This is a genomic window from Desulforhopalus sp. IMCC35007 (assembly GCF_005116575.1).
GTDB lineage: Bacteria > Desulfobacterota > Desulfobulbia > Desulfobulbales > Desulfocapsaceae > Desulforhopalus_A.
In genome coordinates, this window is sequence record NZ_SWCN01000008.1 from 1 (window position 1) to 57,671 (window position 57,671).

Genomic DNA, 57,671 nt, shown 5'->3' on the forward strand with positions numbered 1-57,671 from the left:
TTCGACTGCATTGAAACCACAAAAGTCCAGACTGTCATGGGCAGCTATCGATGGTCCACCGAATCGGTGGCCAGAGACAGGCTGCTCTTGAAGTACTTGGGAGTGGATACTAAATAGTGTACGCTTTGTCCGACTTTCAAGTTATCACGTATGAGAACATGAATCTGAGACCGTTATTTAGTCAAGGCCAGATTCAAATATACTGGAATTATGTTGCGCGATTAGTTATGTTGTCTGTTTCATTGGTCTTCTTCTTTTGTATTTAAAAAAATATTGCAAATATTGCTTTTTCTTCCTCCTTATTCTTTATATTTTATTTTTTTACTTTTTTTTGTGTTTACAAACTTAAAAATTCTTGTAACTGTTTTCAGTGTGGTGGTGCGAACCGCCAATAAACTTAAAGTATTGTGAGTCATATGAGCGAGTTAACGATCAGGTTTCTTTCCTTATTCAATTATTTCCCACTTAGGTAGCCCTTCAATGCCTATGGAAATTTTATCGTAGTAGTTTGATTAGAGTAAGATAATTATGTTGCGAGCTATTTAGTATCGATTCTCAAACTCACCGCAATCCCCCCGATATTATGACAAATATTAGAATCTATCAAAATGTCATAAAATTCCATTAATTTCAGCCAGATAGATCAACTCGCAACATAACAGGAAACATCTTAATTTTGAGCAGTTTTGCATTTTTAGAGGTGTTACGTGGCAATCTCAAGGTCGATAAGAAAGTACTCCACGTAACAAAACATAATCCAGATAGATGAAATACTCTGGTTATTAACCCCAAGTTCGACAGTCATAGGCACATTTCAGGCTAAAAAGAGAGATAAGTCGTTGTTTTTATGTTTGACAATGACATTTTCTGAAAATTTTCCTAGGCACACGATTTGTATTTTAATGCTTGACATAATTAATTGTACAACCTTTTTGTATAGACATGTACATTCGAACCATCAAACGTAAGAACAAAGACGGCTCAGTCGTCGAATATGTTCAACTCGCCAACAACGTCTGGAACAAGAAAAAAGGCTTCGCACAAGCACAGGTCATCCACTCTTTTGGCCGCAGCGATCAATTAGATGTTGAGGCGTTGAAGCGGCTGATAAAGAGCATGAGCCGTTTTCTTGACCCCGAAGACGCTGTGCGGATCGAACATAAAGACGACGATCTGAAGATCATGAGCAGCCGCCCATCAGGTGGTGCCCACCTACTCAAAGCATTGTGGAACAGACTTCGAATCAACAACTGCCTACAGAAAGGCCTTGATCAGCGTTCTTTTTCCTCTCCAGTTGCTGACGCCATTTTTGCCATGGTTGCCAACCGTGCCTTGGCCCCGTCCTCAAAGCTTGCGATTGAGCAATGGGCCGCGGAAGAAGTCTACCTAGGTAATAAAGACACGCTTCAAGTGCAGCACTGCTACCGAGCAATGGATTTTCTTCTTGAACACCAGGAGACCATACAGCAGGAGGTGTTCTGGTCCACTGCAAACCTGCTCAACCTGACTGTTGATTTGATCTTTTTTGATACCACCAATACCTATTTCGAGACCGACGAGCCAGGACCATCAGAGTTGAAAGCCTATGGTAAATCCAAAGACAAGCGTGACGACCTGCCCCAGGTGACCATCGGGCTTGCTGTGACCCGCGAAGGTATCCCGGTACGCTGCTGGGTACTGCCTGGTAACCAACATGACAGCAAATGCGTTGATCAGGTTCAGAAAGATCTCAACAGCTGGAACCTTGGTCGGGTCGTTTGGGTCATGGACCGAGGTATGACCAGCCAGGCAAACCAGAAGATCCTGCAACGGGCCGGTGGGCAGTACATTCTGGGTGAAAAACTCAGCGGCAATAAACTCAATGAGGCCGTCTTATCACATCCTGGTCGCTTTAAGGTGGTCACTGATAACCTGCACATAAAAGAAGTCTTTGCCGGCGAAGGCACCGGCAGTCGCCGCTATGTGATTGCCTACAACCCTAAACAGGCCGAGTTGGACCGAATCAATCGGCAACAGGTACTTGAGCGCTTGTCCTGCGAGCTTGAGATACTCAACAAAACCAAAAAGACCAAGGCACATTGCAATCTACTTTTGCACCGTTCCATGGGCCGTTATGTCAAAGAACTCAAAAGCGGCAAACTTCGTCTTGATAAAGCCAAGGTGAAACAGGACGAAAAGCTTGACGGTAAATATCTTTTGTCAACAAGTGATCAGCATATGTCTGCCGAGGATATCGCTCTTGGTTACAAGCAGCTGCTAGAAGTAGAGCGGGCTTTTCGTACTCTCAAAAGCACTCTTAGCCTGAGACCGGTCTATCATTCAAAAGACGATCGTGTCCGCTCGCACGTTCTCATCTGCTGGCTGGCATTATTGCTGGTCCGCATTGCCGAAGTGGAAACCGGGCTAAGTTGGGCGAAGATCCGTCAGCAGATGCAGCAGCAAAATTTAATCGATTTATTTGGCAAAAATGGGCGTATACTCCAGCACACTGAACTGACACATACCCAGCGCAACATCCTGAATAAATTAAATATAAAGCCACCACAGCGAATCTTGCAAGCCGAAACAGCAGCCTAAATTCCTAGGCACTACACCATTTTTTGCTATCTCTCCATCGTATTAATATCATTACACATCTTTAACTTTGTTTGCCTAGGACTGTCGAACCCAGGACACCGATGGATACGCTTGAAGATGGGAAAAAACTTTAGGAGGAGAAATTAATAGTCTCAAACTAATCTGACAATTATAGCTAAAAAATCGGTAACTGTCAGATCGGGTCTGAACAACTACAACTTAATTCATATTTAGAATTCGGCGTAATCCATTCATGTTATATGTGGTCTTTCCATCAAGCCGAGTTTTGTGAATGTATTTTGAATCTTGGCCAGTAATCAGGCACCAGCCATCATTACTTATCACGGTACCATGACTGGTTACATTCATATCTGATAATTTTATATCTTTGCAGTCATCTATCCAAAGGAATTTGTCTTTTTTAGCCATTCTCTGTATATGGGCCACAACCGAAGGCTTAAAACGGGTGATGTGTGAAACGAATAAGTCCTCTGTCAACTCAAGGAAAACAGGTAACTCATATTTTTTATTATTAATTGTTAGCATTTTCTTGTTTGTATCAATAGAAATATCCTGTTTGATAATATTTGGGCCCCAGAATTTTAAGATCTCAGGTTTCCAGGTAAATAGCTTGTCTGCGATGTAATCACGTTCCTTAACAATACGCTCACCTTCTTTCAGCAAGTCCCTACCTAAGCCTATCTGTCCAGAGTATCCCATGAATGGAAGAATTGTTGTGCCTATATCCATATGTGTGCCAAGGGTGTGTATCTCTTTTCCGGTAACTTTTCCTGGTTCAAAAATCATAAATAGATTTTTTTTCCCTTCATTACCTCTTGCCTGTTTGATCATTTTATAAGCAGGTGTATTTCTATAATTATAATGATCTGAGGCTACGACAATCACTGTCTGTTCCCCATAGGGTGAGTCGGCAATTTTACGGATAAAATCACTTATTAGAAAATCTGCACACTTGACAGCATTTAGGTGTTTATTGCTGCCATCAAGGTATCCTTTATCTTCACATGATTTTGATGGGTACCCAGGCGCATGAGTATCGACGGTCAGGAGGAAAAGGCCAAATTTAGTTCCTGATTCGGATAGTTCCAGGAATCGTTTGTAGCTGATATCAAAAAGTGAGTCGTCGTAAAGCCCCCAATGATTCAAATAAGTAGTATCTTCCAGCTTAGACCGAAGAGCATTTCGGCCGAATACATCAATAAATCCATGAGATTTAAAAAACTCCCCTTTGCGGGTAAAATTAAGCTTGGCTCCACCGTAATATGCGAGGAAGTAGTCTTCATTTGCTAAGAGATCTCCAAGGCAGGTCGCGTCGGGGAGAAAATCTCCCCTAGGGTTCTTAATGAACGACATGCTTGGTAAATATAGAGGAACCCCGCACTGGCTAGCCACAATAGACCAGATAGTGCCATTGATACCTGGAAGGGTGTACAACTGACTGAAAGAGGTACTCTGTTTTTCGATTAATTTAAGTTCTGGTACTAATCCCGGAAAGATGTCTTCATTGAAAAAGGCACGTTCGAGACTTTCTGCATAAATAACGACTATATTTTTTTGACCTGTTTCTAGCCGGCGGATCCGGGGTTCTTTATAGTAATTGTAAAACTCCCATGTCTCTGAAGACGTTGAGCGCATTGAACTGATTAATGATCTATGTGGTAGTTGGTATATATTAACGCAAGCTGGGTTGATCGAAAGACCGACAAATAGAAGTGCATAAGCCATTAAACATCTTGAATATGATAATGAAATGTTCTTGTCTGTTTTTATATAAACAAAAATCCCCATAAGTATAATACAGAGTGAAAGTGAACCTATTATCAGTGTTATTAGCCAGATATACTCCTTAAAAGGGGCACCAGTCAGGCCGAATTTGAGTTGCATGATGGTGGCCTGATTGACGCCCACACCAGTGAAATAATTGGCAACTAGAAATAACTCAATAAGTAACACGTAGAGTAAAGCAAGGGTGCTGAATATGGTTTTATTCAAGCGACTCGCACCACAACGGAGTATGAGGAAAATGCCTCCCAGAAATATGACGACGGATAAGATGATGAAAAAAAGGTTGGGCATTATAGACTCTTAGGAAAAGAAATCATAGTATCATGTAAAGGCATGATCATCAAACAAGCTCTCATAGCTTTTGAATGTCACAGTTGTACGGTTCAATGGTGTTGAATGACTAGATTGAAAGTGCGGTAATAGATTATATTTTAACAAAATTATCAAGCCCCAACAGAAACATTCCCAGCATTTAGCACCACCAGCTAAGTTTATGTTCTGCCAGTTTCTCAATCATGCCAAACTGAAAACACATGAAACTTCAAAGACGGAAGCATACATGAACTCAAGGCTAGTGTGGTACTTGAAAGGATCCCGGGACTGAAGACCCAGGGTGAAATTGCTAAGGAGAATGAGATCCACCCGATAATGGTTGGTAAATAGCAGAATGATCTGCTCCAACGTATACCAGAACTCATTGCCGTCTCATAGTTAATTCAACAAATTAAGCTGTTGAGATAATGATGTTTCCCCGTCGGTGTCAGTTGGTTTTAGCAGGTCTGACAACGGTTGTCTCTCAAAAATGTTTGCTAGCAGGCGGAGCAAGGCGGAAAGTGACCCTCGAAACTTCGCCATGAATTTAAAATAGATCAACAATGTTTGTCAGGCAACGTGCAAGATAGCAGAATCGTCAGCCTCAAGTTAGATATTGGCACTGCAACATTAAATGCTCACCAGTTTATCTCCGTGAAGGTGTTTCCTATACATCCTGCGAGCAGAGAAACATAATTCTAAAACCTAAAATGTTTTTAAATTATTACTCCATTCCAGATTAGTCAGAGCGTTGACACTACCTTCCAGCCAGCAGCAACACTTATACAAAATACATCAAACTATATTGACTGCCTACAATTGCTCTTTTCAGGAAGCAGCTAAGCGACAAACATCTGCTGTTTTGCCAGGCAGTCGCAGAGTTTTGAATAGACTTCTTTAAGATGGTCGTGACGATAGTCTCCGGCAACGGCTCTTTCTATGCGGCGAGCCAGTGAACCTTTTTCAAAAATGGTCTGTAATGGTTTCAGAAAATCATGATCCCACTGCGCTTTGTCGGCACAGCCCGCTGCGAGGTGCTGCCAGAGTTCTATGGCCTGAATTTTTTCAGGACCAAGACCAAATAATCGAAGATATTCCGGGTCACTGATGACGGCCTGATCCCCGTACTTAATCACATCCTGAAATATTGCAGCAAGAGGATCGACCTCCCAGTTCATTTGCTGCTGCAACTCATCTCCTTCGCTTTCACAAAGAGCCTTAATAACAGAAACAATAAGTTGAGCGCAGGCAAGGTCCGCAAGCGGAGTCTCCTGAATATCCAATACCCTTATTTCAATGGCCCCCCGATCGAAACGGGCAATAGCTCCTCTGGCATTGAGAAACTCATGGGCCAGTATTCCTTCCGGATCGTGACTTGCTATAGCCTGATACATCGGCGAAAAAATTATCTTTTGATAATCCGTTTCAGAATAGACGCCTTCAGGGATAATTTTACCTGCAACCTGAGGAATTTTTGCAGAATTTGTACAGTAATATTTCATCCTGTTGTCAAGATGAGTACCTGCTGCACCATCCATGATTGGCGACGATGCGGTTAGTGCCGGCATAATTGGCATAAGAAGACGTATTGCAGAGTGTAGCCTGGCAAACTCCTCATCACCGCTAAAAGACAAATTGAGATGGGTACTCTGTAGATTTGACCAGCCGTGTCCACTGCAACCGAAGATACGGTTGAAGGCCTGGTAAATAGGGCCGCACTCATGGGGCCACAATTGAGTTTCTTTTGCCGGATTCATCCAGGGGTGGGCTGCCGTTGGCATCAGGCGGCCCCCCAGACCGGCAAGAATCGTATTTACTTTCCCTACATGGGAGGAAAACCGATCTGCAAGACTATTGAGCGAGGAAACGGGGCCATTGGTCTTTATTTCAATGACGTGCAGCACGAGTTCATTTGACCAGGCGATATCATCAAATTCGACCTGTCCCTCAATGGAACCCGTCGCTCTTTCAATCAGCTTATCCGCTACGGGTAAGACATCAAGGCTTTCCTGATGAACGATCATGTATTCAAGTTCGACCCCGATAGCTTCCAGCAATTTCCAGCTACTCAACTCGCCGTCCCCCTTTCATCCTGTCTTCAATCCGCTGGCGAAAAACATCGATAACCCGAAGATACAATTCTTCTCCGAGAATGCTGTCTTCAATACCGGCATCTAGATTGGGGTTATCATTCACCTCGATCACGACCACCCTGTCACCCACCTGTTTGAGATCAACACCGTACAGTCCGTCGCCGATCAGCTTTGATGCCTTTACAGCCGTATTGATAACGCGTTTTGGCACCTGAGCCACCGGAAAAGTCTCGTATTTACCAAAGGTATCTTTTCCCTTTTTATCTGTACTGATGATCTGCCAGTGTTTTTTTGCCATATGATACTTGCAGGCGTACAGGGGACGCCCATCAAGGACACCTATGCGCCAGTCATATTCAGTTGGCATAAACTCCTGGGCAATGACCAGATCAGACTTTTTCAGCATTCTTTTGGCCTCATCTAAAAGGCGTTCTCTGTCTTTCACCATGATAACACCCTGAGAAAAGGAAGAGTCCGGCTCTTTGAGAATGCAGGGCAGGCTGAATTCCGCCAGGACCTGGCTGATATTTTTACTGTGCAGGATCAGGGTGCCTGGAGTTGGCACCTTGTAGCGTGTCAGTAACTCGGCCAGATACACCTTATTGGAACAGCGTAAAATTGAGACAGGATCGTCGATGACGACCAACCCTTCAGCCATGGCTTTTCGTGCCATCCTATAGGTATGGTGGTCCACGTTGGTGGTTTCACGGATAAAGAGTCCGTCGAATTCGGACAGACGATTGGAGTCATCTTTTGTGATGAGTTCGACTCCAAAGCCCATTGATTCGGCAGCCTTGGTAAAAAGCTTCATTGCCTTAGCATCGGATGGAGGCCGGGCTTCCGCCGGGTTTTGTAAAATAGCCAGATCGTACCGACTTACATGGCGTTTAGGAATAACCAGCTTCTTACCTGCAAAGTAGGACGACACAACATCTTCGCTAAAGTGGAGATCCTCTTTTGGGATATCCTTTGCCGCAAGGGGTGATATATTTTGCAGTTGCCACTGATTGGTCAGCGAGAAATCAGCGCGCAAAAATGGCGCCGGAAAAAATTTAAATAGCGCAGAGGCAAGAGCTTCAAATCGTTTTTCAGGGGTTTTACCGAAATATACGTTAAATGAGACCTTTTTTTCATCTTCACCGGCAAAGGGTTTTTTAAGAAGATCTTCGAGTTCGCTGGAAATAAGCCTGACAATTCCCATGGACTTCATATCCTGAATTGTCGTGGTACTTGGAATAGATTTGTGGTTTCTGGCCTCGGCCAGGAGCGAGACATAATAGCCCATACTCTGATAACGGTATGATTTACATATGTTGAAAACTTTCACTCCCTTCATTGCAGCAAACCTGCTGTCAGTCAAATAAGTTCTTGCGGCAACAGGTTCAACATCTTTGAGATTGAGGGGAAATTCTTCAGGATTCTCGATAACGACAAATATTGACACAGATCTATCCTCACTTTTATTTTTTCTTTCGGGGGGTAATGACGAGCATATTGGCATCAAAGCTGATAGTTGAGAGCATGATAGCAGGTATCAGCCGATTGAACCTGACTTCATAATACTGATTATCACTCATGGGATTGGGGTGCCAGGGATCAGCAATCATGGCCTTTCGTGTGTTGATATCGTAACCGGAAAGCACCACGAAATGACCTGTGGGCTCACCATTGATATCATCATAAATTAATCGACTTCCCAGATCTAACTCTCTGGCAGATCGATAGAGATAGGTCGACGATAATCCGCTGATGATGGGTTTGTGTTGTTTGAGGATCCTGCGAAGAAGCTCAGTTGAAAGATCCTCCAGCAGGATTTTCCCTTTGAGACGCAAAAACTCCAGATAAGCTCTGGTTACCGTCTCCATTTTCGGAGTATGCTTGACCTCGAGTTGAAGTATAAGTTTTTCCGCCATTTCTTCTGCGGATAGGCAAAACCAGGTAGGATCGAAAACCTGCATATCAAAGGTGTAAAGGGTTGCATCGTATCCACGTTGAAGAGCGTGGCAGCCAAGTACCACCGCCAGGGTTCCTCCACCCTCAAGAGCAGGAACCTCCTCTATAACCTGAGCCAATGAAATAGTATCATTATAATAGCTGTAAATTGAATGCAGGCAGGTTGGCCCACAGGTTGTGTCATCGGGTTGCCGTAAGATTTCAAAGTGAATTTGAGTTTCCATAAAGTTACATCAGCAGTACTTAAAAAAACGGGTTTTCAGACGCTTGCAAAATAAGAGCTGTTGCATTCGGACATTATTGCAACAGCCTGGTATATTTTACCGATAAACAAAAAACAACGAATCAAAAAATGAACAAACCACTTGCCCCTTTTTATTTTTTAAGAGCAGTTATATAAGATTTTTTCTGCTTTTAATTGTCCGTAATACCACTCTCAGCCTACTGCAACAAGGGGCAATACACTCTACAACACAGATTTTCTTGTACTCTCCCAAACAACAAAAATCAGGAGTTCCTCTGGTCTATAACATCCTCATTCTCTATCACTTTCTACCTTGTTCATCAGCCGGTGCACCTCCTCACCGGTCAGTACTTCTTTTTCCTGCAGGAGTTCAGCAAGGGTATCAAGGATCAACCTTTGATCAGTAAGAATCTGCGTTGCCCGTTCATGTGCCTCCTCAACAAGGGCACGAACTTCAGCATCAATGAGTCTGGCTGTTTCCTCACTGTAGTTTCGCTCTTCCTGGCCCTGCACACCAAGATATATGAGTTGTTGTCTTTTACCGTAGGTGAGCGGCCCAAGCTTTTCACTCATCCCGAACTGACATACCATGGCTCGGACAATTTCACTGGCACGTTCGAGATCGTTCTGAGCCCCACTTGAGATGTTGCCAAAAACGATCTCTTCAGCCGCCCTGCCACCGAGAAGGATAGCGATCTGGTCTTTGAGTTCATCTTTAGTGGAGAAGAATTTCTCATTAATCGGCAGCTGCATGGTGTAACCAAGAGCCGCAATGCCCCGTGGAATGATGGAAACCTTGTGCACCGGTTCGCCTGTGGGCACAGTGACCGCAACCAATGTATGACCCGATTCATGATATGCCACCCGCCTTTTTTCTTCACTACTCAGGACCCGATGCTTTTTCTCTGGGCCTGCAATAATCCTGTCAATGGCCGCCTCGAAATCCTCCATGGTAACTTCCTCATGACCTTTTCGCACCGCACCTATGGCTGCTTCATTGGCGATATTTTCAAGATCGGCACCAACAAATCCTGGCGTACGCTGGGCCACTACCAGTAAGTCGACCTCCTTTGACATTTTGATTCTGCTGCTATGGAGCTTCAAAATTGCCTCACGAGCTTTAAGATCAGGTTTATCGACTATAATCTGCCGATCAAAACGGCCGGATCGGAGCAGCGCCTTGTCCAGAATTTCAGGCCGGTTGGTCGCGGCCAACACCACCACTCCAACGGATGAATCAAAACCATCCATCTCTGAGAGCAGTTGATTCAGGGTCTGTTCCCGCTCATCATGGCCTCCCACCACCGGCCCTACACCACGAGCACCACCTATGGCGTCCAGTTCATCTATAAAGATGATACAGGGAGCTTTTTCGCGCGCCTGCTCAAAAAGTTCACGAACCCTCGCAGCACCGACACCGACAAACATCTCGACAAATTCAGAGCCGGCGATGGAGAAAAATGGAACCTTGGCCTCACCTGCTACAGCCCTTGCAAGCAGAGTCTTACCAGTGCCTGGTGGTCCGGCCAGCAAAATTCCTTTTGGCATCCGACCGCCAAGCCGCTGGATCCGTTCAGGGTCCCTTAAAAAGGCGATACTCTCCTGCAATTCCTCCTTGGCTTCTTCGACTCCTGCCACATCGTCAAAGGTCACGTCCAGCGAAGACTCCGCATGGATATGAACCCGATTCCCGGCGATATTGAGAAACCCCTTGCCCCCCTGCCCCATCCGGCGGCCAATCCAGCCCCAAACCAAGAAAAAGATGCCAAAGGGAATGACCCAATTTGCAAGAAAACTACCGAACCAGTTGCTGCTCTGACGCACGGAATATTTAACGCCATGCTCTTCAAGTTTTTCGGCCAGGTCATTATTTAAGAGCGGCACGGTTATAAAACGCCGGATGGCGTTGGTTCTTTCGTCCTTTACAGTCAGCGTGCCTGAAATATACTTGTCGGTGACCACTGCCTCGGCGACCTGATCTTTATCCAGATAGCCGATAAACTCACTGTAGGGAATCTGTTCTTTTTTCGTTTCAAAATAACCCTGCCAGAAATAAAAAGAGAGAACCATGAAAATGGTATACAGCCAGATATTAAAATTAGGCTGTTGCCAGAACCGCTGACTTCCCTGTCTTCCGGGCTTGTTAATTTCGATGTCCGGTTTTTTGTTTCCTGGTGTAAAGTGATTTCTTTTCATTCTGCCCCCCTTCTCTCTGATCTCTACTTCCTCCTGGAAATGCAGATAATAACACGTTTTATTTTTGTGCAGACGGTGCTGCAGCTTCAGCCGGTGTCCAGCCCCCGCCAAGGGCTTTATAGAGCCTGATAAGATTTGAGGTCACGGCGCCATCACTTGTTGCGAGCTGGTCCTGAAGTGAGAGTAATGCCCGCTGGGCATTGAGTACATTTTGAAAATCAATAAGACCTGAGCTGTATTGATCCTCAGCAAGCTGTACAGCGCGTCCGGCAGCCCCTGCTGCCTCTACCAGTGACCGCCTTCTGACCTGCTCATCAGCATAGGCAATAAGCGCATTTTCAACCTCTTCAAGCGCCAAAAGTACTGAGGCCTCATAGGAGATCAAGGCCTGTTCCTGAAGGGCGTTCTGTACCTCGATGTTCTGGCGGATACGACCGGAATCAAAGACATTCCAATAAAACTGCGGCCCGACAGAATAGCTTCTGCTTGCATCGGAGAAAAAATTACCGGAAGACAGGGAAATAAGTCCGATTGAACCCGCCAGTTTAAATTTAGGGTAGAGGTATGCCGTAGCAACACCTATGCGAGCTGTCTGGGCGACCAGTTGCTGCTCGGCCCTGCGAACATCAGGCCTGCGGCGCAGGGCATCCGCCGGCAGGCCGACTGCGACTTCCAGAGGCGTTACCGGGATAGGTTGCATCTCAATCAATTCGTCCTTTAAGCTGCCGGGATTTTTGCCAAGTAACACCGCAAGACGGTTACCCGCCTGCTCCACACCTCTTTGCAAAGGGGGGATCTGCGAACGGGTCTGTTCCAGGTTGTACCTGGCCTGTTCTACATCCAGCTCGCTTGTTACACCCGATGCGGCCCGTGCGCGGGTAATGTTACAGGTCTCTTCCTGGGCCTTTTGATTTGCTTTGGCAATGGACAACCTGGTCTGAAAAGATCGCAGTTCGACATAGTTTAAACCAACTTCAGCGAGAAGACTGACCATGACATCGCGCAGTTCCTCATGGCTTGCGGCAAGTTCTGCGTCAGCGGCCTCCACTGCCCGCTGCACACCGCCAAACAGGTCAAGCTCCCAATTGGCATCAAAACCTGCGCCGTATAATTCAATATCAGCGCCGCCTCCCAGCTCTTGACTGGTGCCGATCTTCGAGACCGTACCTTCTGTATTAATAGTCGGAAAACGATCCGCCGCCGCAATACCGCGACGTGCCCGTGCCTCACGCACCCGGGCGCGGGCCTTCCTCAGGTCAAGATTACCGGCTACCGCTCGCTGAATCAGACTCGTCAACCTCGGATCATGCAGGGTTGTCCACCAACTGGCCATCTTTTGTGGATCCATAGCTTCAGGGGAGAGTCCACCTGCAAGTGATGTACTCCATTTCTCTGGCGCTCTTGTTTCCGGTTGCACATAATCAGGGCCAACAACCGTACAGCCGGAGAGCAAGAGCCCGAATATTCCTGTAACTGCGACTTTTACGATCCTGCTGTTCTTTTGCCCAATGCGCTGCATTATCCCTTTCATGGTGACCGCCTCAATACTATTTTTTAAATCCGCGTCTCTGATCCACGTCTCTTACAGGTACGTATCCAGTGGTACTTGTCTTTTTGGCTTTTACAGTTTAGATCCTGATTGAACCTCTAGAAATAAAAGGAAATATTTACCGCCCCATAGTCCGTATAGCCATCCTGGCCATGGAACTCCTCGCTGCGCATGATGTTGCTAAGAGCAATACGGACATTTTTAATATGAAAGGCAAAACCGAACTGCATATCGCCTACGAAAATATTTTTATCAACACTGTGACTGTCCTCAAAGGTGTTACCGTCAAGAAATATGTTTCGCGCCACCACCCTGCCCTCCAGACCTGCAAAAAAATACCAGTTTGGTTGAGGGTCTGGCCTGAAATATGGAACACCGGGAAAACCGGGTCGAATGGTCGGGGGACCAATATCTTCACGAAGTTTTGTACCCCAGCGAAACGAAAGGCCACCGCCTGCATAGGTGTAGACATTGCCCAATGCGACAACAGCGTGGGGACTCATCTCATAATCGAGAAAACCTGAACTTTCAGGGTAATAGTTCCATTTACGAATATAGGTGAGCACAAGTCCCAGCTCATCTTCGAGCTGATTGTCCCACCCCTCAGGCCTGCTTGTTCCAAGAAACCTGTGAAACCCGTCCTGCACATCATCGGCATGGGAGCCAGGCCCAACGATACCAAGCGTTACTTCAAGACCGTTGATATATTCATAATTGTCCCTCACCCTAACCCGCGAGGCAGTTGCCGCACTTCCATAAAGCCAACCGGCATACGGCCGATCATTTTCTATCAGCTCCTTTTCACTGATATCTTCCGGGGTGAAAATAGTCTGCCCAAGGCTGTATATCACGCAGCTTTCAGGCGTTCTCTCATAAAATGGAAACACCTCTGCCAGATTTTTGAACCACCGCGGTGGTTCAGAGGCCGGCATATACGAGACCTCAATCCCGCTGGTATAATACTGATCGTCGTTTTCTACCCAGCCATCATTTTCCACCTGTAAACTCCAGTAACCTGAGGTTTCATTAGCTTCCTGCTCTGCACAGTCAGCGAACCCCGAGAAAACAGACAGGCTGACACCAACTGCTAAACTCAACAACGTTGTTAATCGTTCCATCACTCCGTCCTCTACTTACCTCAAATCACATGGCGACCTTGATGCTCCTGCGAAAAAGAGCAAGACCTGTCAGAAAAAAGACTCCACCTATACCGATAATCGCCATAAAACTTGGCCAAACGACATCAAAACCAGCACCCCTGTACAAAATAGCCTGGGCAAAACTCACAAAGTGGGTCGTCGGTGCCAGCTGCATAATGGCCTGGACAATCTCCGGCATACTGTCGTGGGGGGTAATGCCGCCTGACAGCATCTGCAAGGGCAGGATGACGAGTATCATGAGCAGCCCAAGTTGCGGCATGGAGCGGGAAACTGTGCCCATAAAAATACCCAAGGAAGCGGTGGAAAACAGATGCAGCATGGCACCAAATAAAAACAGGGCGACAGATCCTGCAATTGGCACGGCCAGAAGCCCCTGCACCACAAAATAGAGTGAGAGAGCAGCAGCCGTAAGCACCACAAGGCCCATGGCCCAGATCTTGGCCATCATTATCTCAAACGGGGTGAGAGGCAGCACCAGAAGATGCTCAAGGGTGCCGTGTTCCCGCTCCCGAATCACCGCAGCTCCTGTGAGAATAATGGAAAGCATGGTAATATTGTTTATGACCTCCATAACGCTGCCGAACCAGGCGCTGTTACGATTGGGATTAAACTTTGTGCGAGTAGTAAGGCCGATGGGCAATGCGTTCCCGCTGCGGTGTCCCTGGACGAATTCGCTGATTTCACCGGTAACGATATTTTGGATATAACCAGAACCGATAAAAGCCTGGGTCACCATGGTGGCATCCACATTGACCTGTATTTCCGGCTGCCGTCCGGCAAGCACGTCACGCTCAAAGTTTGGCGGGATATCAAGGGCGAAGGTATACTTGCCTCCATCCATACCAGGATCGACCGCGCCCCCCGCAATCAGGTCCGGCGTTTTAAAATACGGCCCATATAATGCGCCTAAGATGCGCCCTGAAAGCTGGGATCGATCTTCATCCACTATGGCAATGGGCGCGTTGTGTAATTCCATGGAGGTGGTGGTTGCGATACAATAAATACCACCTGAAAAGGCCCAGATGATGAGCATAATCAACAAGGGGTCCCGAAAAAGAATACGCAGTTCCTTGACACCCAGGCGGTAGATATTGGCACATTTGTTCATCGTCATTTTTCCTGTTTTTTTAAAAACACCAGGCTCAGAATTGTCAGCACCGGGATAAAGGCGGCAAGGGCGAAAAAGTATTGGTAGAGTTGAGTGAAACCAAGTGCTTTTGTAAAAACCCCGCGACAGATAATCAAAAAATAGGTTGTCGGGAAGAATTTTCCGATGACAACACCTATCCCCGTCATCGAAGATACGGGATGGGTCATACCTGAAAAATTAACAGCTGCAAGCAGAGTAACGATGGCGGTCACCGCAAGGGCTGCGATCTGGGTACTGGTAAAGGCCGACATCAACAAGCCCAGCCCCGTGGTAACCGTTACATACAACAGGGCGGCCACAGTCAACGCGGCAAAACTGCCTTTCAGCGGCACACCGAAGACAAAAACTGCAAGCAGAACCAGGCCCAGATAGCTGATCATGCTCACCCCGATATATGGCAACTGTTTACCGATGAGAAACTCCAGTTTTGTCACAGGAGTCGCGTAAAGGTTGGTGATGGAACCCAGTTCTTTCTCCCGTACAACCCCAAGGGCCATGAGAATCGCCGGGATGAAAATGAGCAGGAGCGGGATTACCGCAGGAACCATGGCGTAGAGGCTTTTAAAATCCTGATTGTAACGATACCGCACAACGATACTGGCAAGCGCAGTCTGAGACAGACCGTATTGCCGCAGCATCAGGTCCTGGAGATACACGTAGTGCATACTCTGGACATAGCCAGCAATGGTCTCTGCGCGAAACGGCATGGCGCCGTCAACCCATGCACCAACCTCCGGCGCCCGCCCCTGCCGGAGATCTCTGCCGTAACCTGCAGGAAGCTCAAGGACGAGGCTCAGTTCCGCGCTGCGCATGCGCCGGTCAAGTTCGGCATCATCTGCAATGGGGGCTCGCTCCAGAAAATAGCGAGAGCCGGAAATATTCTCGATATAGTCGCGACTCTCGGGCGTCTGGTCGCGGTCCAGCACCGCAAACGAGACATCTTCCACATCCATGGTGATGCCATAGCCCATGATGAACATCAAAATAACCGTGCCCAGCAACGCAAAGGTGAGGCGAATGGGATCACGCCAGATTTCAAGGGTCTCCCGGTGCGCATAGCCCAGCATTCTAAGGGGCCTGAACGTACCCCTTGTATTGCGGCTGGTGGGAAAAAGAGAAATATCAACGGGGCGATCCTGACTGGTGCTGTTTCTATCAAGGCTTGTGGCCTCTTCCAGATAGTGAATAAAAGCATCCTGCAAGGTCTTTTTGCCACAGCCGGCAACGAGAGCCTCCGGCGTATCAGAGGCAAGTACCCTGCCCGCATGCATAAGGGATATACGATCACAACGCTCGGCCTCGTTCATAAAGTGGGTTGAGACAAAGATGGTCACCTTATCCCTGCGGGAAAGTTCAATGAGCAGCTCCCAGAATTTGTCACGGGCCACCGGGTCCACCCCTGATGTGGGTTCATCGAGGATGAGCATCTCCGGACCATGGATCACGGCTACGGCAAGAGACAGGCGCTGACGGATACCAAGGGGCAGGTTGACTGTGATTTCGGTCAGGTATTCTTCAAGGTCAAAGCGCTTTACCAAATCAGCAATCCGCGCACCGATACGTTCGGGTGCCAGATGAAAGAGCCTTGCATGCAGTTCCAGGTTCTGCTGCACCGTGAGCTCGGTGTAAAGAGAAAAACCCTGGGACATGAACCCCACCCTTTTCCGGGTTTCAAGGTCATGGGCGTCGACGAGACGGCCAAACAGCAGGGCTTTTCCTTCTGTAGGCGGCAGCAGCCCGGTGAGCATCTTCATGGTGGTAGTCTTGCCACAGCCGTTGGAGCCGAGAAAACCAAAGATCTCACCGCGCTTGATCTCAAGATCCACATGGTCAACGGCTGTGAAATCACCAAAGCGCTGGGTCAGCCCCTCGGCCTTGATGGCGGACGGGCCTTCGCCTACAACGGCCAAAGGAGGGACGACAAGGGTTTTGTGTCCCATTCTTTTTTTCTCCGGCAGCAACTGGATAAACGCCGAATCCAGCTCACTTTCTCCGGTCTGCTCAAGCAATTCCCCGGGACTGCCGGTGGCAAGGACTCTGCCGCCATCCATTGCAGCCAGCCAGTCAAACCCTTCGGCCTCCTCCATATAGGCGGTGGACACCAGAACACTCATACCCTTGCGGCGCGAACGGATCGTATCAATCAGTTGCCAGAACTGGCGGCGGGAAAGAGGATCAACACCTGTGGTGGGTTCATCGAGAATCAGCAGATCGGGGTCATGGATGAGCGCGCAGCATAAGCCGAGCTTCTGCTTCATGCCTCCTGAGAGTTTACCCGCAGGTCGATCCTTAAACGGCAAAAGCCCAGTGCCCGCCAGAAGCTCTGTTGCATGGTGCTGTCGTTCAGCCAGGCTCTGGCCGAACAAACGGCCAAAAAAGTCCACATTCTCATAGACAGATAAGGTCATATACAGATTACGTCCCAGGCCCTGGGGCATATAGGCGATACGGGGACAGACATCTGCCCGGTGGCGTCTGCTGGCCATGTCGCCACCAAGCACCTCAACACGACCCTGTTGAATCTTGCGCACCCCTGAAATCAAGGCAAGCAGGCTCGACTTGCCCACACCGTCCGGGCCAATCAGCCCTACCATACAACCTGCAGGAATTTGCAGATTAACCCCGTCAACGGCCACAGTGCGGCCATACCGGTGGCTGAGGTCGGTAACAGAGGCTATGTAAGCCGCTTTCTCACTCATGGCAGAGACCTGCGCTGTACATCTTCCGGCCAATCTGCTGTGGGGTCAAGGCGTATATAGGCAACACCCGGCACCCCGGTTTTTACCTGTTCCAGATGCCCGAGCAGTAACGCCGGATCAATTTTCACTTTGATGCGGAACATAAGTTTTTCCCGCTCTGTCCTGGTCTCCACCGCCTTGGGGGTGAACTGCGCATTGGGGGAGACAAAGGTGACTTTCGCTGGAACCGTAATATCAGCAAGAGCATCAAAGACAAAGCGTGCCTCTGCACCTATCTGCACCCTGCTGGCCTGGGCTGTCGGCAAAAAGATGGTCATAAACACATCGGTCAGGTCAAGCACGGTAAGTACCTTTCCTCCGGCTCCCAGCACCTCGCCCTCTTCGGCGAGTCGGTACAGAACTCTGCCGCTGATCGGGGTTTTCAGAATACTCTCGTCAATGACCTCTTCAATCTGTTGCGTGCTGGCAAGAGCAACCTCTATCACCGCTTCCGCTTCGAGAACCTTGGCTTCAGCTTCGGCAAGTAAGGCTGCTGTGGCCTGCATCGTTGCCCGGTCATGGTCGAGTTGCCTGATGGATATGGCATGTTGATTTGCCTCATAGGTTGCCTGTGACCGCTCATAGTCCTTTTGTGAGACCGCAAGTTCGCTCGTTCGTTGCTGTACAAGCGCTTCTGCATAGCTCTTTCCATGTCGGGCCTGGACAACGGAGGCTTTTGCCTGCCTGAGTTGAGCCTCCAGGGCTTTTGTGTCCATCCGTGCAGTTATCTGATTTTTCTGAAGATAATCCCCCTCACCCACAAGGATTTCAGCAATTCGCCCCGGATTTTTTGTTGCAATGTCAATTTCTGTGGCTTCAATGCGACCATTTCCCGAGGCAATATCATCAGATATTTCCAGGCCCTGATGATTCAACCATACATACGCTCCCACTATGGAAATAGACGCCAGAACAAGCAGTGCAATCCACCATTTCTTCGATCTGCTGTTAGCCACTCTCTCATCCTCCCACAAAACTTTTCCTATAAAGTGCTCCAGAACAAAATCTCTTGCCCTTTTCCCATGACAGGAAGACAGGATCTCGCCCCGATTATTGGAGTGCATTGTACTTGAGAGAACAAAAAGCAGAAAACATGCCAGCCGTAACAGCAAAACAATTCATACGTTCATACAGTGACATGTGTGGCTGTAAAGTGCCTGTTGGCTTGATTAATCTCTACAATTAATAAATTTTACAGACTATCTGCAAAAAATTGCATATTCAGCCAATCTGCGGGCAAAATACCGAAGAGGAAGTTTATGTACGGCTTTTGAGAAGTCCCATATTTGGTGGCGTAGATATGGGATTTTAAAGTGACAATGGCAAAAATCTGTAACCATTTTCAACAAGTATTTGCTTTTCATTTCTGCTCTGGTACAAATGGAGAGGTAAGATATATACCTGTATCTGGTCTTTTTATCTTATACCCTGGCTTTCAGGGTGGTTAACCATTTTTATGCTTTAACCATTTTTGAGCTGGTTAAAGCATAAAACCCCTCTCTGTTTTCTGAGGGCGTTATTACCTGCGTGAAGAATCACTCACGGAGAAAAATGTTTAATATGGGACATGTACGATGGCGAAAACCTACAATGAAATAAACGAAAAAATTGCCTCCGGCAAGGCGGTGGTCTTAACCGCCGAAGAGGTAATAGGCTACGTGGACAAGCACGGCCTTGAAAGTGCGGCAAAGGAAATCGATGTCGTCACAACCGCAACCTTTGGCCCCATGTGTTCCTCCGGCTGTTTTCTTAACTTTGGCCACTCGAGGCCCAAAATTCGTATATCGGAGGCCTGGATTGGTGATGTGCAGGCCTATTGCGGCATTGCAGCTGTCGATCTCTATCTGGGCGCCACCCAGCTTCGCCATAACGATCCAGCGAATATGTACTACCCGGGAGAATTTCTCTACGGCGGCGGCCATGTAATTGAAGATCTTATTGCGGGCAAGAAGCTCCAGCTCTTCGGCCTGTCCTATGGCACCGATGATTATCCACGTCGGGAAATCAGGACCATGTTCGATATCAATGATCTCAACCAGGCGATCATGACCAACCCGAGGAACTGTTATCAGAATTATAATGTGGCGGTCAACACCTCTGCCAAGACCGTGTATACCTATATGGGAATCCTCAAACCCAACATGCGCAATATGACTTACTGTTCAGCCGGGCAATTGTCGCCCCTGCTCAACGATCCCTACTACGAGACCATCGGTGTTGGTACTACGGTCTGGCTGGCGGGAGCACAGGGCATTGTCTATGCGGAAGGGACTCAACACTGCAGTGCGGTTGAAAGGGGTGAAAATGGAGTCCCGGTTGAAGGCGCAGGAACCCTTGCACTGACCGGGAATATGAAGGATATGGACCCCGAGTTTGTCCGGGGTGTCAGCCTCAAAGGCTATGGGGTATCTCTGGCCCTTGGGGTTGGTATCCCCATCCCTATCCTCAATGCAGAAATACTCAAACGTGCAACGGTGAAGGACAGTGAAATATTTGGCTGTGTCACCGATTATTCAAATGATTATCCGCAAAAGACCGGAAATATTTTAGGCCGCTACACCTACGAGCAGCTTCGTTCAGGCGAAGTAGAATTGCATGGCAAAAAAGTTAAGGTCTCATCAATGTCATCCTATAACAAAGCCCAGAAAATCTGTGGCCTACTTAAGGCTGAGATCGAAGACGGTAAGTTTTTCCTGTCCCAGCCCAGTCAGCGCCTTCCTGTCAACCAAGGCATGAAAGGGCTTGAAATAAAGGGGGGAAGATAAATGGTTACCAAAAAAGTGTATCTCTACTTCCCAAAGAGTGAAACAGACAAGCCTATTGTTTACCGGTTGATCAAAGATTACAACCTGGTGGTAAATATCTACCGGGCTAAAGTGACTCCCGAGGAAGAAGGGTATCTTTCTCTTGATATAACCGGCAGCCAGGAGGACATTGACCGTGCTTTTACCTATCTTGGTGAGTTTGATGTGCAAATCCATTCCGGAAATATCAGTGTCCACTGGGATGCGGACCGCTGTGCCCACTGCGGAAATTGCATTGTTCACTGTCCCACCGGCGCTCTCCATTATCTTGATCACAGCAGTAGAACAGTGGGCTTTGATGAAAACAAGTGTATCGAATGTCTCTCCTGTATTACCAACTGTCCCTATGGTGTCTGCAGTTCTTCGTTTTGACCTGCAACATCTGTGATAGCAGAACCCTGAGGCTAACTTGAATGATCCGGCACTCCTCTATTTTGCACATCTTCTGTTATGCGTCACTTTAGAACCTTTTCCTGGAAGGATACCCATTTAAAGGTTTACGGCAGGGCATACGAACAGATAACCCAGGCCGTAGTCAGAGAAAGGAGGGTTCTCGAGGCGTACATCCGGCGTCACCCTCAATTTCAAACGGCCCTGACACCCATTAAGCTGCTCGAAGATGCTCCGGAAGTGGCAGTAAAAATGGCCAACGCCGCTACGCTGACAGGGCTGGGCCCCATGGCCTCGGTTGCAGGAACCCTGGCTCAGCTCGGGGTAGAGGCTGCAAAAGCTGCAGGCTGCGAAGAGGCTATCGTCGAAAATGGCGGCGACATGTTCATAATGTCCCCCACTCCGGTTACCATCGGAATTTTTGCAGGCCATAATTCCATTGGTGCACAGCTGGCTTTTCATCTGCTGCCGGAGGATTTACCACTTTCTATCTGTTCTTCTTCCAGTAAAATGGGACATTCCATGAGTTTTGGGGACTGCGAGTTAGCAACAGTTGTGGCAAAAGAGGCAGCGCTCGCCGATTCCGCGGCGACCCTTGTCTGTAATCGTATTTCAGCTGAAACTGACGTGGAACAGGTGCTTGATGAGGTCGGACGGTTAGGGGGAATACGTGGTATCCTTGTGGTGAACAACAATAGGGTAGGCCTGTGGGGGAAGTTGCCTCAACTTGTGCGCAACCAGGACAGTCAAACCTTGCAAAAGATAACCAGAGCCCCGAACTCCAGCTTTAAATAGGGCTGATTTTATCAATGGCTTAGCCGGTTATCATCTACAACCCCTTTAAGAGTGAGGACCTATAAACTTTTTAAAGAGAATGTTTATCGTAGTAAACACTGATCAACACGAAACGCCAGACCATGTTCCGGTCGCTCAGAGGCAATATTTACCCATCCTGGGTAGTTTTTCTGGCACAGGCTGAGAAGAGTTCGGTTGAGATAAAAAAACAAGATGCTTTATAAAAAGCTTCAACATTTTTCTCTTTCACGGAGAGCAAACCATGCCACATTATGATCTTTTTGTTATTGGAGGCGGCTCAGGTGGAGTTGCCTGTGCCAGGGCTTCGGCGGCACTTGGTGCAAAAGTGGGCCTTGCCGAGGTCGACCGCCTGGGTGGTACATGCGTGAACCGCGGTTGCGTGCCGAAAAAATTTCTTATGTATGCATCCCATGCCGCTGAAGAGCTGTGCAACGCCGTAAGCCTCGGCTGGACCTGTAGTGGAGTATCTTTCAACTGGGCTGATCTACGAGACGGGGTTCAAGCCGAGCTTCGGCGGCTCAACGGCATCTATGATGGCCTTCTCGAAAAATCCAACGTACACCTCTATCAGGGGTTGGCTCACTTTATCGACAAAAAAACGGTACAGATTGGCAGCCAGAATATCACTGCAGACAAATTCATGATTGCAACGGGAGGTTCTCCTTTTATTCCGGATTTCCAGGGTCGCGAACATGTGATAGTTTCAGATGATGCTTTTTTACTCAAGGAACTGCCCAAAAAAATAGCCATTGTAGGTGGTGGCTATATCGCCCTCGAATTTGCCAGTATTTTCCACGGCCTTGGTGTCGAGGTCACACTTCTTGTACGTAGTCCCCGTCTGTTGCGCGGCTTTGATGCTGATCTTGCCGAGCATCTGCGAGCCCAGCAGGTCAAAAAAGGCATCATCATAAAGTGTGCTTCACATATCAGCAAAATCGAGAAAAACACAGAAGGGCTGCGCGTCATCTGCGAAGAATGCGACAGTAAAACCTTTGACCAGGTACTATTTGCCACAGGACGAACCCCCAACTCTACAGGGCTTGGTCTGCAGGATATCGGTGTCAGAGTAAATGAGAACGGTGCAATTGAAGTTGATCAGCAGATGCAGACCTCAGTTGAAAACATTTACGCCATAGGTGATGTGACCGACAAAATGAATCTTACTCCCGTCGCCATCAATGAGGGACGTATTTTTGCAGACAACCATTTCGCCGAAAAGCCCCGGACCATGGATTACACCAACATCCCTACGGTTATCTTCAGCCAGCCACCCCTTGGGGCCGTTGGTCTGACAGAGGCCCAGGCCCGTGAAAAATATGACGACATCGTTATTTTCAAATCAGTTTTTCGACCCATGAAATATGCCCTTGGCCGGGTAGATGAACAAACTCTCATGAAACTTGTGGTAGATGGCTCCACCGACCGGGTTTTAGGTGTGCATATGGTCGGGGCGGATGCTGGCGAAATACTCCAGGGATTCGCTGTGGCTTTAAAGGCGGGCGCCACGAAGACAGATTTTGACCGAACTGTAGCCATTCACCCCAGCAGTGCTGAAGAGTTTGTTACAATGCGGGAACCAGTCAAACAATAAAGCTGGAGGCGTATTATTTTGCTGTAAAAAAACAGTGGTAGAAGTTGGACGTTTTTTCGATGTTATTGTTACTTCATTCTCAATTTAAATGAAGAGATTGCCATGTTAGATGTACTTGTGATATCTGAAAACAACCTTGGGAAAAACCTGATTGCCAGTACATATCTCCGTGCTCTTGGTGGTGAATTTTTTACGGTAAGCTGTGCTGGATTTCAGTCCGGGCCATTAAATCCTCTCATTCAGATCATGATGAAACTTGAGGGATATGATTTGATGCGCTGCGATTGCCCCTATTCTGTTATCGATCTGTTTGAAATGGGGAGAAGCTACGATATAATAATCACCGTATGTCCTAAACGTATTGATGAAAAATGTCCCGATTTTCCCAATCAGCGCCTGCGTTTAAACTGGGGGCACTGCGATCCGGAAAAAATGACTGAGAGTAGAATTGACCGGCTGCAGCAAACGAGGATTATGAGAGACAACATCAAGGCAAATGTCATAAGTTTCATCAAGGACTTTAAAGAGGGTAAATTTGCTGAATTGAAGTAGCCTTACACCTTTCCTCACGGCTGTTTTCCTCAGTTCCCCTGCCAATAAAATATAGCAGGGAAAACCCTTTCCAATTTGTAATTTTGCTTATAACACCCTCCTTTTATCCTCATGCCTGGCGGTAAGATCTCTATGTCAGGCATCCTGATCTTGTATCCTGAATACCCTTTTCTCTCCGTTTATCTTTCTACGTTTTTTTAGCATATTAGAGTTTTAACTCAGCTGAAAATTTGCTACTGTGAGCCAGATCCAACTCGAATAAATCCGCTTCATTGTAAGCATGGAAATTAAGATGGAGTCAAATAGTGCCATTTCGGCACAGATAAATTCAACACAGGAGTAGATGATGCGAAAATTGTTAGCCCTCGCCACCGTTCTGTTTTTTGCCTTGCCCGGACTGCTCCAGGCAGCTTACCCAGAAAAACCTATCACTATAATCATTCCTTCAAAGGCTGGTGGTTCAACAGACACCTCTGCCAGGATCTTTATTAAAACGGCCAAGAAACTCCTCCCTGGAGCAGATTTTATTATTAAAAATGTACCGGGCTCCGGCGGTCAGAAAGGGTTTGAAGAAATCGCCCGGGCGAAACCAGACGGGTACACCATCGGCATGATTTTCACAACCCAGGTCGTCTCCCATGTCGTTGCCAAACGTGCCCGCTATACCCTTGATAGTTTTCACATCATCGGCAACATGATGCAGGATCCTCTCATCATTGCCGTTCCAAAGGACAGCCCCATTACTGATATGAAAGGTTTTGTGGAAGCAGCCAAGGCAAAAGCCCTCACTGTTGCCGTGAACGGTATTGGTTCGGATGACTTTGTCGCAGCTAAAAAGTTCGAGAATAACACAGGAGTCACCTTTAACCTGCTGCCCACTAAAGGTTCTACAGAACAAAAATCTCTGGTCTTAGGCGGTCACGTTGACGCATCTTTTATGAACCTTACCCAGATGCATGGCCAGCACAAATCCGGTGACGCGCGAATTATTGCAATCCTGGATGATAACCGTTCGGATATAGTTCCTGATGTGCCTACATCTATAGAACAGGGTTTCACTGTCAATATGACTGCCACAAGAGGTTTTGCTGCACCTGCCGGAATCGAGAAAAATGTTGCCGACACCCTGGATAAACTTGTAATGGATGTAATGAATGATCCAGAATTTATAGAAGATTGCAAGAAAGATGTCCTGTTCCTGCTTCCTTTGACCGGTCCGAATTACCTCGCGTATCTGAAAGATCTTCAGGCAGAAACCCAGAAATTTTTCGACTCAACACCATGGTAAATAACAATGACAAAACGTGGAGCTGAAATAGTTTTTCTGATTGGATTTCTGATTATGTCACTCCTGCTCTTTAAAAGCAGTGCGAGATTTCCCGAGGTTGTACAGCATTCCACAGCCTCATATGTCCGATTTCTCGCCCTCTGTTTAGGCGGATTATCCATTATTGAAATCCTGTTGTGGGTGAAAAACAGAAGCACTGCCAAGAGTAAGATGCTTGACCTCACTTCTGCTCCTTTCAGATTCTGGAGTCTGTTGGTCCTCATGTTCGCCTACGCAATGCTCCTTGAGCCACTGGGATTTTATCTGGCTTCGCTGCTCTTTTTACCGATCACTATGGTGATTCTTGGAGCTCGGAAGAAGCTGCAGATTATTCTCACAACAGGAGGAGTGCTTGTATTTGTCTACATCGTTTTTGCAGAACTTTTAAGTGTACCTTTACCTGAAAGTACATTTTTTTAAAAAAATACCCGGGCTGCTCCAAACAGGATCCGGCCCGGGTTAAAGGCTATGTGCTGTGATATATGAACACCACGCACTCGCACATGCCAGAGATTTCAAAGGACCTCGAACAATGATTATTGAAGCCTTGCAAGCACTCGCTCATCCCGTTTCGCTACTGGCCGTTTTCATAGGGACAGCGGCAGGCGTTCTGGTTGGCGGCATGCCGGGGCTTACTGCTACTATGGCGGTTGCCCTGCTGATTCCCGTTACCTTTGTACTGGAACCACTTACCGGTCTTATTTTGATGGGTGGGGTCTACTGCGGCGCAATGTACGGTGGCTCTATACCGGCAATTCTCCTGCGCACTCCAGGTACTCCTGCGGCTGTTGCCACAGCAATTGAAGGATACCCCATGAGTCAACAGGGCCACGGTGGTCTTGCCCTGAAAGTTTCCGTTATTTCCAGTTTTTGCGGTGGAACGTTCTCCGCACTGGTTTTGCTGCTGGTCGCTCCTGTCCTTGCCACTTTCGCACTGACGTTTGGACCTCCTGAGTATTTCCTGCTTGGCATCCTTGGTTTGGTCGGTATTGTCTCCATGGCAGATGATGAGAATAAACTGGTCAAAGCGCTCATCTCCGGACTGCTTGGTCTGATCATTGCCCTTGTCGGCACCGATCCCATTTCAGGCATGTTACGTTACACCATGAATCTGACTGATCTTTTTGATGGAATCGCATTTATGCCCGCCCTCATCGGTCTTTTTTCCATTTCTCAGATGCTTGAGCTGAGCGGCACGAAAAACATAGTGGCGGACACCTCCACACTGCAAAAAATCAAACGGGAGCCATTCCCAAAAGGGTTGAAAAAATTCATCGGCCTGGGTTCAATTACAGGAACTGTCGTTGGTATTCTACCAGGGGAAGGTGCAACAATTGCGGCATTTTTGTCCTATAATTTTGCCCGACAACGCTCAAAAAACAAACATTTATTCGGTAAAGGTAATCCGGAAGGAATTGCAGCGGCAGAAGCGGGTAATAACGGTTGCGTCGGTGGATCTCTTATCCCTACCCTCACCTTAGGCATCCCCGGCAACAGTATAGCCGCAGCTCTTATGGGAGGCTTGCTGGTCCACGGGCTCATCCCCGGCCCGGAACTTTTCACAAAATACGGGGTAATGACCTACGCTTTTATCATGTCCCTGTTTCTGGCGAATATTGTCTTTCTGGTGATGGGCCTATTGATGGCCCCCTACTTTGCTAAAATATCTCTCACGCCACCCGCCCTGCTCATTCCGGTGGTCTGTCTGTTTTCGATTCTCGGCTCCTATGCAATGAACAACAGTATTCTCGATGTTTTTATCGCTCTTATCTGTGGGATCGCAGCCGTATTCCTGCATAAAACAGGGTTTTCTCTTGGCGCGCTGATTCTCGGACTCATCCTCGGCCCGATTGCAGAGACCGGCTTTGCCCAGGCGTTGATCATGGGCCACGGAAGCTATGCAATATTTTTTAATCGTCCCCAGGCCATTGCCCTGTGGGTTATTATAATTTTATTGCTTGTACCACCAGTTCTCCAGATTGCCAGACAACACCGTCGGGATAGTCACCTGGAAACACCCAAAGAGTAAAAAAACAGAGGGGAAATCAAAAATTCACCATTGTTTGGGCGCTTGGTCCTTGGATATATAGGACAGATCAAGCGCAATTACAGGTGTTCCATTTCCCCTCTGTTTTGAACTACCCGATCTTCTCCCAACATAAGAGATGAGCAAAAGAAGAGCTTTCCAACTATTTTTCATTAATCAGGTCCCGTAGATCCCGGTCTGAAAGCATTTCAGTGATTATTTCTGCCAGCTGGGTATTCAACATATTTTCAATTTTTCCGATTTTCGGCCGTGAAACGGATTTCTGTTCGTCCTGTCGGTTATATTTTTTCCTGATGGAGCTTTGTCCGTTTGAGGCTTTTAGAATAATCTGGATGACAGCCTCACACGTATACATAGTTTTTGACTTCGTGACAGTTGCTTTCAGTTCTTTGATTTCAAGGTCGATGCGTACCGGAGCCTCACGCTCAAAACTCAGCCCCTGTTCTTTCAGCCCTGCTGTAAGACGGTCTACGACAACGACCAGAGGTGCCTCCGCTCCGGGAACCCTTACTGTCTGATCCTTTTTAATGTTGTAGAGAACAACCTCCGGGGTTTCTCTGCTATCAAAGCCATGAACAAACACGGCCGAGTTGCTGTACACCTCTGCGGTTTGACTTGGCATCATGATATCAAGATGGGCCGTTTGGGGGTATTTTGCTGAGCAACCGCAAAAGAGTAGGACACAGACAATGAGAACAATCTTTTTCATTCTTTACACCTTTAAAAGTTAACGTTGAAGGGTGAATCCGTCTTATAAAAAACCAATTATCAACAAATGGGTAACAAAAATTGCAATACCGTAAAACTGATTCTACTCCCCCTTGTAACTTCCTGCTATCAGTAGTGTATCGCTTACGACCGGCGGACGAAAAAAAATCCTACAGGAGTCAGACGAGTCCTGGTTGACATCTTCACACCATTGCTACCGACTTATACAACTCCAGACAGAACAAACTCCTTAACCTGACTTTTAGAGTACCCAAGTTCGGCCAGAATCGTTTCCGTGTCTGCTCCAAAGCCTGGCGGAATTGAGCGTATCGTGCCCGGGGTCTCACTCAATTTAACGGGGATACCAATTGCCTGCTTCCGCCTGCCTCTATCATCAACATATTCAAAAACCATATCACGGGACTTAAACGTCGGATCATCGAACACTTCCGAGACATATTTAACCCCTGTAAAACAGATCTCAAGAGGCACCAGTTCTTTCTCCCATTCCGCATAGGTTTTGGTTAAAAACATCTCTCTCAAATAGCTGATGATCTCATCTTTTCTAAGTTCATCGTATTGAAGGTCTGCGAAGTCAGGTTGACCAATATGCAGACAGAGTTTTCTCCAGAAACGGTTCTCCACTGCCCCAAGGGCGACATAACGGCCATCAAGGGTCTCGTAGGTGTTATAACAGGCAAAACGATGGGAAAGAATATTGTCGGCGACCTTGAAGGCTTCTCCCGATTTTTCTGCGAAATGATGTGGAAGAGCAAGCATACCCAGGATGCCGTCACTCATTGAAATATCGATATATTGTCCTTTGCCGCCCAGCTCCCTGGCGTAAAGCGCAAGCAGGATACCGGTTACCGCATTCATTGAGCCACCACTAATATCTGCTATCTGAACACCTGGTATGACACTCGGACGAGCCCGCTCACCGATAAGACTGAGCACCCCTGAGCTGCTTATATAGTTCACATCGTGACCGGGCAGGTTTCTACGTTCTCCTGTCTGACCGTAACCACTTATGGAACAGTATATTATTTGGGGATTTATACGTTTAAGAGATTCATAATCTATCCCGAGCCGGTTCACGACTCCTGGACGAAACCCTTCAATAACAACATCGGCCGTGGTTACCATTTTCAGAAAGATCTCTCTACCTTCCGGTGTCTTCAAGTCCAGGGTCATGTGCCGTTTATTGCGATTTATGCCGTCGAAAAAAAGGCCATCTTTTTTGTATTCTTTCCTTTCAATGGCAATGACATCGGCTCCATGATCGGCTAGAATCATGGAGCAATATGGCCCCGGTAACATTCTGGACAGATCGAGCACCTGTATGCCTGACAACGAACCTGTTTTCACCATAGTGTCTTCTCCTGTTCAATAATTACAGCCTGTTCAATTTTGTAGCTGGAACCCGACCTTCTTTTCTTTCATTCATTTTATTGCTCCCATCCAAACAAGGAACAAAATTCATAATGGAACTTATACACAAACTTCTTCTTGAGTCGCTTCAGGGGGAAACAGACGCCGAACGCCGCTATCTCCAGTTCAGCATACAGTCCGACGCCGAAGGTTACCCCGGAATCGCAACTCTTTTTACCGCACTCTCCCATGGTGAAACAGTTCACGCTGCAAACCACAGAAAAGCACTGGAAAAAAACAACTACTCCGGCCCGTTTCCAAAACCTGCAAAGCCAAAAAATGGGCCAAATACCCTTGCCAATCTCCAGCAGGCGATCCTGGCAGAAAAGGAAGAGTTCACCTCAATGTATCCTTCTTTTGTAAAACAGATTAGTAAAAAACACGGAAACAGTTTTGTCGCAAAGATTGCTCTCCTTTCCCTCAAATGGGCTGCGGAATCGGAAAAGAACCACCATCTTCTGCTTGTTGCGGCCGAAAAACGACTTCGGGCCCAGCAGGATTTTGATGAAGGCAGGATTTACCTGTGCGCCGTTTGCGGTAATCTTCACTACTCCCCTGCAGCCCCCACAGAACTTTGTCCTGTTTGCGGCCACGATGTCAGCTTTTACTCTCCGGTGGACCTACTATTATGACAGCATTTAAAGAATCTTTTCATCTTGAAGGTGGTGAACTCATACGGCAGGTAACCTTTGGCCTCAATGACGGGGTGGTTTCTATTTTTGCCTTGCTTGCAGGCCTGGTAGGTGCAGGACAGAGTTCAGAAACCATCCTCATCACCCTGTTGGCAGCCTCCGTTGCAGGCGCCCTTTCCATGGCGGCAGGCGAATATGTTTCAAATAAGAGTGAGGCTGATTTTTACAGCCATGAAATTGAACAGGAGCGGCTGGAAATCGAGCTGTGCCCTCATATTGAAAAAGAAGAACTGCGCCTGATTTATCGCCGCAAAGGATTCAACGGCCAGCTCCTTGAAGATATTGTTGACAGGATCTGCAAGGACAAAGAGCTCTGGGTGCAGGAAATGGTCGTTGACGAACTGGGGGTGACCGATGTGGAACAGCAGGGTGGATTTAAAACCTCCATCGTGATTCTCTTTGCCTTTATGGGTGGCGCTGCCTTTCCTACCGTCCCCTACCTGCTTGCAGCCCCCCTCGGATTAAGTGCACTCACCACTTTTATTGCCGCCACCGTTGTTACCGTCTTTGGTCTTTTCGGCGCCGGAGCGATGAAAAAATTTGTAACAGGGGTCAACTGGTTCAAATCAGGCTTTGAAATGTTGATTGTCGGCTTCTTTGCCTATATGATCTCCTATCTTATTGGTCTTGCTATTCCAGGAGCCGGTGGCTGATAACCTCAATCATTACAGCTATACATTGGCCGGATATTTGCTGTGAGTGAGGCCAGAGAGACAGAGCCCTAAATAAAACAGCGGCGGCACCTGTCCCGATCACATACCGATAACCCGCATGCATCTACCCAGATATTGAGTGCAGATGCATGCGGATCACAAACTACAGAAGATTACTCTTCGTGGATATAGAATGGCCATTTATGGAAAAACCATTCGTTCCATAAAAGAGGGATGATCCACCAGAAATTCCAGACAAGAGATTCACCGTGGGCAAATCTATGGGAAAGCTCTGTCATGTGGTGATTTCCAAGAGCCCAGTGTCCAAAATTTCCGTAATAAAAGATCCAGTAACTCCCAGCAGCCAAAGCACAGACGCCAATGGTGCGGAGGAAAAACGCAGCCCAGCCATCTCTATTGAGCCCCAGAGCAATATCATCAAAATAATGGTGCCAGATCAAAAACGGAATCAGGAAAAAACCGGCAATTTCAGCTGAGTGCAGCCAGAAAAAGCGTTGGACCTCTGAAGCTCCTTTTGCTTCTTCCAGAAGTTGAAACGTCTCTGCCGGTACCCACATCGGAATAATTTTTTTGCACAGTATGGCCAGAGCCGCCGCCCCTACCATAGAGATTATGACAGAGATTATTCCTTTCCATGGTTGAGGCACAGTTATAAGTGACCACGGCTTCATCCGCCAGACATTCGGCGTCATAAACAGGATAACAATAGCCCACTCCCACCAGCCAAACACCCAGTGGACATGAGATGTTCCGCCCAGTGTGACCCACCAGGAGGAATTCAGTGCAGGCCCTTGGAAAACTGAGCCAAAGAATGGCACGATCAAGACAGAATAACAGATCAGGGTCCAGAAACTCCCCCAGGCAATCTCGGCAAATCCGGCTGCAGGCTGGGTCAGATTACTCGGCTGAACGGGCCATTTGCCAAAAAATATGGTTGAAACGGGAAAGGTATAAAAACCGATAAGGACAAAACAGACAACTGCTACCTGAGCCATAACAACTGGCTTTTCAATGGCTTCCAGGCCGTAATAATTCATGAAATTGAAACCAAGACCGAGAATACGATAAAAAATTACATCGATGACAAACCAGACAAGGACCAGATTGGCAATGGTCATGATTATACCGCGTTTAGGCTGCTCAATGTTCTGGAATGGCCAGTCGCCAAGCAGCATATGTTGCCAGATTCCAACGAGAATCATCATTGCAAGGTACATAACAAACGGATACGGGAACCATCCCACCGGGCCCCTGCTATCACTGAAGATAAACCACAGTAACCAGGCAATTGCAAAAAATACAAAAAACGAAATTATGCCCGTTAGGGGTTGCCCCCATCTCGGTTTGAGCTCTCCTGTTGCCATACAATCCTCCTCGTAGCACTTACTGGTTAGAAAGAATTAACACCCCGGTCCGTAAGAAAAGAGTTTTTTCTCATTGAACGACCGAAGGTACTCCAATGCATTGTTGGACTTCCTGACACTATCTGTTTTTTATCCACCTCTTAAAAGCGAATAAAAACGTACTATGCTTTCGAATTACTTTGGCGACTATCCTGCTACAGTTACAATGGTTTCCATACCTGACTAAACGCTCGGTCAGTGCATATCAATGTGATTGAATCTGCGGTATTTGTCAATCGTTTTTAACGTTGAGTTCAAAATTAATTATAGCAAGGAGATAGTCCTGCAGATCCGGATTTGCCAAGAGCAATTGGGCGTTTAACGAAGATGGACAAGCGTTGAAATACAAGAAAATATGCGGCAGCATCCACACCGTTGGCTTGTGTTCGGCCAACAAACCAAGCTATAAGCGGCTCAATGCGGGGTTATTTTACCTAAGAGACCTTGACAAGTGGCAATTGCTCTTAAATCCAGCCTTTTTTGCGAAAATAAATATACTGGCAAACGCAGACACCTATAAGAAACAAAATAAAAATGGAGAAAGCCCATTTAAAAGTTGCGCCTGGAATACCCCCAATATTCACACCAAACAGGCCTGTAAAAAAACTCAACGGTAAAAAAATCGCGGTAATAATAGAAAGAACATACATTCTGGAATTTAACTGCGCCGACAAAGCGTTGGTGAGTTCCTCCCGGGCAACACTTGCCCGGTCCCGAATGGAATCAAGATCTTCAACAGTCCGGATCAGGATGTTGGCTATCTCATGCAGATGTCTTTTGTCTTTTTCAGTGATCCAGGCAACACTATCCACATGCATCCGTGTTATTGCCTCTCTCTGGGGAGCAAGATAACGACGGATGATAATGGCATCTCTGCGAATTGATGATATCCTCGTTCGCAGAGTACTGTCATGGGAAGACATGACCTGCTCCTCCAGTTCTATGGTTTTATCTTCAATACGCTCGACAGCTTCCTCAATATATGAAGTGAGCAGATCTGAAATCTCAATTATAAGCTGGCTGGTTGTCTCAGGACCACAGTTCTGACGTAATTGTTTCGCAATATCCGTTACAGAGAGAAGCTGGCGCTTTCTGGTGGTAATGATTCTATGCTCTTCGGCCCATATACGTACAGAGACCATGTCTTCATAACTTTCTCCAGGATTGAAGTTAATCCCTCGTAAACTCATAAAAACACCCTTGCCGATAATGGTTGATCGTGGTCTGGTCTCTTCACTTATCAGAGCTTCAACTATCAGTGCTTCAAGACCACTTTTTTCCTGGAGCCAGTCCGCTGTATTTTCTGAGGTATAATTGAAGTGAATCCAAAGTGTTCCCTCATCAGGATTCCACCTGTTTATTTCATCCCAGGTTAAATCACGGCCACCTCCATTACCGTCGAGTAACAAGGCATGCAATAAGCCATCACTTTCCATAATCATTCCTTTAGTGAGCTGTGTTGAAGTTCAGTACAAACAGATGAGCTTTTACTTTTCTTCCACCTGAGCGGTTGTCAATCCAGACTCCGGCACCACAGTCAATCTTCCCTGGAGTTGTTCTGCTGCCCTGTCATCAATGGAGCGCAGATGGAGATCAGACTGCGGGAAGGGGATTTCAATATTGTTCATGGAGAATTCATTCTCAATATCCTGATTCAGGTCACTCAACACCTGTAGCTTATCGAGAAACTCAGGAATCCAGACCCTTAACTCAAAGTCAAGAGAACTTGCACCAAATGCAAGAAAAAAGGCTGATACCTTTGGGGTATTAAGGACCATCGGGTTTGCCTTCCCACAGGAAATAAGGATGTCCAGAACCTTGGCGATGTCACTGCCGTAGGCCACTCCAACCGGGATTTTCACCCGGACCCGTCTATCGCCAAGAGTCCAGTTGGTCACCTGCCCTGTTATCAGATCCGAATTTGGTATGACTATTTCGGCGTTATCAAAAGTCTGAATTACAGTGGCACGCAAACCCAGCTGCTTTACCTCACCCAACTCTGAGCCTATCTGAATGGTATCCCCTACTTTTATTGGACGCTCAAAAAGCAGAATCAATCCGCTTGCAAAGTTATTGACAATTGCCTGAAGTCCAAAACCGATACCCACACCAAGTGCACCACCAAGAAGAGTAATCTGATTGAGTTGAAATCCAAGTACGCCCAGCATAACAAAAAAACCAACCGTCAAGATAGCGTAATGGACAAGACGCGTAATGGACAATTGCACGCCTTTTTCTGCTTTATACCGGGGAAGGATTTTTTTCAGGAGGACTGCCTGAATCATTTTCGAGACAAGGATGGCCCCGTAGAAAATAATTCCTACGGTAAAGATAAATTTCAGGGAAATATGTACGCCGCTTATGTCAAAGCCAAAATTCAAGATCTTGAAAAAAGCCTCGTTAATCGTCGGATAAATTTCCCAGATGACACTTTGTATCGTAATGAGAATCAGTATATGAAACCAGGCAATGAAAGGTCTGACTTTTTCTAACATCTCCTTGTAGTTTTCATGAACCAGAGCGATAGGCAGGAAAGAGAGTATCAACTCCAGTATGCCAAGGTGAAAAAGATAGAGAACCCAGACGATCAGACAGGCAATAATTGTCCACAAACAGATGAGAAACGTCATCACGGCAAATTCACTATAGCCGGCAATCCCTGAAATAATGACGATTACAGGTAAAATTCCCCAGATTTTTTGCTGCCAGACTTCAGAGAACTCTTTGCCTTTCATCGAACGCAGGCGGGAAAGATAATAAAATAATGCAAGAATAGAACTAAAGAACACATACAGTAAAAGCAGTACCTTAGGGAAATCAAGCAACAGGAAAATCATTGTCACCGAGAGAAACAGAGACAATTGAGTCAGGAGTTTTCGTTTCGGTTTATCAATGGGCAGATGTTTCGTCAGCCGAATTACGGCAAATAAGGTAATGATATGAAAAAGAGCTTTCCACTGTTCAGGAATATCAGCATTTAATGGAAAGATATTGTTAATCACATTGAGACTTGAACCCATAAAAATTGCTGTCGCAACAGGACGCTTTGCAAAAGGCGCCCACCTGGATTCAGGTGAGATAGAGTCTTTGGTCTTATAGGCGGCAAATGCAATGAGGCCAAAAGCAAGAGAGCCCAGCAGTACATAATTGAGATTAACCCGCATGTTATGGAGAAGGTCAGCAAAAAAGATGACCGTCCGGTGAAAACTCTGGGGGATAATATCGCGGTTGATCTGGGAATAAAATTCAGAAGAAAGCATTGAGGGTGCGGTCTTCTGAATTGAGGTTTCTCTAATCGTTTTCTCCAGTGCCTGCAGATCACTATCGATGCCATAGAGAACAATTTGAAGATCGCCAATTTTTTTCCCGACATTAAGAACGATTTTTAATTGCTCCTCAATGATCTGAACGGCTTCATCTACAGTTTTCAGCATTTTCGCATGCTGATCCTTACCTATGATAAGAGGTATTTCTTCCTGCTTCTTGGTGTTGACAATATTGTCTTTTTTTTCAATCCACTGCTTACGATTCTCCGACAGCAGCGTGATGCGTTTCGTAATCGGTTCTGAGGAATTTTGCAGTCTTGCCCCGGCCCGCTGGGTTCGGTCCTGGAGGCTGGAAACCTGCTGTCCCTGCAATTCGGGGCTTTTCTGAACGGCGTTCGTCTCTTTTCGAATGGCAGCTATTTCTTCTGATAAAGCAGGAAGATTGTCTTCAACAGCCTTGATCTTTTTCTCATTTGCAATTTCGTTTTGTAGGTCAATCAGTTCTTTAGGCAGTATCGTAGCCCATGAATAAATATTTATGAGGGTCGTTTGCTGCTCTACAGTGTTATCCCCTGTTTTTGCAGCAGGATCAGCAGGTTTTTCCTCCGCAGCCGTGAGAACCAACGGAGACATCAGCATAAATAATCCAAAGAGGAAAATAAGGGAGGGTTTTACAGAAAAAACGTAATGTTTCATCAGGTTATGAGCAGAAGTAAAGTTTGTAAAAGCGTTTCATAATACAGTGTATATAACAAAATTATTGCCAGTGCTTGGCCAGTTCCGGCCATGAAGAGACGTTATCGGATCTGACCTTTTGCTGGAAAGATTATCCCACAGTTTCCCCCTATGTTGCCACCCTTTTCAGCTACAGCGTCTTTTTTATACTCTTTTACCTTCATTGACGGCGACTCTTATTTTGCAACAGAAATCGGTGCTGTCTGCAGTCCCTGCAGCGGAGTCGGCTTTGTTGATTCTTCACCGTTGAGCCAGTGCCTGCCATCGGCTGCAAGCAGAGCCTCAGAAGTACCCGGACCCATGGAACCCGCCGGATAGGTCATTGGTGGCGCTGCAATCAGGCGTAACCGGTCAATGTACTGCCAGCTCGCTTCAATCCAGTCTCGACGTGGAAAAAGGCTGTGGTCGCCCTCCATGACGTTGTACAGGATGGATTCATAGGCTTCAGGGGTGTTCGGGCCGAAATAACAATGATGACAGAAATCCATCATGACGGATTGCGTGCTGTCATCTTCTCCGGGCTTTTGTACATTAAAAGCCATGGCTATTCCCTCATCCGGCTGGATACGGATTATTATAATATTTGGTTTGCAAGCATCACCCACAATATGACGCCGGGGTTGTTTGAAGACTATTTTTATATCGGCGTGACGCTTTTCCAGTCGCTTACCGGTCCTGAGATAAAAAGGAACCCCTTGCCAGCGCTCGTTATCCACATAGGCCCGGATCGCCGCAAAGGTTTCGGTGGTGGAATTCTCCGCAACACCATCTTCCATCAGATAGCCAGGGACCGCTGCATCAGTAATGGTTCCAGGGCCGTACTGGCCAAGGGCGATATCCTCTGGTGTAAGTGGTCTGAGTTGACGGATCACAGCCACAGCTTCATCCCGGATACCGTCGACGGCCCCTTCTTTTGGCGGCTCCATCGCCACAAATGATAAGAGCTGCAGCAAATGGTTTTGGATCATGTCCCGAACCGCGCCGCTTTTGTCGTAGTAACCTGCCCGCTTTTCTACCCCGAGAGTTTCGGAGACGGTGATCTGTACATGGTCAATCGCCCTATTTCTCCATGCACCGGCAAATATCTCGTTTGCAAATCTCAGGGTAAGGATATTCTGGACAAGCTCTTTACCGAGATAGTGATCAACCCGGTATATTTCATCTTCCTGCAATACATTGAGGATGTGTTTGTTCAGTGATTGAGCACTGGGAAGATCTTCACCAAAAGGTTTTTCAAAAACGGCCCGTCTCCAGCCTTTTTGCTGTCCTAATTGACCAATTAATTGAGCTGTCTGATCAAAGGCCGAAGTTGGGAGGGCAAGATACATCAGTTTATTGGCGGTACAGCCAAACTGTATTTCAATGGTAGATATGGCGCGGGTAAAGTCTTCTGAACTGTCGCCTCCCATATCAAAAGAGAGATAGGTGATACGTTGCAGAAGGTCCTCGATCGCCGCAGGGTCGGGATCAGAAATGAACTGTTCCACAGAGAGATGCTCGATAAATTCCTGTTTGGACAGCTCTCGCCGGCCAATACAGACTATAGGTGTACAGTCCGTCAAACGTTTTTTTCGTACCAGATTATAGAGGGAAGGAATCAGTTTTCTGCGATTAAGATCCCCGGTTGCACCAAAAATCAGGATCATTTGTGACTCAAGTTTCATATCTTTTCAATCTCCTGGTCGGTTAGCAGGTAGTGATGAGGTATTTTTGTTATGATTTTTGCTGGACAGTCGATCCATAAAAGCTGAGGATCAAGATAACGCTGTAGTGCCTGGGCCTTCCCTTCACCAAAAAACAGTAGTATTCCGGTATCTGCAGTTTCAATCAGGCCAGGACTTGCCGTCATTCTTCCTGGGGGAGGTTTTGGTGAATCGTCTAAAAGACAAAATCTTTCCTGCGTCTCGTTAAGTAAAGGATGTCTTGGAAAGAGTGAGGCAATATGCCCATCTTCCCCACTGCTTAAAAGAACAATATCAAGTTTTCCACCACAAAGATCCAGCTCTTTCTGATATTCTGCAAGCGCCTGTTCAGGAGTCTGCACGGAAGAATCAAAGGGGTGAATCAGCCCGGACGGCAGGCCAGTACCCATATTTTCCCTGATCAGTTTCACGTTACTCTCGGGATGATCAACAGGTACCAGTCGCTCATCGACTAAAAACAAATGAATGTTCTTCCAGGGCATTTTCAACCCCGACAATTCCCTGTAGACAGCAGCGACACTGCTGCCACCCGGCACTGCAATGACGACATGCTGTTTACTTTTGAGGAGTTGCAGGGCCCTCTCGGAGATAAGAGTAGCTGTCTTTTTAATCAATTCCTCCCGCTCACCTTTAATGATCATATCTCCTTTCCTTCCATCTTTCGTTTTGTTATGGCAGTATTGCCAAACCAGCCTTAGCTTGCGACCTTTGTCTTATCTTCTCAGCCCTGAAATCCCACGACCTCTACTGCGTTTACACGGTAGCGTTCATCCTTATTACCCGCTGATTTACAGATGAAGGATTTTTCAGGAGGTAATTCAGTGTACTTCTACTACCTTCATGGTATAGTCGCAGTATTGCAAATTCATCAATAAAATTATCATCAATCCCCACCTCTTTATTGTTTTTTCTGCAGTATATATTTTTCTTAGTCATTACAAACAGATCAGGAGGAACCGACGTCTTGCTTTTTCATCATTTATGTCGGCGGCATCAAGGTTTTTTGGTTGCTGGATTTCTTTATATACGAGTAGACCAGGATCACCTGTTCAATACAATACAACCTACCAACATTGGAGCGTAAAATAGATGGCAAGAACCAATTATTCATATGAAAAACGGCAGAAAGAAATTTTAAAGCAGAAAAAAAAGGACGAGAAACGTCAAAAAAAGTTAAAGCAAGGCCGCGAAACTTCTGAGCCAGAACAGGCTCAGATGCCAGAAGATCAGCCCACCTCTTCTGATAACGACATTTCATAACATCAATATTCATGAGGCTGCGGAATCAATTTTGAGATACAAAATGATTTCCATAAATGAGATTCTTTTGCAGTATTACAGCAAAACAATTCATTTCAGCGCTGGAACAACCTTACTTGTGAATCAACAGGGCTGCCGATGAACAGAGGTGGCACGGCATCCCTGAGGCAATTGCAACCAGACACAGAACATTGTTTTTCCCTTCCTGTCAATGCAGTTCCTTAAAAGCTGTATGGGGAAAAAAGCAGTAAGGACATTCCGCAGGAGGCGTTTCGTCATAATGGATGTGGCCACAGATTCTGCAACGCCAAGCCTTGCCGGCCGCCAATGCAGCATTCCCGCTGTGCGGGTCGTGAAGGCGGTGGAGCGGTAAGTCCTCGAGGGCGGGCATGGACGGTTTATATTCTTTCAGCAGGTAGTCAGCGAGAATCATCCGCTGGATTTCACTTGTCCCCTCGTAGATGCGCAGCAGACGGACATCACGCAGTATTTTTTCGATGGGAAACATCTTTGTATAGCCATAGCCGCCAAAAATCTGTAGGGCCTCATTGACCACCTCAAGAGCTGTTTCCGTCGCGTAAAGTTTACTGATTGAAGCACTCACCTTTCCGTCTTTCTGCTGATCAGACTCCCAGGCAGCCTTCCAGGTGAGCAAGCGAGATGTCTCCACTTTCTGAAACATCTCAGCAAGCTTAAACTGAATTGCCTGAAAGGTGCCAAGCTCCATACCGAATGCACGTCGTTTCTTGGCATAATCGAGGGAATATTCCAGAGCCGCACGGGCAGCGCCAACGCCAAAACTGCCAATTATCGGCCGGGTTCGGGCAAAGGTCTTCATTGCCAAAACAAAGCCCTCCCCTGGGACGGCCAGAATATTTTCTTTTGAGACCCGGACGTCTTTAAAATTGATTCCTACCGTATTAGAACAACGTTGACCCATCTTGGGAATGGCTCTCCCGACTCTAACACCTGGAGCGTCCATCTCCACCACAAAGGCACAAATCCCTTTGTGCCTGCTTTTGGGGTCAGTGGTAGCAAACACCGACAGGTAATCGGCCACACCACCATTTGTTATCCAGAATTTCGTGCCATTAAGAACATAATCCTCCCCATCAGCCTGAGCACTGCAACGTATGCCAGCAACGTCCGAGCCCATCACAGGTTCAGAAGTAGCAAAAGCGGCCAGCTTGAAGTCATTTGCAATAGCCGGAAGATATTTCTGTTTGGCAACAGTGTTTGAGGAGAGCAGGATCGGTTCCATCCCAAGGGAGCTATCAAAAATGGAGGTTGCAAGTCCAGGACAGGCTGCAGCTATCTCCTCCGTGATCAACGCAGAATCGACAAGGCTCAAGCCCTGTCCACCATATTCTTTTGGAATATCGCCTCCTATCAATCCAGCATTAAAGGCCTTGCGTAACACCTCTATTGGAAGTTCATCTTTTTCGTCATAAAACCAGGCAACGGGCAGTACTTCTTCAAGAGCAAAGGTACGTGCCTTCATTTGAAGGTTCTGTTGTTCTGCTGTTAAACTGAAATCGAGCATGGCAGACTCCTTGACAGATGTGATGGGAAGAAAAAAACAAGCGGCGCAACCATAAACTTACTGTAGTAGGTCAGGCTCCAGATTGAAAGCTAAAAAACGAGGAACCTCTCCGGCCGAGATTGTTTCCTCAACGATGTGAAATGAGACCCTTTCGCCACCTAAAGATAAGCTATTGTTCATGCGCACAATCCACAACAATACGTAGTATATACTATCAATACACCCCTTTTCTATGTCTATTGAGTTGTAGATTAATATTCTTAATATTTGCTATAAGCTAAAGAATGAACCCGTAAATATAAGGATACTATAGAATGGAAAAAACAGAACTGGCATCGATAGAATTCTCATTACAATGGGAGAGCGCCTACGCCACACACAATGATCGCTGTTATGTAAACAAAGCCGATTTCTGGCGGGATATTTTTCCTGGAAGTCTCAAAGAAAAACTCGAAGTCCTTCCACCGGGAACAACAGTTACAGAAAGGTACGATGCAGGCGTTCTGGTGCCGTCCTATGATCCGTGGCGGGTAAAAACTGTTAAAATGACTCAGTTGAAAAATGATCTTGAAAAAAACATCACTCCTATTGTTGGAAAATTTTATCCGCAGGGATGGGCCTGGAAAGGCCTCGACTGTTTCCGGCAGAATACCGTTCCTTTCAGGGTGGTTGACTGTCACAAAGAACTTTTTATTGCAGAAACAAACCACCCATTGTCTCGTTATCCACTCACAGTCGATGCCCGGCTCATAGAGATTCTTCAACCACCTCTACGAAAGGGGGGAGAATGCAAAAATCTTGCAGAACTCATTACAGAGGGCGGCCCTGGAATGCAGATTCCCTATCAATGGTCGGAGAAAAAGTCCTATTCACCCTATCCCTTTGCCAGAAGAAATAACGGTGAAGACTCAGATTTCTATAAACAGGCCAGGATGGTCCAGCATCTGGACGATTCGGCTCTCAACCAGGTTACTGCTCTTTACGCCAGCCTGCTGACGCCTGGAACTAAAATCCTCGATGTAATGAGCAGCTGTGACTCACACCTTCCTGATTCTCACAAAACATGCAAGGTAACCGGCCTGGGCCTCAATGAGGAAGAACTATTATCCAATCCAAAATTATCAAGCCATATCCTTCATGATCTCAATCAGGATCCTGCCTTGCCTTTTGCTGATAACACCTTTGACGCAGTTATCTGCACCTCATCAATCGAGTACCTTGTGCAACCGTTGGAAGTATTGGCAGAAATAGCCAGAGTAACCGTCCCCGGCGGTCTCTTTGTTACAATATTTTCAGATAGATGGTTCCCGGGAAAAGAAATAGTACCCTGGGCTGATATGCATCATTTTGAGCGGCTGGGCCTGATTCTCGACTACTACCTCAAGGTCGGGAAATTTGAAAATATACATACCGAATCAATCCGGGGACTGCCCCGGCCATACACAGACAAACATATAGCCCAGACAAGACTGTCAGACCCGGTATTTGCAGTGTGGGCCAATATCTGTTGGCCACAGTAAAACAACCCTGCTTTTTAACATCACCTTCCACCATAGGACGTGTAAAATCTAAGCGTGGGGTGGAATATCAACCATTGTAAAAGGGAATTGCTCCGATTGAAGATCACTGCAATACATGGTTAAAACCTCACGGATTGAGGTGAAGGCAAGGTCTGACCAGGGTATTTCATCTGGTGTGACCAGCTTCGCCTCAAGACTCTCTGCACCGGCGACATAGATGTCAGCAGGCATTTCGGCACGAAATATGAAATAAATTTGACTAATATGGGGAATATTAAAAACAGTATAGGGAACAAGGTCAACTATCTGTGCCCCGGCCTCTTCGCGGGTCTCCCGCACTGCACATTCGACAAGAGTTTCACCATTTTCAAGATAGCCAGCCGGCAGCGTCCATTTACCAAAAGCCGGTTCGATAGCTCTCCTGCATATCAGGATTTTCTTTTCCCATACAGGAATTGCCCCAACCACCACCTTGGGGTTGCTGTAGAATATTGTGTGGCAACTATCACACACATAGCGAAACCTGTTGTCGCCCTCGGGTAATCTACACGAAACCTTGCTGCCACAGTTTGTGCAATAGTTCATTTAACATCCCCTCTATTTACTGTAAAAATATCATAAAATTTAATGTATTAGCAAACAGACGCATTTTAAATTTACAACAATACCCTGATATTTGCCATACTTTGCCGGACACCATAAAAGAATTCGTCCCAACCTCTTTTACCAACAGGATAATTTTTAAAAAGCCTGTCTTTTTCGTAATGGGTGAACAATATTTTTGTGGAGCACACCTCGTGGTCGTGTATAATACTCAAACTCCTCTTTTGCATGGCAAACCCACTCATTTCCTGTCACATAGCATGGGTTTCAAATGGAGAAATTAGCGACATCAAATATAAGAAAGTTCCTGCTGTACCGTTCGCCAGAAGCTTTGATAACACTATTTATCAATAGGTTACACAGAATGCTTCCTCACGACATAAAGTTCAAAACAGCTGTTGACTAATACTAGATGGTGTTTAATTATTAAGTAGGAATGCATTCCTAGTTAGTGTGGAACTATGAAGATAAATAACAAAGAAATTGAAGAACGGGTAAAGCACTTCGAATCGGTTTGTCGTAGGGAAGGAATAAAACTGACCCATCAGAGAATCGAAATTTTTCGAGAAGTTGCCCAAACCGGCGATCACCCAGACGCCGAACAGGTATTTACAAGAGTCAAAGGCCGTATCCCAACGGTTTCTCTTGACACGGTATACCGAACGCTCTGGTTGCTCAAGGATCTGGGCTTAGTTGTCCCTATCGGTTCAAGCCGGGAGCGTACACGTTTTGATGCGAACCTGAGTACACATCATCATTTTGTCTGTGGCAGCTGTGGCTTTACCCGAGACTTTTATAGTAGTGATCTTGATAACATACAATTACCTGATGCGGTAACCAGTTTTGGCCAGATAGAGGCGACCCATGTTGAGGTGCGAGGTGTCTGTCAAAAATGTGCGAAAAAACAGAAGTGAACTCATTTTTGCAATACAGCAAAAAGGTCCCGCCAGGTGATTTTTATGGTTTTACTATGGAGGTATTTGAAAATTTCTCTGCTTTATCTCTAATTGTTGTAGTGGTCGGTAGTCTGACCTTCCTGGGTTTACAGGAGAGTTGGACGATTCAACTTCAAACAGAAAGGGAGGTGGCTTTATGAGTGAAATGAAATGCCCGGTAACAGGAGCATCAAGTAAAAGTGGCGCGGCCAGCAGGTCCAATCGTGACTGGTGGCCCAACCAATTGAGTCTTGACATGCTCCGCCAGCATTGCCCAAAATCTAACCCTATGGGTGAGAATTTTAACTATGCTGAAGAATTCAAAAGTCTTGACCTTGCAGCTGTAAAAAAAGATCTACATAAGCTGATGACGGATTCACAGGACTGGTGGCCAGCGGACTACGGTCACTATGGCCCTTTTTTTATCAGGATGGCCTGGCATAGTGCCGGCACCTATCGCACCAGCGACGGACGGGGTGGTGCAGGAACAGGAAATCAACGTTTTGCCCCGGTGAACAGTTGGCCGGACAACGTCAACCTGGACAAGGCGCGCAGGTTGCTCTGGCCCATAAAACAAAAATATGGGCGAAAAATATCCTGGGCCGATCTGTTAATTCTGACGGGGAACGTTGCCCTGGAGTCAATGGGCTTTAAGACCTTTGGTTTTGCCGGTGGTCGTGAAGACATCTGGGAACCCGAAAAAGATATCTACTGGGGTGCCGAGGATGAATGGCTCGCCACAAGCGATAACCCGAAAAGCCGTTATAGCGGGGAACGTGATCTGGAAAACCCCTTAGCTGCCGTACAGATGGGTCTTATCTATGTAAACCCTGAAGGTCCGGATGGTAACCCCGATCCAATTGCATCAGGTCGTGATGTGCGTGAGACTTTTGCACGAATGGCAATGAACGACGAGGAAACGGTGGCACTGACAGCCGGAGGGCACACCTTCGGCAAATGCCACGGTGCAGGTGACCCGGCGCTGGTTGGGCCTGAGCCGGAAGCTGCCGGATTGGAGGAGCAGGGGCTTGGCTGGATATGCAGTCATGGCACCGGTAAAGGTGGCGATCAGATCGGCAGTGGTCTGGAAGGCGCCTGGAATCCTACGCCGACTAAATGGGACATGAAATATCTGGACATGCTCTTTGGCAATGACTGGGTACTGACCAAAAGCCCGGCGGGCGCTCAGCAGTGGACACCAAAAGAGGCAACGGATAAAAATCTAGCCCCGGCCGCCCATGACCCGAAAAAACGGGTTCCCATCATGATGACCACCGCCGACATGGCCATGAGGATGGACCCAATCTATGAGCCGATTGCACGTCGTTTCCATCAAAACCCCGAAGAGTTCGCAGACGCCTTTGCCAGGGCATGGTTCAAACTGACCCACCGTGACATGGGGCCCCGTGTCCGTTATCTCGGCCCTGAGGTTTCAGAGGAAACACTTATCTGGCAAGACCCGATCCCTGAAGTCGATCATGAGTTGGTCAATGAGAGTGATATTGCCGCATTGAAGACGAAGATTCTTGGATCCGGCTTATCCATTTCCGAACTGGTTTCAACGGCCTGGTCATCTGCTGCAACTTTTCGTGGTTCCGACATGCGCGGCGGAGCCAATGGAGCCCGCATACGTCTGGCACCGCAGAAAGATTGGAGTATCAATCAGCCGGAACAACTCGCCAAAGTTTTAAAAACTCTTGAAGCTATAAAAGCTGATTTTGGCAAGACAGTCTCCATGGCTGACCTGATTGTACTTGCCGGGTGCGCAGCGATTGAACAAGCCGCAAAAGATGCTGGCCATCCCGTGAAGGTTCCCTTCACCCCCGGCCGCATGGACGCTTCGCAGGAGCAGACCGACATCCTGTCTTTTCAGCCCATGGAACCGGAAGCCGATGGTTTCAGAAACTACCAGAAGACCAAATACACAGTGTCTGCAGAAGAGTTGCTGGTTGATCGTGCACAACTGCTCACCCTGACACCACCTGAGATGACCGTTCTCCTGGGTGGCATGCGTGTCCTGAACGCCAACTTTGGTGGTACTCAACACGGTGTGTTCACCAAGCGGCCAGGAACGCTCACCAATGATTTTTTTGTGAACCTGCTTGATATGGGGACAAAGTGGAAACCAAGTTCTGAGGATAAGGACCTCTTTGAAGGCAGTGATCGCGTGACAGGTGAGCCAAGATGGACAGGGACCCGGGTGGATCTGGTCTTTGGCTCCCACTCCGAGTTACGTGCTCTGTCAGAAGTCTATGCAAGTTCAGATGCCCAGGAAAAGTTTATCAATGACTTTGTTGCAGCCTGGAACAAGGTGATGAACCTTGACCGCTTCGACCTCAAATAGACGAGACAGCGACCAAGGACAGGTAAAGTAAAACGTATTTATTGAGGTAGATTGTCAGGAAAAACTACTTATAAAAATCAGAAAGAATACCTGAAAAAAATCTGCCAGCCAGAACGCAGCGTTTCAAATCAATCTGAAACGCTGCGTTTTTTTGTATCCATGTAAAGCTTATCAGCAGAAAAAGACCACAATACTTGTCGCGGGTATTTTCCAGAGATTCTATATCGCCTGCATATTCAAACGTATTCTTTTTTTTAAGGGCTCTTTTTTTCTTCAGCTGGCGAGTTGAGTATTTTTCCTCCAAGATGAAACGGTAATTTCAATGTGCGGTAAAGAAGTTCAGCCGGATAAACAACAATATTTTTCAGCACAGAATAGTCCACCTGCGGATCATTGAGCTCACCTGTGATTTTCAAGCTAAGGGATTCATCCTCATTTTTCCCGGCAAGCAGATATCCGACAATGGGAATTTTACCTATATTTTTACCTGCCTGGGTTTTAAGATTGACATCCATATCAATCGTCTGGTCTGCAAAATTTATCGATCCCATCCCCTCTGCATGCAACGCAGGAGAAAGTATTTCAAGTGACTGGACTGTGGCGACCTTATCTTTGAAGAGTATTCCGGCCAGCACTGAATCTATGGGAAGCCCTTTCAGGTTATATTCGGGTAGCGAAAGCGTCACCAGAGCTGGAATTGTATCGAGAAAAGCCATGACATTATTGACAGTAGTCAGCTGACGTAAACGTGTATTCTTAATCTCTAATATAGCGGAAAACTCATCGACGTCTCCCTTGGCTGTCACTGACATTGCACCACCCTGAAAATTTGAATTTTCAATAAGGGCACCCATAAATCTATCGTCGAGACCTGTACCGTTTAAAAGAAAAGTACCATCTTCTAATTCCAGTGATATCTTCCCTGGGCCATGAACAAGGTCCATTTGAAACTTGCCGTTGATACGTTCTACTTTGATGGAGTCTGCCAGGATCCGACTGTTTGGCCCGAGGTACAACTGACTATCACTGGCCTCAAGAGAAAGAAAAATTGGTTGAGCTGGAGTTTCATTTTTTTCCGTATCTGTCTGAGCCTGGGGAGGCTCCTCCAGTGTCTTTAACATCTTTTGTATTGCAGAAATATTGTATCCCAGTTTTTGAGACCTGAGACGTAGGGTATTGTCAACATATTCAAGCACAAGGTCGTTATTGATCTCTGCAAAGGTGCCTGTATCTGACAGCTGACCGTTGATACTCAGATTCTCTATCGGTATACCGTCTTGAACCAGCAATGAGAACGGGGCTTTGACATTTGCCGAAATGCTGTATGGCCGTTTCCCGTTAATCGAAGACAGCTCCAGACTCCCCTCCTTGATCTTATATTTCTGCAGGATTTTGGACCGACTGTACACCGCTGAAAGGTCACCAAATTTGGCAGACCAGTTTTTTTCTGCATCTGTAGTGATCTGCAAATTAAAAAGCGGGAAGAAAACCAGATAGTTCCCCCCTTCTCCACTGACCTCCAGATCCACATTTTGACCAAGAGTGAGCCTTTCCTCAAGATCCGGATTGGTCACGTCGATTTTCTGCAGGGAAAATCGGCCGCTGCCCTCCTTTCTGTTAAAGAATCCGGCAAGATAACTGTCAAAAAAGCGCCCGTAGCTTATCCTGCTGGAAACAACAGAAAAGATATCATCGCTATATTTAAACCGAGAGGGAAAGAGAGTGACCGGCATTTTACTCAGCTCCCACTCTGCAGTCTCACTGGTGTTGATAATAAGGCCCTGGTCGTACTGAATGTCAACTGCAAGCGCAGAAGTGATTAATTCCAGATCCCCGGTATGATATTGAAGGAGCTTACAGGTGAAATCTGCTTGTCTGTTTTTAATTGAATAATGGCCTGATATTTCTGAACTTATTCCTGGCGGTATGCCTAAATCCACCTTGTCTAGCTGTATTGACAGGTCTTTCTCGTTGATAGGAGCCCGAAATGCACCGAGCTTCAACTCCAATGAATCCAGGAGCCAGGAAGAGGACCGGGCATCAAATACCTGGCCTTTTGGATCAAAATGATAGGCACCACGCAGCGGGTCGCGCTCATCAATTGTAAGCGTGGATTCTCCTAACTTCAGGTTCAACATCTCTAGGGCTATATCCAGATCACCAGCATTTTCCCTTGTGTGAACTGTTCCTGAAACCTGCGCTGTTATGACATCTTCATAGCTGACCTTCAGACGGTCGATCGTAACCTCTGAGTCCGTCAATTGGATATGAGCATCTCGCACCCCATACTTTTCACCGCCCCAGGCGAACATACCCTCTTTAATATCAAAAACGCCTTTTGCCTCGAGTTGTTCGGTATTCAGTACAATGGCGAGTTGCAGATCGGTTGCGGTCGTCCCACCTATCTGTTTGAACGGCAGTGGAATTTCATAGTAATTGAGAAGGTTCAGGATATCATCGTTTGCAACGGCTGTGGTCTTAATATAGGCGGTAAGAACAATATTCTCAGGATTGTTAAAGTTGATATCGACCTTGCTACTGCCACAATCCTGACCGTAAAACGTTGCCCCATGGGGTAAAATTTGAAGTATGCCGTCTTTAAACCTCACCGTGGTAGAACTGGCCTTTATGGCCTCCAACCCTGGGGCAAAGGTGTATTGAGTATCATCAACTCTTACTTCTGCTTCAAGAGTACCAAGGATATCTTCCGGCTTGTTCCATGGGATACTACCCCTTAATGATTTCAGGTGGTAGCGACTCCCTTTGAGATAATCAGTAATCCAGCGTTGAATTTCATGATCTAAGGCAAACAGATCCACGAGAGAATTAATTTCCGTAATCTCTCCTGCCTCTTGCCCAGAAAAAGTAACCTTGTGTTCATCTGCAATAAAACTGACCTGCACAGGAAATCTTTTATGAAGAAGAACTGAGAGGTCTCCGGACAATTCCCCTTGTCGTCCATCCAAGAGCATATTACCCGAGATTTCAGCGTTGAAACGTGTACTGGCTGCGTCGACATTCTTCAAACGAAGGCTTTCTTTTTCAAAAATCAGCTCTGCATTAAAAATAATATTTTCTGATTGCACAGAGAAAATTTGAGAATTATCAGCCTCTCTATACAGATCAATCTCAAAGGTCGCCCCATCTATGACCAGACTGTTGATGTGGAACTTTCGAAACAGCTGTATCAGGAAAGGACTGAACTCAACGGCTTTGCCGATGAACTGGGTTGCGTGTTTTTCTAAATGCCGGGGAGAGGATGGGTCTTTTGCTTTCAGAGAAACATCAGCAATATCGAGCTCAAGTTTATCGTCCCAGATAAGAAAACTCTGAGACAGAGTTATACCGCCAAAGCTCAACTCCTCAAAGTGGACACCCTTTTTAAGAAAATACCCACCAACAGATAAGGTGAGAATAAAACCCAACGAGAAAACCACCACAATCCATTTAACAATTCTCTTTTTTCCGATGCTGCCAGACCCCACTGTTAACTCCGACCTTCAACCTGTAGTATTTCCATAAATTATTCCCGGTCTTCTATCACAGTCTCGCAGAACTTCCTTGCACAGACGTCAAGCGCTCCAGGCCCCACACCATCATTCAATTATTTCTTCAATCCTTCAAAGATACATTGTTGGGTGGATAAATATAAATAATACCTGCTTTCCGAGATTTATTGTAGCAATCATCTGCAGGCAGGTATCTGTAACACTCGATTTTCTGGATCCATCTCCCGGCAGCACGCAATTTTAGCTTGGTTAAATATATAATGGGCTTTTTTTCGCAAATGGGACGAGGTGTTTTGAAGTGATCTTGACGAGTCTGGTTTAATGCTTTGAATCTATAGTGGTTAGCGGACTTGGGTAAATAACCAGCTCTTGTCTGGCAAGCCAGGCAGACGAGCTGCAGTTGTGGTGTTTATATATACAGGTTAAGAAACACGACGAAGTCTCCGGTTTTCCAATTCGTAGACCTGGTCGGCAAGCCGCTGTACCTGGTCCTGATAGTGTGAAACCAGCAGCAGAGTGCAGTTCTCTCTTAACTCCCTGATAAGCTCCTCAATTTTTTCACACGCCTTCCCGTCAAGGGACGAGGTTGGTTCATCGAGAAGGATAATCTCCGGGTCGGATATCAGAGTCCTGGCAATGCACAACCTTTGCTGCTGCCCTCCAGAGAGATTCCGCGCGTCACTGGTCAGGCGATCTTTTACCTCATCAAACAGATGCACTCTTCTCAGCATTATTTCAACTTTTTCCGCCATTTCTTCTTTCTTCATCCCACCCTGAAGTATGAACGGGAAAGCAATATTTTTAAAGACTGTCATTGGCAGTGGATTGGGAGCCTGAAAAACCATTCCGATTAAACGTCTCAACTGGGCGACAGGAATCTCTGTACCGTAAATGTTCACCATTTTTTCGTTAAATCGAACCATGACCTGCCCTTCACAGTCCCCTCCACCATTTTCTTCCCATAAACGGTTAAAAATAGAGAGGAATGTCGATTTCCCCGTTCCTGATGGACCTGTTACCGCAATAATGTTGTTTTCTGGTAAGGATAGATTTATATCCTCAAGGACTACCTTATTCTGGTAGGAAAAACGTACACCTTCAGTAAATATCTTTGTATTGTCTTGCACTGGATTAATATCTCCTGAGCCGCCAGGAAATGGCCTGCTCAATAAGAAAAGCGCTGAGAAACAGAACAGCGCAAACCGTCAGAAGAAGGATGGCAGCCCCAAAACCCATCTGCAATTCCTCGGGGTTGGTATATTGCGACGAAATATAATAGATGTAGAACGGCAGTGCCTCAAATTGTTCAAAAATCGATCGTGGCAGACCTGCGGAAGCAACAACTCCTGTCAGCATAATCACCGCGGTATCCTCAGCTGCACGTCCTATGGCAAGAATAACACCACTCAGAATATCCGGCAGCCTTGTTGGTAAAAGCACATAGCGGATGTTTTGCAGTCGCGTTGCTCCAAGGGCCGGTGCAGTAAGACGCAAAGAGAGTGAAACAGATTCGAGGGCCATCTGCGTGCTCCTGATAAGATACGGCAGAATAAGAAAACCGATAGCCAGGGAGGAGATCAGCAAACATGGCCCCAAACGGCCAGGAAAGGCCCGGTGCAGGATGATAGTGAAGGAAAAGCCCGCAAGACCAACGACAATTGATGGCAGTCCTGCAAGGATATCAAAAAGCACGGTTAATACTTGCCGTATCCAGCCATGACAATATTCTGCCATATAAATTCCAGCAGCTAAACCTACCGGCACCGCGAAGGCCACAGCAAGCAGAACCAGAGCAAAGGTTCCCATCACAGCAGGAAACAATCCATTAAAAACCTGTCTTTTAAGCAGCAAGGCATCAATTGGTGAAACGTTACCAAATATTAATCCTTTACCAAGAACACCAGAGCCACGATGCATGAGGTAAGCCAACATAAAAAAAAGTGCGGTAACCAACAGAAAAACACTTACCCAGGATACACCAAATACGGTTTTTTCAATGATCCTTCTCATGACTGTGGCCTCAAGAGCACCGTAGTCACATAGCGAAGAAGTATAACCACAATCACCGAAAAACCATAAAGGACAAGGCCACAGGCAAAAATTGACTTGAATTCCATGCTGGCAAAGTCTGCTGCGATAACCAACGCGATATGAGCGGTCAGGGTCCGCCCGGAGTCAACGACACTGTGGGGTACGGCTATACTGTTTCCAGCCAGCATAAGACTGATCAGAGTGTCTCCCATTGCCCTGCCAAAACCCATAATGATACCCGCAATAATCGTCGGCCAGGCCTGCGGTAACTGCAGATACAGGAGTTTCTGTATCGGTCGCCCCCCCATGGCATCCACTGCAAGACAATAGCTCTTATCGACGTTGCCAAGTCCATTAACAAAAAAGACAATCATAGTTGGCGCAATCAGCAGTGCAAGAACCAGGGACGCCGTCAGGATATTTAATCCGGAACCGCCGGCGAGTTGCTCACGCATAAAAGGCACAAGGAGGAATACCGCAACAAAGCCATAGATGACAGTCGGTATTCCAGCCATGAATCTGACCATGATCATCACAAGTTTTCTAAACTTTGGCGGTGCAAGAGTTGCGGCAACGAATGCGGTGCCAAGACTTATCGGCAGACTCAGGCACAGGGAGAGAATGGCAATGGCAATGCTGCCGGTCAGCATCGGATAAATGCCATAAATATTTTGTTCAGGCAGCCAATTCTGGCTGAGAAGGACAAAAAACTGGCCGCTTGTTAACAGCGGCCAGCCAAGATATAGCATCATCATAAAGACAGCGATGGTTAAAAAACCGCAACCAAGCGCAGCCAGACGAAAGAGATGAACAGGAAGTCCGGAATGGATTTTCACTTCACTCCAACAAAGCCTTTATCCTTTGCAATTTGCTGTCCGGTCGGACTGAGAAGAAAATCGAGGAAGGATTGAGCAAGACCGGCGGGTTCGCCTTTGGTCAGGCTATAGAGACCTCGGGCTACACCATAGCTGCCGCTTTTGGTGTTTTCAAGATTGGGTACAACCCCATCAAGGGCTACAGGGGAAACAGTGGCATCAATATGACCAACTGACACATAACCAATACTGTATGGATCACCTGCAATGGCAGTTTTCATGGCACCGTTGGAAACAACCACATTGGCTTTTTTGGCTACATCACCACTATTCAAGGCTTTTTTCCAGAAAACCTCGCGGGTTCCGCTTGCAGAATCCCTATCATAAATATTGATCTCCCGGTCCTCACCGCCAACTTCCTTCCAATTCACAATCTTGCCGGCAAAGATATCCTGCAGCTGGCTTGCAGTAAGAGCAGTGACACTATTTTTGGGGTTAACGACAGCCCCGACCCCATCAATCGCCCACTTTACCATTGACAGGTTATAGGTTGCAATTTCTTCATCGGTAGCTTTACGTCCGGCGTTACCAATCTCAACTAACCCCTCTCCGACCTGTTTAATTCCAACACCCGTACCACCACCTGCAATTGTGATACGAATATCAGGATTGCTGGTCATGATCAGCTCGGCGGCCGCTTTCATCACAGGGATATGGGCAGTACCACCTGCAATTTTGAGAATGCCTTTTTGACCGACAAAGGCATCAAGATCATTACTATACGCAATGGTCGTCATCAACAGACACAACATACCGGCAGTGAAAATTTTACTTAGCTTCAGCATAGTTTCTCCCAGAATTGTATTGATTAAAGGTATACACAGGCCTCTTTGTACAATGTTTCTGACTAGCATATGCAATACCTCTTTTCCAATAGTTACTTTCTATAGGTCGCTCGCGTTCAATAGGATCGTCCTATGGGGTATTTCCTTGAGGAAAATTTCTGAGAAATGGAAGTAGTTTCTGATATTATTACATAAAACAAACAGACTCTATGCAGATTGGTTCGCCGGCAATTATGAGGCATACAGTTCTCTCTCAGATCCCGACATGTAAAACCGTTAGAGAGACCAAGACAGTTTCTCAAGAAAACCAAAAAGAGTAAGAAATTTTCTAACGACGCAGACGTTTTACTGCGGCGACAATACTCTCAAGGGCTCGGTCAATCTCTGCAACTGTGGTGTACCTTCCTGTGGTGAAACGCAGGGTCCCCTTCGCCCATTGCTCCGGCACCTGCATGGCTTTCAAGACATGGGAAACCTCCACATGATCTGCGTGACAGGCCGCCCCTGCAGAAGCAGCGACATCAAGGCCAATCTCCTCAAGAAGACGGTTTGCCTCCAGATCGAAAAACGAGACACTACAGGTGTTCGGCAGACGGAGTTTTCGGTGACCATTAAAACGAAGGTCGGTAAGACTAGCAGCTAAGCCATTTTCCAATCTATCGCGCATCTCCTCTAACCGATGAGTAGTGCTTTTCAGCTCTGTTGCCGCCAGTTCGCAGGCTTTACCAAGTCCTACAATTCCAAGCACATTTTCAGTTCCTGCCCGTCGACCATTCTCCTGGCCCGCACCGTGGCAGAAGACTCCACTTTCAATACCATCCCGGATATACAGTGCTCCAACCCCTTTTGGGGCATAGATTTTATGCCCTGCAACAGAAAGAAGATCGACGCCTAAATCATCAACACAAAATGGAATCTTGCCAATAGACTGTGCCGCGTCGGTGTGCATTAAAATACCGTGCCGACGCGCAAGTTGTGCAATCTCTGCAATTGGCTGGATTGTACCTACCTCGTTATTGGCGTGCATTATGGAAATCAGAAGAGTGTCAGGCCGAATAGCAGCCTCCACATCTGAAAGACTGACTAATCCGTCTGCATCAACAGGAACAACGGTGACTGCACAACCGCAAGTCTCCATAAAGCGGCACACTTCAAGGATCGCTGGATGTTCGATACTTGAGGTAATCAGGTGACTTCTTTCAGGATCCCTTTTTCCCCAAAAACTTCTCAGAGCCTGATTATTGGATTCCGTTCCTCCACTGGTGAAAAGAACCTCCCCTGTCATGCAACCCAGAAGCTCGGCAACCTGGGTGCGTGCGCCCATGACTGCCCGTTTCGGGGCGATACCAAACCAATGACTGCTGGAAGGATTGCCAAATTCACTTTTTAAAAAAGGCAACATGGCCTCAATCACTTCGGGGGCGTGGGGTGTTGTACCATTATAGTCGAGGTAAATTGGTAAGGCCATGAGAGTCAACTCCTTTCGCGCGATGTTTCATTGCTTTTTAGATATCACATTTTCAGATTACTTCAGTAACCTGCAATCACAATAATTCACGGTCACAGATAATTGGTAATTTGAGTATAAAATTAATCAGCTCCCGGCATATATCAAACCATTTGCACAGGTATTCACCTTCGCCCGATTCATACGTATCGATTCTGCTGATAATTCCGCCAGCACACATAAGATATTCCAATTTGCTCTGGAGAATATTCTTGAGTATACAAGATCATGTTCGCCTGAGTAGCAATTACAAGCCACCGACAACACATTAAAAACATACCTTTTTATGGAAACATTATCTCTCAGACTCCACCCAGGTCAGGATCTCAAGCATGAACTTGATCAACTGATTGAAAACCAGCAGATTAAAGCGGCCTGTATCCTCACCTGTGTTGGTAGTTTGACAACCGCTGTACTGCGATTTGCCAACCAGGAAAATTCAACAAGATTTGACGGTCATTTCGAAATCGTTTCACTCACCGGAGTTATGTCACAACATGGATCTCATTATCACATCGCCATCGCCGATGAAAAGGGTACAGCTTACGGCGCCCATTTGCTCGAGGGATGCAGGATCTACACAACCGCTGAGATTGTCATTGGCATTATCGCGGATAGTTTATTCCTGAGGACATTTGATCCCCAGACAGGATACCCCGAACTTGAAGTCATACCCCAACCCAACAAAAAGGAGTCTGAATTATGAGTCTCAACCGGCGTTTTAAAGAAGATTTCACCACGACAACGGTGGTGCTGATGTCCATTGCCATTGTTATCAATATCGTTGGTGGGCAATTAGTCTCAATGCTCAAACTTCCAATTTTTCTTGATTCAATCGGAACGGTGCTTGTTGGTCTCCTGGCTGGCCCCTGGGCCGGTGGTCTGACAGGGCTACTTACAAACCTTATCTGGGGTATGATATCCTCACCCGTGGCCGCGGCCTTTTCCCCTGTCGCAATGGCAATAGGTATAGCTGCTGGCCTGTGCGCAAAATACGGGCTATTCAAGACCTGGTGGCTGGCAATGATCAGTGGTGTGATCATTACCGTTTTTAACGCTATTGTCGCTGTACCCATCAGACTCTATATGTTTGGTGGAATTACCGGTTCTGGTGCCGATTTCATCACATCCTACATGCTGGCTCTTGGTAAAGATCTGTTTGGTTCTGTTGTGATCAGTGTCTTCACCGCAAATCTCATTGATAAAGTTATCACGGCAGTACTTGCCTGGGGTATCGTCAAAGCCCTGCCTTTGCGCACCACAACCAGATTGCCCCGGGCAAAAAACGTTGTTAGTGCCTGATAACACAATAAGCGGTGAACAGGGTTCCGCAGAAAGTATCACAATAACATAACCTTATGCTGAACCAACAGAAGATGGCGCCCAACAAAACGACGGCTACACTCTTTATAGATAAAGACTCGTGGCTCCAGAGATTACACCCCTTAACCAAACTTTCCTATATTCTGTTGACCGGTGTGGCCGCTTATGGAGGACCATCTTCTTTGTTATATATCTGCTTGTTACTCTTTTGTAATGCAGTTATTACCGCCTCCGGAGGCCTCCTGAAAGATACAGCCAAAGCTTTGCTACGTGTGATACTGCCACTGTTGCTCTTCATGATTCCCATTCACAGTTTTTTGTTTCCCGGCAACAGGACCGTACTTCTTGAGTTCCATGGAATGATCGTCTATCAGGAAGGTCTGCTATTTGCCATCTCGACCCTGACAAAACTGACCGTGGTTTTAATAGCCTCCTTCCTTTTCGTTTTTTCCACCCATCCTGCGGATCTCATTACCGCATTATCCCACACCTGTAGATCACCATCACTGGCTTATCTCCTCGGCAGTCCGCTACTGTTACTGGCATCCATGAGAGAACGGATTGAAACCATCCAGGCAGCCCAGCGTGCCAGGGGCCTTGATGTAGATGGAAATATGTTCAGACGTTTTCTCAGCCTTGCTCCCCTACTTCTTCCATTGGTTCTCGGGGCCATCGTTGAGGTGGAACAGCGTTCTATTGCCCTCGAGGTCCGCGGTTTTAAATCCACTTCCATAAAAACATCGCTGCGGAAACTCTCCGACTCGGCATTGCAGCGTTTTTGCAGATGGCTGATGCTGGCAATCGCAGCAGTTGTTCTTCTTTTACACGGGTTAGGATAAAACATGATCCAGCTTGAAACAGATCACCTCACCTATCTTTATCCCGGATCGGAGTCTCCTGCTCTACATGAGGTGTCGATCAAAATCAACAGAGGTGAATTTGTCGCAGTCACAGGCGCAAACAACAGTGGAAAATCAACTTTATGTTATGCATTTGCCGGGGTTATACCTCATCTCTATAACGGTCATATGAAGGGGCGGGTACTCATTGACGGACAGGACAACAAGGACAGGACGGTAAGTGAAATTGCCCGTCACCTCGGACTGGTTCTCCAGATACCCGGCAGTCAGATGTCCGGAGTACGCTATACCGTTTTCGAGGAAGTTGCCTTCGGACTTGAGAACCGGGGCGTTCCAAGGGAACAGATGCTGGAGCGGGTCCAGACCGTACTCGCTCTCTTTGGTCTTGAGGAGCAGGCAACACGATCACCCTTCCATCTTTCAGGAGGCCAGCAGCAACGCCTTGCCCTGGCAACTGTTTTGGCGGTTGACCCGGCCATTATCGTCCTGGATGAACCGACGACCTTTCTCGACCCGCAAGGGGCAAAACTGGTCTTTGAAATCCTGCGAAAGTTGCAGCAGCAGGGAAAGACGATTATCATCGCCGAGCAGCGACTGGATCTGATTGCTACCTACGCTGACAGGGTTCTGGCATTCGACAGAGCAAAGCTTGTGCTTGA

44 protein-coding genes (1 of these 44 running past the window's edge) are annotated in these 57,671 nt (G+C 46.8%); 19 read left to right on the forward strand and 25 right to left on the reverse strand.

Going from position 1 to position 57,671, the window contains the following annotated elements; all coding sequences use genetic code 11:
• Positions 1–942: 942 nt before the first annotated feature.
• A complete protein-coding gene (locus FCL48_RS09850; protein ID WP_136872110.1) occupies positions 943–2,577 on the forward strand; it encodes an IS1634 family transposase in 1,635 nt (544 codons plus the stop codon).
• Positions 2,578–2,796: 219 nt separating this feature from the next.
• On the opposite strand, the gene FCL48_RS09855 is transcribed toward FCL48_RS09850, so the two are convergent.
• The 10 genes from FCL48_RS09855 to FCL48_RS09900 form a co-directional block, all read right to left on the reverse strand.
• Positions 2,797–4,590, reverse strand: a complete 1,794-nt coding sequence (locus FCL48_RS09855) for a sulfatase-like hydrolase/transferase (RefSeq protein ID WP_169309163.1) — start codon at positions 4,588–4,590, stop codon at positions 2,797–2,799.
• 944 nt (positions 4,591–5,534) lie between these two features.
• Positions 5,535–6,767 (reverse strand): glutamate-cysteine ligase family protein, encoded by a 1,233-nt coding sequence (locus FCL48_RS09860; protein WP_136872112.1) that lies wholly within the window; start codon positions 6,765–6,767, stop codon positions 5,535–5,537.
• Positions 6,760–8,232, reverse strand: coding sequence for a RimK family protein (locus tag FCL48_RS09865; protein ID WP_136872113.1), 1,473 nt, complete (start codon positions 8,230–8,232; stop codon positions 6,760–6,762). The genes FCL48_RS09860 and FCL48_RS09865 overlap by 8 nt, the downstream gene beginning before the upstream one ends.
• 16 nt (positions 8,233–8,248) lie before the next feature.
• Positions 8,249–8,965 carry a peptidase-C39 like family protein gene (locus FCL48_RS09870; protein WP_136872114.1) on the reverse strand — a complete coding sequence of 239 codons (717 nt, stop codon included), beginning with the start codon at positions 8,963–8,965 and terminating at the stop codon, positions 8,249–8,251.
• A gap of 311 nt (positions 8,966–9,276) precedes the next feature.
• Positions 9,277–11,181 (reverse strand): ATP-dependent zinc metalloprotease FtsH, encoded by a 1,905-nt coding sequence (gene ftsH / locus FCL48_RS09875; protein ID WP_136872115.1) that lies wholly within the window; start codon positions 11,179–11,181, stop codon positions 9,277–9,279.
• Positions 11,182–11,239: 58 nt separating this feature from the next.
• Positions 11,240–12,712 (reverse strand): efflux transporter outer membrane subunit, encoded by a 1,473-nt coding sequence (locus FCL48_RS09880; protein WP_136872116.1) that lies wholly within the window; start codon positions 12,710–12,712, stop codon positions 11,240–11,242.
• Between the two features lie 116 nt (positions 12,713–12,828).
• Positions 12,829–13,848, reverse strand: coding sequence for a lipid A deacylase LpxR family protein (locus FCL48_RS09885; protein WP_136872117.1), 1,020 nt, complete (start codon positions 13,846–13,848; stop codon positions 12,829–12,831).
• Positions 13,849–13,873: 25 nt separating this feature from the next.
• Positions 13,874–14,998, reverse strand: coding sequence for an ABC transporter permease (locus tag FCL48_RS09890; RefSeq protein WP_136872118.1), 1,125 nt, complete (start codon positions 14,996–14,998; stop codon positions 13,874–13,876).
• A gap of 2 nt (positions 14,999–15,000) precedes the next feature.
• Positions 15,001–17,739, reverse strand: coding sequence for a ribosome-associated ATPase/putative transporter RbbA (rbbA, locus tag FCL48_RS09895; RefSeq protein ID WP_136872119.1), 2,739 nt, complete (start codon positions 17,737–17,739; stop codon positions 15,001–15,003).
• On the reverse strand, positions 17,736–18,734 hold the full coding sequence (locus FCL48_RS09900; protein ID WP_240744807.1) for an HlyD family secretion protein: 999 nt from the start codon (positions 18,732–18,734) through the stop codon (positions 17,736–17,738). Before FCL48_RS09900 ends, rbbA begins: the two co-directional genes overlap by 4 nt.
• 618 nt (positions 18,735–19,352) lie before the next feature.
• Here FCL48_RS09900 and FCL48_RS09905 point away from each other — a divergent pair.
• The 8 genes from FCL48_RS09905 to FCL48_RS09940 all read left to right on the forward strand — a co-directional run bounded on the left by FCL48_RS09905 (position 19,353) and on the right by FCL48_RS09940 (position 27,287).
• On the forward strand, positions 19,353–20,543 hold the full coding sequence (locus tag FCL48_RS09905) for a homocysteine biosynthesis protein (protein ID WP_136872121.1): 1,191 nt from the start codon (positions 19,353–19,355) through the stop codon (positions 20,541–20,543).
• Positions 20,544–20,954 (forward strand): NIL domain-containing protein, encoded by a 411-nt coding sequence (locus FCL48_RS09910; protein ID WP_136872122.1) that lies wholly within the window; start codon positions 20,544–20,546, stop codon positions 20,952–20,954.
• A gap of 78 nt (positions 20,955–21,032) precedes the next feature.
• Positions 21,033–21,767 carry a UPF0280 family protein gene (locus FCL48_RS09915; protein WP_136872123.1) on the forward strand — a complete coding sequence of 245 codons (735 nt, stop codon included), beginning with the start codon at positions 21,033–21,035 and terminating at the stop codon, positions 21,765–21,767.
• Between the two features lie 262 nt (positions 21,768–22,029).
• Complete coding sequence (gene gorA / locus FCL48_RS09920; protein WP_136872124.1) at positions 22,030–23,379, forward strand: glutathione-disulfide reductase; 1,350 nt, start codon at positions 22,030–22,032, stop codon at positions 23,377–23,379.
• Positions 23,380–23,481: 102 nt separating this feature from the next.
• On the forward strand, positions 23,482–23,931 hold the full coding sequence (locus tag FCL48_RS09925) for an arsenate reductase ArsC (RefSeq protein WP_136872125.1): 450 nt from the start codon (positions 23,482–23,484) through the stop codon (positions 23,929–23,931).
• 343 nt (positions 23,932–24,274) lie between these two features.
• On the forward strand, positions 24,275–25,219 hold the full coding sequence (locus tag FCL48_RS09930) for a tripartite tricarboxylate transporter substrate binding protein (protein ID WP_240744808.1): 945 nt from the start codon (positions 24,275–24,277) through the stop codon (positions 25,217–25,219).
• Between the two features lie 6 nt (positions 25,220–25,225).
• Entirely contained in the window at positions 25,226–25,678 is a 453-nt protein-coding gene (locus tag FCL48_RS09935; RefSeq protein WP_136872126.1) for a tripartite tricarboxylate transporter TctB family protein, read from the forward strand.
• Between the two features lie 112 nt (positions 25,679–25,790).
• Positions 25,791–27,287, forward strand: a complete 1,497-nt coding sequence (locus FCL48_RS09940) for a tripartite tricarboxylate transporter permease (RefSeq protein WP_136872127.1) — start codon at positions 25,791–25,793, stop codon at positions 27,285–27,287.
• Positions 27,288–27,447: 160 nt separating this feature from the next.
• Here the strand turns inward: FCL48_RS09940 and FCL48_RS09945 are convergent, their stop codons facing one another.
• Together FCL48_RS09945 and FCL48_RS09950 are read right to left on the reverse strand one after the other, a co-directional pair.
• The gene (locus FCL48_RS09945) at positions 27,448–28,014 is read right to left on the reverse strand and encodes a YajG family lipoprotein (RefSeq protein ID WP_136872128.1); all 567 of its coding nucleotides are present in this window, start codon (positions 28,012–28,014) and stop codon (positions 27,448–27,450) included.
• Between the two features lie 221 nt (positions 28,015–28,235).
• A complete protein-coding gene (locus tag FCL48_RS09950; RefSeq protein ID WP_136872129.1) occupies positions 28,236–29,384 on the reverse strand; it encodes a CaiB/BaiF CoA-transferase family protein in 1,149 nt (382 codons plus the stop codon).
• A gap of 113 nt (positions 29,385–29,497) precedes the next feature.
• On the opposite strand from FCL48_RS09950, the gene FCL48_RS09955 reads away from it, so the two are divergent.
• Positions 29,498–30,076 (forward strand): rubrerythrin family protein, encoded by a 579-nt coding sequence (locus FCL48_RS09955; protein ID WP_136872130.1) that lies wholly within the window; start codon positions 29,498–29,500, stop codon positions 30,074–30,076.
• Positions 30,073–30,789 (forward strand): VIT1/CCC1 transporter family protein, encoded by a 717-nt coding sequence (locus FCL48_RS09960; RefSeq protein ID WP_136872131.1) that lies wholly within the window; start codon positions 30,073–30,075, stop codon positions 30,787–30,789. Before FCL48_RS09955 ends, FCL48_RS09960 begins: the two co-directional genes overlap by 4 nt.
• Before the next feature lie 173 nt (positions 30,790–30,962).
• Here FCL48_RS09960 and FCL48_RS09965 read toward each other — a convergent pair whose 3' ends face one another.
• From FCL48_RS09965 to pgl, 5 genes are all read right to left on the reverse strand, one after another.
• Positions 30,963–32,174: a hypothetical protein gene (locus tag FCL48_RS09965; RefSeq protein WP_136872132.1), complete on the reverse strand. Its 1,212-nt coding sequence runs from the start codon at positions 32,172–32,174 to the stop codon at positions 30,963–30,965.
• 503 nt (positions 32,175–32,677) lie between these two features.
• Entirely contained in the window at positions 32,678–33,649 is a 972-nt protein-coding gene (locus FCL48_RS09970; protein WP_169309164.1) for a zinc transporter ZntB, read from the reverse strand.
• 51 nt (positions 33,650–33,700) lie between these two features.
• A complete protein-coding gene (locus tag FCL48_RS09975; RefSeq protein WP_169309165.1) occupies positions 33,701–36,118 on the reverse strand; it encodes a mechanosensitive ion channel family protein in 2,418 nt (805 codons plus the stop codon).
• Positions 36,119–36,390: 272 nt separating this feature from the next.
• Entirely contained in the window at positions 36,391–37,878 is a 1,488-nt protein-coding gene (gene zwf / locus FCL48_RS09980) for a glucose-6-phosphate dehydrogenase (RefSeq protein ID WP_136872135.1), read from the reverse strand.
• Positions 37,875–38,558: a 6-phosphogluconolactonase gene (gene pgl, locus FCL48_RS09985; protein WP_136872136.1), complete on the reverse strand. Its 684-nt coding sequence runs from the start codon at positions 38,556–38,558 to the stop codon at positions 37,875–37,877. Before pgl ends, zwf begins: the two co-directional genes overlap by 4 nt.
• Positions 38,559–39,006: 448 nt before the next feature.
• Here pgl and FCL48_RS24980 point away from each other — a divergent pair, with 448 nt between their 5' ends.
• Positions 39,007–39,177, forward strand: coding sequence for a hypothetical protein (locus FCL48_RS24980; RefSeq protein ID WP_169309166.1), 171 nt, complete (start codon positions 39,007–39,009; stop codon positions 39,175–39,177).
• Positions 39,178–39,385: 208 nt separating this feature from the next.
• On the opposite strand, the gene FCL48_RS09990 is transcribed toward FCL48_RS24980, so the two are convergent.
• Positions 39,386–40,720: an acyl-CoA dehydrogenase family protein gene (locus tag FCL48_RS09990; RefSeq protein WP_136872137.1), complete on the reverse strand. Its 1,335-nt coding sequence runs from the start codon at positions 40,718–40,720 to the stop codon at positions 39,386–39,388.
• A 314-nt stretch (positions 40,721–41,034) separates the two neighbouring features.
• On the opposite strand from FCL48_RS09990, the gene FCL48_RS09995 reads away from it, so the two are divergent.
• On the forward strand, positions 41,035–42,240 hold the full coding sequence (locus tag FCL48_RS09995) for a class I SAM-dependent methyltransferase (protein WP_136872138.1): 1,206 nt from the start codon (positions 41,035–41,037) through the stop codon (positions 42,238–42,240).
• 48 nt (positions 42,241–42,288) lie between these two features.
• Here FCL48_RS09995 and FCL48_RS10000 read toward each other — a convergent pair whose 3' ends face one another.
• Positions 42,289–42,825 (reverse strand): NUDIX hydrolase, encoded by a 537-nt coding sequence (locus FCL48_RS10000; protein WP_136872139.1) that lies wholly within the window; start codon positions 42,823–42,825, stop codon positions 42,289–42,291.
• 479 nt (positions 42,826–43,304) lie between these two features.
• Here FCL48_RS10000 and FCL48_RS10005 point away from each other — a divergent pair, with 479 nt between their 5' ends.
• Together FCL48_RS10005 and katG are read left to right on the forward strand one after the other, a co-directional pair.
• Entirely contained in the window at positions 43,305–43,757 is a 453-nt protein-coding gene (locus tag FCL48_RS10005; protein WP_136872140.1) for a Fur family transcriptional regulator, read from the forward strand.
• A 178-nt stretch (positions 43,758–43,935) separates the two neighbouring features.
• Positions 43,936–46,122 carry a catalase/peroxidase HPI gene (gene katG / locus FCL48_RS10010; RefSeq protein WP_136872141.1) on the forward strand — a complete coding sequence of 729 codons (2,187 nt, stop codon included), beginning with the start codon at positions 43,936–43,938 and terminating at the stop codon, positions 46,120–46,122.
• A gap of 254 nt (positions 46,123–46,376) precedes the next feature.
• Here the strand turns inward: katG and FCL48_RS10015 are convergent, their stop codons facing one another.
• From FCL48_RS10015 to FCL48_RS10040, 6 genes are all read right to left on the reverse strand, one after another.
• Positions 46,377–49,607, reverse strand: coding sequence for an AsmA-like C-terminal domain-containing protein (locus FCL48_RS10015; RefSeq protein WP_136872142.1), 3,231 nt, complete (start codon positions 49,605–49,607; stop codon positions 46,377–46,379).
• Between the two features lie 446 nt (positions 49,608–50,053).
• A complete protein-coding gene (locus FCL48_RS10020) occupies positions 50,054–50,758 on the reverse strand; it encodes a phosphate ABC transporter ATP-binding protein (protein ID WP_136872143.1) in 705 nt (234 codons plus the stop codon).
• 4 nt (positions 50,759–50,762) lie between these two features.
• Complete coding sequence (locus FCL48_RS10025; RefSeq protein WP_136872144.1) at positions 50,763–51,641, reverse strand: PstA family ABC transporter permease; 879 nt, start codon at positions 51,639–51,641, stop codon at positions 50,763–50,765.
• Entirely contained in the window at positions 51,638–52,498 is an 861-nt protein-coding gene (locus FCL48_RS10030) for a PstC family ABC transporter permease (RefSeq protein WP_240744809.1), read from the reverse strand. The genes FCL48_RS10025 and FCL48_RS10030 overlap by 4 nt, the downstream gene beginning before the upstream one ends.
• A complete protein-coding gene (locus tag FCL48_RS10035) occupies positions 52,495–53,322 on the reverse strand; it encodes a phosphate ABC transporter substrate-binding protein (protein WP_136872145.1) in 828 nt (275 codons plus the stop codon). The genes FCL48_RS10030 and FCL48_RS10035 overlap by 4 nt, the downstream gene beginning before the upstream one ends.
• Positions 53,323–53,650: 328 nt before the next feature.
• A complete protein-coding gene (locus FCL48_RS10040) occupies positions 53,651–54,790 on the reverse strand; it encodes a cysteine desulfurase family protein (protein ID WP_136872146.1) in 1,140 nt (379 codons plus the stop codon).
• A gap of 325 nt (positions 54,791–55,115) precedes the next feature.
• Between FCL48_RS10040 and FCL48_RS10045 the strand changes: the two genes are divergently transcribed.
• The 4 genes in view from FCL48_RS10045 to FCL48_RS10060 are tightly spaced (at most 56 nt apart) and all read left to right on the forward strand, a layout consistent with a single transcriptional unit that may run on beyond the window.
• Entirely contained in the window at positions 55,116–55,535 is a 420-nt protein-coding gene (locus tag FCL48_RS10045) for a PPC domain-containing DNA-binding protein (protein WP_136872147.1), read from the forward strand.
• A complete protein-coding gene (locus tag FCL48_RS10050) occupies positions 55,532–56,131 on the forward strand; it encodes an ECF transporter S component (protein ID WP_136872148.1) in 600 nt (199 codons plus the stop codon). Before FCL48_RS10045 ends, FCL48_RS10050 begins: the two co-directional genes overlap by 4 nt.
• Positions 56,132–56,187: 56 nt before the next feature.
• The gene (locus FCL48_RS10055) at positions 56,188–56,991 is read left to right on the forward strand and encodes an energy-coupling factor transporter transmembrane protein EcfT (RefSeq protein WP_240744810.1); all 804 of its coding nucleotides are present in this window, start codon (positions 56,188–56,190) and stop codon (positions 56,989–56,991) included.
• A gap of 3 nt (positions 56,992–56,994) precedes the next feature.
• Positions 56,995–57,671, forward strand: the 5' portion of a protein-coding gene (locus FCL48_RS10060; RefSeq protein ID WP_136872149.1) for an energy-coupling factor ABC transporter ATP-binding protein. Its footprint extends 193 nt past the window's final position; 677 of the gene's 870 nt are visible here — the first part of the coding sequence; the start codon lies at positions 56,995–56,997; the stop codon falls past the right edge of the window.

Coding starts and splice junctions, on each gene's coding strand:
- FCL48_RS24980 (WP_169309166.1), top strand. CDS start 39,007: ATGGCAAGAACCAATTATTCATATGAAAAACGGCAGAAAGAAATTTTA.
- FCL48_RS09945 (WP_136872128.1), bottom strand. CDS start 28,014: ATGAAAAAGATTGTTCTCATTGTCTGTGTCCTACTCTTTTGCGGTTGC.
- FCL48_RS09995 (WP_136872138.1), top strand. CDS start 41,035: ATGGAAAAAACAGAACTGGCATCGATAGAATTCTCATTACAATGGGAG.
- FCL48_RS09975 (WP_169309165.1), bottom strand. CDS start 36,118: ATGCTGATGTCTCCGTTGGTTCTCACGGCTGCGGAGGAAAAACCTGCT.
- FCL48_RS09955 (WP_136872130.1), top strand. CDS start 29,498: ATGGAACTTATACACAAACTTCTTCTTGAGTCGCTTCAGGGGGAAACA.
- FCL48_RS09960 (WP_136872131.1), top strand. CDS start 30,073: ATGACAGCATTTAAAGAATCTTTTCATCTTGAAGGTGGTGAACTCATA.
- FCL48_RS09915 (WP_136872123.1), top strand. CDS start 21,033: ATGCGTCACTTTAGAACCTTTTCCTGGAAGGATACCCATTTAAAGGTT.
- FCL48_RS09880 (WP_136872116.1), bottom strand. CDS start 12,712: ATGAAAGGGATAATGCAGCGCATTGGGCAAAAGAACAGCAGGATCGTA.
- FCL48_RS09990 (WP_136872137.1), bottom strand. CDS start 40,720: ATGCTCGATTTCAGTTTAACAGCAGAACAACAGAACCTTCAAATGAAG.
- FCL48_RS09890 (WP_136872118.1), bottom strand. CDS start 14,998: ATGAACAAATGTGCCAATATCTACCGCCTGGGTGTCAAGGAACTGCGT.
- FCL48_RS10045 (WP_136872147.1), top strand. CDS start 55,116: ATGGAAACATTATCTCTCAGACTCCACCCAGGTCAGGATCTCAAGCAT.
- FCL48_RS10035 (WP_136872145.1), bottom strand. CDS start 53,322: ATGCTGAAGCTAAGTAAAATTTTCACTGCCGGTATGTTGTGTCTGTTG.
- FCL48_RS09885 (WP_136872117.1), bottom strand. CDS start 13,848: ATGGAACGATTAACAACGTTGTTGAGTTTAGCAGTTGGTGTCAGCCTG.
- FCL48_RS09850 (WP_136872110.1), top strand. CDS start 943: ATGTACATTCGAACCATCAAACGTAAGAACAAAGACGGCTCAGTCGTC.
- FCL48_RS10055 (WP_240744810.1), top strand. CDS start 56,188: ATGCTGAACCAACAGAAGATGGCGCCCAACAAAACGACGGCTACACTC.
- FCL48_RS09930 (WP_240744808.1), top strand. CDS start 24,275: ATGATGCGAAAATTGTTAGCCCTCGCCACCGTTCTGTTTTTTGCCTTG.
- rbbA (WP_136872119.1), bottom strand. CDS start 17,739: ATGAGTGAGAAAGCGGCTTACATAGCCTCTGTTACCGACCTCAGCCAC.
- FCL48_RS09965 (WP_136872132.1), bottom strand. CDS start 32,174: ATGGCAACAGGAGAGCTCAAACCGAGATGGGGGCAACCCCTAACGGGC.
- FCL48_RS09950 (WP_136872129.1), bottom strand. CDS start 29,384: ATGGTGAAAACAGGTTCGTTGTCAGGCATACAGGTGCTCGATCTGTCC.
- zwf (WP_136872135.1), bottom strand. CDS start 37,878: ATGAAACTTGAGTCACAAATGATCCTGATTTTTGGTGCAACCGGGGAT.
- FCL48_RS09970 (WP_169309164.1), bottom strand. CDS start 33,649: ATGGAAAGTGATGGCTTATTGCATGCCTTGTTACTCGACGGTAATGGA.
- FCL48_RS10005 (WP_136872140.1), top strand. CDS start 43,305: ATGAAGATAAATAACAAAGAAATTGAAGAACGGGTAAAGCACTTCGAA.
- FCL48_RS10000 (WP_136872139.1), bottom strand. CDS start 42,825: ATGAACTATTGCACAAACTGTGGCAGCAAGGTTTCGTGTAGATTACCC.
- FCL48_RS09910 (WP_136872122.1), top strand. CDS start 20,544: ATGGTTACCAAAAAAGTGTATCTCTACTTCCCAAAGAGTGAAACAGAC.
- FCL48_RS09925 (WP_136872125.1), top strand. CDS start 23,482: ATGTTAGATGTACTTGTGATATCTGAAAACAACCTTGGGAAAAACCTG.
- FCL48_RS10025 (WP_136872144.1), bottom strand. CDS start 51,641: ATGAGAAGGATCATTGAAAAAACCGTATTTGGTGTATCCTGGGTAAGT.
- FCL48_RS10050 (WP_136872148.1), top strand. CDS start 55,532: ATGAGTCTCAACCGGCGTTTTAAAGAAGATTTCACCACGACAACGGTG.
- FCL48_RS09870 (WP_136872114.1), bottom strand. CDS start 8,965: ATGGAAACTCAAATTCACTTTGAAATCTTACGGCAACCCGATGACACA.
- FCL48_RS09940 (WP_136872127.1), top strand. CDS start 25,791: ATGATTATTGAAGCCTTGCAAGCACTCGCTCATCCCGTTTCGCTACTG.
- gorA (WP_136872124.1), top strand. CDS start 22,030: ATGCCACATTATGATCTTTTTGTTATTGGAGGCGGCTCAGGTGGAGTT.
- FCL48_RS10040 (WP_136872146.1), bottom strand. CDS start 54,790: ATGGCCTTACCAATTTACCTCGACTATAATGGTACAACACCCCACGCC.
- pgl (WP_136872136.1), bottom strand. CDS start 38,558: ATGATCATTAAAGGTGAGCGGGAGGAATTGATTAAAAAGACAGCTACT.
- FCL48_RS09935 (WP_136872126.1), top strand. CDS start 25,226: ATGACAAAACGTGGAGCTGAAATAGTTTTTCTGATTGGATTTCTGATT.
- ftsH (WP_136872115.1), bottom strand. CDS start 11,181: ATGAAAAGAAATCACTTTACACCAGGAAACAAAAAACCGGACATCGAA.
- katG (WP_136872141.1), top strand. CDS start 43,936: ATGAGTGAAATGAAATGCCCGGTAACAGGAGCATCAAGTAAAAGTGGC.
- FCL48_RS09905 (WP_136872121.1), top strand. CDS start 19,353: ATGGCGAAAACCTACAATGAAATAAACGAAAAAATTGCCTCCGGCAAG.